The following is a 50,989-nucleotide window of genomic DNA, read 5'->3' as shown; positions in this document are numbered from 1 at the left end:
GATTGGGGTCTGCAACTCGACCCCATGAAGTCGGAGTCGCTAGTAATCGCAGATCAGCAACGCTGCGGTGAATACGTTCCCGGGCCTTGTACACACCGCCCGTCACGTCACGAAAGTCGGTAACACCCGAAGCCGGTGGCCCAACCCTTGGGAGGGAGCCGTCGAAGGTGGGACTGGCGATTGGGACGAAGTCGTAACAAGGTAGCCGTACCGGAAGGTGCGGCTGGATCACCTCCTTTCTAAGGAGCATCTGACACCGTCGTCAGACGGTGTGCAGAGCCCGTCACGAGCGAATGACTCGTGAGGGTTGCTCATGGGTGGAACATTGACCATTAGGCGCGCGGAGCTGCTCGCTCATCGTTAGTACGGCCATCGTGATGGCACGGAACTCGGGTGGGAGCAGGGCCGGCGCCGAGGCACACTGTTGGGTCCTGAGGGACCGGGCATATCGCCTGACCTCTCGGGACCGAGGCCCCGCTATCGGGGCCCGGTCGGGGCCTTCCCGCACCGAACCATCGCGCATGCGGTAGGCGGTGATCACGGGGAGGCTTTCCGCCCGTACCTTGAGAACTGCACAGTGGACGCGAGCATCTAATCTTTGTGGTCAAGTTACTAAGGGCACACGGTGGATGCCTTGGCACCAGGAGCCGATGAAGGACGTAGGAGGCTGCGAAAAGCCTCGGGGAGCTGCCAACCGAGCTGTGATCCGGGGATGTCCGAATGGGGAAACCCGGCTGGAGTCATGTCCAGTCACCCTCGCCTGAACACATAGGGCGAGCGGAGGGAACGTGGGGAAGTGAAACATCTCAGTACCCACAGGAAGAGAAAACAACAGTGATTCCGCGAGTAGTGGCGAGCGAAAGCGGAAGAGGCCAAACCATCATTGCGTGATAGCCGCCAGGCGTTGCAGTGGTGGGGTTGTGGGACCGTTCAGTCAGTGCTGGCGCGCTGGCAGGGAGTCAGAAACGAGCGTCGTAGTCGAAGGCCATGCGAAAGGGCCGGCACAGAAGGTAACACCCCTGTAGACGAAACGACGTTCACTCCCGAGCGTGTTCCCAAGTAGCACGGAGCCCGAGAAATTCCGTGTGAATCCGGCGGGACCACCCGCTAAGCCTAAATACTACCTGGTGACCGATAGCGGACAAGTACCGTGAGGGAAAGGTGAAAAGTACCCCGGGAGGGGAGTGAAATAGTACCTGAAACCGCGTGCCTACAAGCCGTAGGAGCCTAGGGGTCTTCGGACCTTGGTGACTGCGTGCCTTTTGAAGAATGAGCCTGCGAGTTAGCGGTGTGTGGCGAGGTTAACCCGTGTGGGGTAGCCGTAGCGAAAGCGAGTCCGAATAGGGCGATTGAGTCGCACGCTCTAGACCCGAAGCGGAGTGATCTACCCATGGCCAGGGTGAAGCGCGGGTAAGACCGCGTGGAGGCCCGAACCCACCGGCGTTGAAAAGCCGGGGGATGAGCTGTGGGTAGGGGTGAAAGGCCAATCAAACTCCGTGATAGCTGGTTCTCCCCGAAATGCATTTAGGTGCAGCGTCGCGTGTTTCTTACCGGAGGTAGAGCACTGGATGGCCTAGGGGGCCTACAAGCTTACTGAAGTCAGCCAAACTCCGAATGCCGGTAAGTGAGAGCGCGGCAGTGAGACTGCGGGGGATAAGCTCCGTAGTCGAGAGGGAAACAGCCCAGACCACCAACTAAGGCCCCTAAGCGTGTGCTAAGTGGGAAAGGATGTGGAGTCGCAGAGACAACCAGGAGGTTGGCTTAGAAGCAGCCACCCTTGAAAGAGTGCGTAATAGCTCACTGGTCAAGTGATTCCGCGCCGACAATGTAGCGGGGCTCAAGCACACCGCCGAAGTTGTGGCATTCACACTGATAACCAGGCCCTTGTGGTCCAGGTGTGTGGATGGGTAGGGGAGCGTCGTGTGGCGAGCGAAGCGGCGGGGTGACCCAGCCGTGGACGCCACACGAGTGAGAATGCAGGCATGAGTAGCGAATGACGGGTGAGAAACCCGTCCGCCGAATGACCAAGGGTTCCAGGGCCAGGCTAATCCGCCCTGGGTAAGTCGGGACCTAAGGCGAGGCCGACAGGCGTAGTCGATGGACAACGGGTTGATATTCCCGTACCGGCTGTATCGCGCCCATGCTGAACCCAGTGACGCTAAGCGCCCAAAGCGGAGCCGTCTTCGGATGGCGAAGTGGCGGCCGCGACCCAATCTGGTAGTAGGCAAGCGATGGGGTGACGCAGGAGGGCAGTCCAACCGCGGCGATGGTAGACCGCGGCCAAGGTTGTAGGGCGAGGTGTAGGCAAATCCGCACCTCATATGCCTGAGAACTGATGGGGAGCCGATTCAGGTGAAGTGGATGATCCCATGCTGCCAAGAAAAGCCTCTAGCGAGTGATACGGCCGCCCGTACCCCAAACCGACACAGGTGGTCAGGTAGAGAATACCAAGGCGATCGAGTGAACCGTGGTTAAGGAACTCGGCAAAATGCCCCCGTAACTTCGGGAGAAGGGGGGCCGCGGCTGGTGACGGGACTTGCTCCCGGAAGCTGGCTACGGCCGCAGAGACCAGGCTGAAGCGACTGTTTACTAAAAACACAGGTCCATGCAAAGTCGCAAGACGACGTATATGGACTGACGCCTGCCCGGTGCTGGAACGTTAAGGGGACGGGTCAGCGACTTCGGTCGCGAAGCTCAGAACTTAAGCGCCAGTAAACGGCGGTGGTAACTATAACCATCCTAAGGTAGCGAAATTCCTTGTCGGGTAAGTTCCGACCTGCACGAATGGCGTAACGACTTCAGCGCTGTCTCAACCACGGACTCGGCGAAATTGCACTACGAGTAAAGATGCTCGTTACGCGCGGCAGGACGGAAAGACCCCGGGACCTTCACTATAGCTTGGTATTGGTGGTTGGTTCGGCTTGTGTAGGATAGGTGGGAGACTGTGAAGCATGGACGCCAGTTCATGTGGAGTCGTCCTTGAAATACCACTCTGGTCGTACTGGCTGTCTAACCTCGGTCCGTGATCCGGATCAGGGACAGTGCCTGGTGGGTAGTTTAACTGGGGCGGTTGCCTCCTAAAGAGTAACGGAGGCGCTCAAAGGTTCCCTCAGCCTGGTTGGCAATCAGGTGTCGAGTGCAAGTGCACAAGGGAGCTTGACTGTGAGACCGACGGGTCGAGCAGGGACGAAAGTCGGAACTAGTGATCCGGCGCATGCAGGTGGAAGCGGCGTCGCTCAACGGATAAAAGGTACCCCGGGGATAACAGGCTGATCTTGCCCAAGAGTCCATATCGACGGCATGGTTTGGCACCTCGATGTCGGCTCGTCGCATCCTGGGGCTGGAGTAGGTCCCAAGGGTTGGGCTGTTCGCCCATTAAAGCGGTACGCGAGCTGGGTTTAGAACGTCGTGAGACAGTTCGGTCCCTATCCGCCGCGCGCGCAGGAGTCTTGAGGAGGGCTGTCCCTAGTACGAGAGGACCGGGACGGACGAACCTCTGGTGTGCCAGTTGTCCTGCCAAGGGCATGGCTGGTTGGCTACGTTCGGAAGGGATAACCGCTGAAAGCATCTAAGCGGGAAGCTCGCTCCAAGATGAGGACTCCCACAGGGTTAACCTGGTAAGGCCCCCAGCGAGAACACTGGGTTGATAGGCCGGAGGTGGAAGCGCGGTAACGCGTGGAGCTGACCGGTACTAATAGGCCGAGGACTTGCCCACAAACATTGCTTCGCGTCCACTGTGCGGTTCCCGAGATACGGTCGGGGACTGATATCTCCATAGAGTTTCGGCGGCCATAGCGAAGGGGAAACGCCCGGCTCCATTCCGAACCCGGAAGCTAAGCCCTTCAGCGCCGATGGTACTGCGCGGGAGACTGCGTGGGAGAGTAGGACGCCGCCGGACATACTTCGAGAAAAGCCACCCCCCAGGGGTGGCTTTTCTCGTGTCCGGCGCCGATGAGGTCGCAGTGATGCGGCCATCGCAGCAACGATGGCCTCGCAGTCATGATGCTGGGCGGCCCGTACGAAGCAGAGACTGGAGGACCGATGGCTCCCGAGGACGAGACCGGCCGGCGCACGGCGGGCCGGTCCGGGCGTGAGGGGGATGCCGGTCCGTCCGGCCGCTCGGGGGCTGGTGGCGGTCGCTCGGCACCGGGCGCTCAGTCCGGCCGCGGTCGGCAGCAGGGCGCCGGTGGCCGGAGTCAGGCGGGCGCCGGTCGAACGCAACGGGACAGTGGCCGCCGGCAGGACAGCAATGCTGGCGGTCCGCGAGGTCAGGCCAAGGACAACACGACGGGCTCACCTCGGCGCCGCGAGGCCGGCCGAGGCGACACCACCGACGGACGTGACCGCAGCGCTTCCGGCAGCACCAGAGGTGCCCGCGGCGGTGCCGGCGGAGGTAGCGGAGCCGCACCGCAGGGACGGCCGGCCGGAGCGTCGCGCTCTGGCGAATCCCGATTCGGCGCGGCGCGCCGCGGGAGTTCGCCGCAGCGGTCCGGCCCGAGTGCGGCGGCGAGCTCCGGCCCGAGGACGGGGGCGGCCGACTCGACAACACGAGGTTCGGCCAGCCCAGGTTCGCGCCCGGCCGGTTCGACCGGCCAGGGGTCGACCGGCCGGCGTGCGGCCCCCCGGGGTGCGGGCGCTCGGCGTTCGGACAACCCGCGGTCGGACACCCAGCGCTCGGGCGGTCAGCCTCGTCGTGGCACGTCTCGTACCGACCTGCCACGGGACGATCGGTCGCGTACCGACACCGGCCGTGCCGAACGGCCGCGCGGGGGTGCCAGCCGTCCTGAACGGCGTACCGACACCGGCCGTCCCGAACGGTCCCGTGCGGATGCCGGCCGTCCCGCTCGGTCTCGGAGCGACTCCTCGCGCCGCGACGCTGGCGGGGCCGATGCACGACGCGAGGCTGCCGGCGGGGGTGGTCGCGGTGCAGGCCGACCCGGCCGTGGTGACCGCCCGGCAGGCACCGGTGCCTCCGGCTCGCCGAAGGGCAATCGTTGGTCCAAGCCGGCTGGGAAGCCAGCTGGCTCGTCCCGGGAGAGCGATTCGACGCCAGCCGGTTCGTCCAGGGCCAGTTCCTCGACCGGCAACAGCGCAGCGCGGCCGCGCGCCGGCGCTGCGCGGGGTCGCGACGAGCAGACCCGCGGCGGCGCGGCCGGGTCGGGGCGCCCGGAGCGGGCACCGCTGCTGCCGCCGGGTGTGCAGCTACCCGATGACGTCACCGCCGCGGAGCTCGACAAGGACACCCGGGCTCATCTGCTGTCGCTGTCGCGGGACCGGGCCGAGCTGGTGGCCCGGCTGCTGGTCATGGCCGGTCGCTTGATCGACGAGGACCCGGAAGGCGCCTACCAGTACGCCGCCGCAGCGCAGCAACTGGCCGCGCGGATCGCCGTGGTACGCGAGGCCGCCGGGGTGACGGCGTACCGGGCCGGGCACTACGCGGAGGCGATCGCGGCACTGCGAGCGGCTCGGCGGATGTCCGGCTCGGATGACCTCATCGCGATCCTTGCCGACTGCGAGCGTGGTCTCGGCCGCCCGGAACGTGCTCTGGCGTTGATGGCGGATCCCGCGGTAGCACGACTGGACCGAGCCGGCCGGATCGAAACCCTCATCGTGGCTGCCGGTGCCCGGCGTGACCTCGGCCAGGACGACGCCGCGGTCCTGGCGCTGCAGGTACCGGAACTGCGCAGCAACGCCCGCGCCGGCTGGGTGGCCCGGCTGCGGTTCGCGTACGCCGACGCTCTGGCGGCGGTCGGCCGGCACGACGAGGCGCGGGTGTGGTTCGAACGAGCCGCCCAAGCTGACGTCGACGGCGAGACCGACGCGCAGGAGCGGCTGGACTTCTACGACGGCGTCGAGTTCTTCGAGGAGTGACCTTCCTCGACCGGTGACGTCGAGTTCTTCGAGGAGTGACCTTCCTCGACCGGTGACCGCTCCGGCCAGTGACCTCCTCCGGCGACGTCGCCAGTGAGCGGCCTTCGCCCGGCGACGTCACCGGTCAGCAACCTTTCTGGCAACGGTGCGGTTGGTGACGTCGCCGGGCGGGGGCACTGCGCCGGTGGCGGCGCGCCGGGGATGTCACGATGGCCCGGTGAGTAACAGCGCGCCACCGCCGGCGTCGGCCGGGGGGACGGGTGCGCCGGCAGGGTCGCCGTACGACTGGTACGTCCGCGGCGCCCGGCTGCTCGACGCCGGTCATGCGGCCGCGGCCGCCGAGCTGCTCGGCCGGCTCGTCGCCGCCGAGCCCACCGCCCGTTCGGCCCGAGAGACGCTGGCGCGCGCGCAGTTCGACGCCGGACGGTACGCCGAAGCTGCGGCGTCGTTCCGTGTCCTGGCCGAGGCGAGTCCCGACGACGACTACGCGCACTTCGGGCTGGGTCTCGCGCTGTGGCGGCTCGGCCGCTTCCGGCTCGCTCGCGAACACCTGGCGGCGGCCGCCGTGATGCGGCCGTCGTGGGACGCCGCGCAGCGGGCCCTACGCCAGGTCGATGCCACGCTGGCGGCCCGCGCGGAGGCGGGCCTGCCACCCGACGGTGCCGCCGCCGCGGAATCGCGGCTCGACGGGCGTACCGACGCTGACTCACCGGGCGGCGGCGCGGATGACTCGGCTCAGGCCAGGGACACCACGGAAGCCGACGGGGACAGCACGGGAGCCGAAGCGTGACGGTGCCGCCCACCGGTACCCCGCCGGCGACCCCCGCCCGAGCGGCCGACACTGCGCCGGCCGCGCTGACCGACACTGCGCCGGCCGCGCTGACCGACACTGCGTCGGCCGCGCTGACCGACACTGCGTCGGCCGACGGGTCTGTCGCCGCTGCGGGCCAGGGCGCGCCGCAGCCGTGGCTGCGTGGCTCGGCGCCGTTGACCGGCGTCCACGACGTGCTCCTGCTGGACCTCGACGGCGTGGTCTACGTCGGGCCCCATCCGGTCGCGCACGCGGCGGACCGGATCGCCGCGGCACGCCGCGGCGGTCTTCGGGTCGCCTTCGTGACCAACAACGCTTCGCGCGCCCCGGCCGACGTCGCCGCACAGTTGCGGGACCTCGGTGTCTCGGCGCAGGCCGCCGACGTGGTGACGTCGGCGCAAGCGGGCGCGGCCGTCGTCGCGGGGCTCGTAACGTCAGGCGGCGCCGTCCTCGTCGTCGGCGCCCCCGCGCTGCAGGATGCCGTGACCGACCGGGGACTCCGGCCGGTCGCCACCGCCGCGCACCGCCCGGCCGCGGTCATCCAAGGCTTCGGCCCGGACGTCGGCTGGCGGCTGCTCGCCGAGGGCGCGTACGCCCTCGCGGACCCCGGCGTGGTCTGGGTGGCGACCAACACCGACCTCACGATCCCGACGCCCGGCGGCATCGCGCCGGGCAACGGCAGCCTGGTCGCCGTGCTTGCGACGGTCACCGGCCGGACACCGGTCGTCGCCGGCAAGCCCGAGCCGGCCTTGCTGATCGAGGCAGTCAACCGGACTGCCGCCGCCCAGCCACTGGTCGTCGGCGACCGGCTCGACACCGACATCCTCGGCGCCGTCCGCGCCGGGTTGCCCTCGCTGCTCGTGCTCACCGGCGTCACGACGGTCCCCGCACTGTTGGCGGCCGGCCCGCAGCAGCGCCCGACGTACCTGGCCGCCGACCTCCGCGGCCTGGACGCAGCGCAGCCGGCTGCGACGGTGCTCACCGACGACCGGTCGGTCTGCGGTACGGCGAGCGCCGCCATGGCCGGCGACCGGGTCGAGGTGACCGTCGCCGACGGTGGCGGCGACGGCCTCGACGGCCTGCGGGCGGTCGCCGCATTGACCTGGGCCAGAACCGATCTCGGACTTCCGACGGACGTGACCGGCCTGAACGTCGCCGCGCTCGTGCCGCCGAACGAGTCGGGAACCGCCGCCGAGCGCTGACCTGCGAGCCGGGCCCGACAGCAGCTCGGCCCTACAGCAGTGCCGCGTCACACCTGTGCGTCGAGCCCGAAGTCGGTTGGGCCGCAGACAACCGCACCTGTCCCTCCAGCAACCCGGCCCTACAGCAGTGCGCGAAGCTTCAGCAGGTCACCCAGGCCGGCGTCGAGCCTGACCCGGCGCCGGGCCCACGCGTGGGCGAAGTCCAGTTCGCCGCGGGTCAGCGCCACCAGGTCGTCGCTGGTGGTGGTCAGTCTGATCTGGGCGCGGGGCCGGGGATCAGTGCCGACGTCGACCAACCGGCCGTTGTCGAACCGGCCGCTGATCGTGACGTCGAGATCGGTGAGGACGCAGCCCAGCGTCCGGTCCGGCAGGCCCCGCGTGGGGTTGTCGGGGTCGCCGAGCCGGGTAGCCAGCTCGCCGACAGCAGCGAGGCATTCGGCCAGACTCGCCACCTGGCCTCCTTCGCTGGCCTGCGTCGCCTTCACCGGTGCGCCGTCCGACGCAGCCGACATAGTGCCGCCGTACGACGCCGCCGACATGGTGCCGCCGTACGACGCCACCGACCGCGTGCCGCCGGGCACGGTACCGTGGCGGCACCTGCTGACAGGGGTGGTCGAAGTGCTCGACGTGTTGCGCGGCTATGCCCAGCTGGCGGCTGGCCTGGGGCAACTGGCAGCCGCCAAGGCCGCCGAAGCCGCTGCCGCGCTTCTGGTCCAGGGGGTCGAGCTCGGCGCTCGCGCCCCCGACGTCGTCAAGGAACAGTTGGCGGGACTGACCGGCGACTTGGTCGGTACCGGCCGCTCCGGCACCGAACTCATCACCGGCATCGTCCGGTCCGAGGTGGAGCGCACCGTCGGGCGGATGGGTTTCGTGCACGAGGAGGAGTTGGCCGCGCTGCGTCGGCATGTCGAGCGGCTGGAGGAGGAGATCCAGGCCACCACGGCCGCCGATACAGGGGTGGTACCGGGATCGGTGCCGGCCGACGACGAGCCGACCCCGGCCGCCGAGCCGGTCGCGCCGGAAGAGGCCGATGGCGGCGCTGAGCCGGATGCCGGTACCGAGCCCGACGCCGGTACGGAGCCCGACGCCGAGCCCGACGCCGGCACCGAGCCGGGCGATGTCGTCGCGGAGCCGGCGCCGTGAGCGAGCAAGCCGAGCTGCCGGTCTGGGAACCGACCGGCGATCCTCGGGTCGACGACGCGGTGGGTCTGCTGCAGGGACTGGCGAACCTTCCGGTCGCCGACCATGCCGACGTGCTCACCGACGTCCACCGCCGGCTGCGCGACGCGCTCGCCGAGTCCGGCGGCGCGGACTGACCCGGCGCCGGCTGGACGCCGAACTGGTCCGCCGATCACTCGCCCGCTCCCGGGAGCAGGCCCGTGAACTGATCGAGTCCGGATTGGTGCGAGTCGGGGGTACGCCGGCCACCAAGCCCGCCACCGTCGTCGACGCCGGGGCGGCGATCGTCGTCACAGTCGAACCGGCGGCAGCGTCGTACGTGTCGCGGGGCGCGCACAAGCTCGCCGGCGCCCTGGACGCGCTGGGTCCGGACGGTCCGGTGGTAGCCGGCCGGGACTGCCTGGACGCCGGTGCCTCGACCGGGGGTTTCACCGACGTGCTGCTGCGCCGGGGCGCGCGGTCGGTCGTCGCGGTCGACGTGGGCTACGGCCAGCTGGCGTGGAGCCTGCAGCGCGATCCGCGGGTCATCGTCGTGGACCGCACCAATGTGCGCGACCTGCGCCCGGAGCAGCTGCCGGTCGTCCCGCAGGTCGTCGTGGCCGACCTGTCGTTCATCTCGCTGCGGCTGGTGCTGCCGGCGCTGATCGCAGCGGCCGCCCCGCAGGCGGATCTGCTCGTCATGGTCAAACCGCAGTTCGAAGTCGGCCGAGAGCTGCTCGGCGCCGGCGGTGTGGTGCGCGACCGGGGTCTGCGGGTCGCCGCGGTCCGTAGGATCGCCGACGAGGCGTGGGCTCTCGGGCTCGGTACGGCGGCCACCACGGCCAGCCCGCTGCCCGGGCCCCGGGGCAACGTCGAATACTTCCTGTGGCTGCGGGCCGGCGCTCCGCCGCCGCGAGAGGCGGACATCGTGCGCGCCGTGGAGGAGGGTCCCGCGTGACGACCAGTTCCGAGGCGCCGGACGCGCCGGCGCCCGACCGGTCGGTGCTGCTGGTGCTGCACGGCGGCCGGCCGGAGGCGGTCACCCTGGCCCGCGAGGTGGTCGGCAAGCTCGCCGCCGCCGGCGTCGGCTGCCGGGTCCCGGCCGACGAGCGGGACCTGCTGGCCGGCGAGCCGGTCGTCGCGGTGGCGCCTGGACCCCGCGCGTCGCGAGGGTGTGAGCTCGTCGTGGTGCTGGGCGGCGACGGCACGATCCTGCGCGGCGCCGAGTACGCCCACGCGGACGGTACGCCGCTGCTGGCGATCAACCTCGGCCACGTCGGCTTCCTGGCCGAGGCCGAGCCCGACGACCTGGACGTGGTCGTGGCGGCGATCGCTGCGCGGCGATACGTCGTGGAGGAGCGCCTTGCACTCGACGTCGTCGCGATGGCCGGGGCCGACGAGTTGTGGCGGACCTGGGCGTTGAACGAGGCGAGCGTGGAGAAGGAGTCCCGCGAGCGCATGATCGAGGTCGTCGTCGGCGTGGACGGCCAGCCGCTGTCCCGGTGGGGCACCGACGGCGTGGTGTGCGCGACGCCCAGCGGGTCGACCGCGTACGCCTGGTCGGCGGGGGGCCCGGTGGTGTGGCCGGAACTCGATGCGCTGGTGGTGGTGCCCATCAGCGCACACGCGCTGTTCGCCCGGCCGCTGGTCGTGGCTGCCACGGCGGTGGTGGCGATCGAGGTGCTGCCGACCTTCGGTGGCGCCGTGGTCTGGTGCGACGGCCGGCGCTCCTTCGAGCTGCCCGAAGGCGCCCGCGTGGAGGTGCGCCGCCACCGGGACCCGGTGCGGTTCGCCCGGCTGCACCCGGTGAGTTTCACCGAGCGGCTCGTCGCGAAGTTCTCGTTGCCGGTGCAGGGTTGGCGGGGCGGCAGGACGTGATCGAGGAGCTCCGGATCCGCGGCCTCGGTGTCATCGAGGATGCCGTGGTCGAACCCGCTGCCGGGCTGACCGTGCTGTCCGGGGAGACCGGAGCCGGCAAGACGATGGTCGTCACGGCGTTGGCGCTGCTGCTGGGCGGCCGGGTCGACGGCGGCACGGTCCGGTCGGCCGGCGACGGCGAGCCGGCCAGGGCCGAGGTGGAGGGCCGGGTGCGAGCAGGGGGACTGCCTGCCGTGCTGGCCCGGGTCGAGGACGCCGGTGGACACGACGACGAGGGCTGCGTCCTGTTGGCGCGCACCGTGTCCAGTGAAGGTCGAAGCCGGGCGTTCCTCGGCGGCAGGTCGGTGCCGGCCACCGTGCTGGCCGAGGTCGCCGACGACCTGATCGCCATCCACGGCCAGGACGACCAGCGCCGGTTGCTGGCGCCCGCCCGGCAGCGGGCCGCCCTCGACCGGTACGCCGGCGACGCCGTCGGCACGCCGCTGGCGGCATACACGGTGGCGTACAGCCAGTTGCGTGAGGTCAGCGCCGAACTGGACCGGATCGTCACCGCCGCCCGGGAGCGGGTACGGGAGGCCGACCTGCTGCGGCACGGGCTCGCCGAGATCGACGCGGCCGCTCCGCTGCCGGCCGAGGACGCCGAACTGGCCGCCGAGGCGCGCCGCCTGTCGCAGGTGGAGTCGTTGCGGGAGAACGCCGTACGCGCCCACGACGCGCTGCGCAGCGACGGCACCGACCCCGCGGCGGACGCGGTGACGCTGCTGGTGCAGGCCGGCCGGTCGCTGGCGTCGGCCGGCAAGGACGATCCGGTGCTGACCGGGCTCGCCGACCGGTTGACCGGCGTCGCCGCCGAAGTCGACGACATCGCCGCCGACCTGGCCGGCTACCTCGCCGGACTGGAGGCCGACCCACTGCGGCTGGCCGCCGTCGAGGAACGACGGGCCGTCCTGGGGTCACTGCGGCGCCGGTACGGCGACACCGTCGACGACGTGATCGCTTGGGCCGCAGCCGGACGCAGCCGCCTGGCCGAACTCGACGGAGACGACGACCGGGTCCAGGAACTCACCGGGCGCCGCGACGACCTGCGGGCCGCGCTCGCCTGTCTGGCCGCGCAGCTGAGCGAGGCACGTCGCCGGGCTGCGGACCGGTTGGCCGACGCGGTGTCGGTGGAGTTGACGCAGCTGGCCATGCCGCACGCCCGGCTGCAGGTGTCGTTGACCCGCACACCCGATGAGCAGGGCCTCGCTGTGGCAGGTGAGGCGTCGCCGGTCGCCTTCGGGCCGACGGGCACCGACGAGGTGGCATTCCTGCTGGCGCCCCATCCGGGCGCGCCGCTGCGTCCCCTGGCCCGCGGCGCCTCCGGTGGTGAGCTGTCGCGGGTGATGCTCGCCGTCGAGGTCGTGTTCGCCGGCTCCGACCTGGTCCCGACGTACGTGTTCGACGAGGTCGACGCCGGCGTGGGCGGCGCCGCGGCGGTCGAGATCGGCCGGCGGCTTGCCCGGCTGGCCCGCGACGCGCAGGTCCTCGTCGTCACCCACCTGCCCCAGGTGGCGGCGTTCGCCGAGCGTCACCTGGCCGTTCGCAAGTCCGACGACGGCCGGGTCACCACGTCCAGCGTCGAGGTGTTGGACCAGCCGGGCCGGGTCCGGGAGCTCGCCCGGATGCTGGCCGGGCTCGAAGGCTCGGCGGCCGCGGCCAGCCATGCCACCGAACTGCTCGAGCTCGCGGCCGCCGAGCGCGTCGCGCAGCCCGGACCGCAGCCGAGCGACGGTGCGACCGCAGCACGCAGGTCGGCCGCTCGTGGTGGCGCGGCGAGAACCCCAGGAAGGCGGGCGCGATGACAGGTCCCGAAACGCCACAGGAGCAGCCGGAGCAGGCCGACCAGCCCGAGTACCGCGACCGGCCGGAGCAGCCCGACGCCGCAGGCCGCGCAGCGCAGCCCGGCCAGCTGAGTCCGGTGTTCGCCCTCGCCTCGTCCTACGTCGAGCGACTGGCGGCGATGGATCCGTGCGCCGCGACCGAGCTCGGCGTGGCCGGCTTCGACGACCGGCTCACCGACTTCTCCGCTGCCGCCCAGGACGATCGGGCGCTGCTGGCGCGCACCACGCTGACCGAGCTCGCCGGCCTGCCGGTCACCGGTGCCCACGACCGCGTCGCCGCCGCGGTGATGACCGAACGGCTCACCTCGCTGCTCGCCCTGCACGACGCCGGCGACGGGCTGCGGGACCTGAACGTCCTGGCTTCGCCGCTGCACAGCATCCGCATGGTCTTCGACCTGATGCCCGGTGCCGATGCCGCCGGCCGTGCGGACGTCCGGGCCCGCCTGCTGGCCGTACCGGAAGCGGTCGCCTCCTGGCAGTCCGCGCTGCTGGACGGGGTGGCAGCCGGTACGCCGGCGGCGCGGCGGCAGGCGCTGGCGGTGGCCGACCAGGCCGAAGCGTTCGCGGCCGGGTGGTTCACGTCGTACGTCCGCCGCCTGCCGGCCGCCGACAGCGACGAGCTCACGACGGCCGCGGCGGTGGCCGAGGAGGCGTTCGGCGGGGCAGCGACCTGGTTGCGCGAGCAGTACGCTCCGCGCGCCGATCCCGAGGATCCTGTTGGCGCGCAACGCTATGCACGTCAGGCGCGTGCGTGGAACGGTTGCGATGTCGACCTCGAGGCGACATACGCGTGGGGCTGGCAGGAGTTGGACCGCATCGCGGAACTGATGCGCGCGGCAGGCGCCAAGGTGTTGCCGACCGGCACGCTGCAGGATGTGAAGTCGTTGCTGGACAACGACTCACGGTTTCAGATCGCGGGTACCGAGGCACTCCTGGAGTTTCTGCGGGGGTTGACCGACGACGCGATCGGGGCCGTGGACGGCGCGGTCTTCGATATCGATCCCCGCATCCGGGAATGCCAGGTCCGGCTGGCAGCCGAGGGCAGCGCGGCGGCGCCGTACTACGTGCCGCCCAGCGAAGATCTGACCCGGCCCGGCTCGACCTGGTACCCCACGCGAGGCGCCGAGGTGTTCCCGCGATGGTGGCTGGTCAGCGTCTGGTACCACGAGAGCGTCCCCGGTCACCACCTGCAGGTCGGCACCGCCACCCTGGAACGGGACCGGCTCAGCCGCTTTCAGCGCACCTTCGGGTGGACCAGTGGGTACGGCGAGGGCTGGGCGCTGTACGCCGAGCGGCTGATGGACGAACTCGGGTTCTTCGCCGACCCCGCCGTCGAGCTGGGCTATCTGTCGGCGCAGGCGATGCGGGCGGCGCGGATCGTGCTGGACATCGGGATGCACCTGCGGCTGCCGGTGCCGGCGGGTCGCGGGGCGATGTCCGGCCGGACGGTGGACGCCGACTTCGGTGTGGCGCTGCTGCGCGAGGCCGCGTGGCTTGCCCCGGACTTCGCGGCCTCCGAGGTCGACCGCTACCTCGGCCTGCCCGGACAGGCCATCTCGTACAAGGTGGGCGAGCAGGTGTGGTTGCGCAGCAGGGCGGCCGCCCAGGCGCGGCTGGGGGAACGGTTCAGCCTGAAGGACTGGCACATGCACGCGCTACGGCTGGGCCCGATGGGACTGGACCCGTTCGAACGCGAGATGGCGAGCTATCCGCCCCAGTGGGAGTAGCCGTTGGCCAGCCAGATCCGGTAGGCGACCTTGTCCTGCTGCCCGCAGCTGGCCTTCTCCGGGTGCTTGGCGTACGCCAGGCCGCCGTAGGCGCGCCACAGCGAGTCGGTCATCTGCCAGCGGCCCCGCCACGGTCCGCGGCGGTTGACCACGGTGCAGCTGCCACCGGATTCGCGGGCCACGATCTTCCGGGCGTACGGCGAGGACCGCCAGACGCGGAACGGGATGGCCTTGCGGGCCGCGCGCGACGTCCGTGCGGCGACCGTGCGGGTCACGTCGGCAGTGGCTGCCCGCACCACGGTCGCCGCAGGCGCCATGGCGGCGTCGGCGGCGGGCAGTGGGACGGCGAGACCGACGGCGACTGTGCCGAATGCCATGGCAGGGGCGGCGGACCGTGCGAGCCGACGAGAAATCTGCACGGGCGGGGACGCTAGCAGCCGAGGTAGGGCATCGGGAGACGTTGCTGTGACCGCATTGTGACGTGGATCATCTCATTGGTCCCAATAGCAACATCGGTACCAGTGATCACGAGGGACGCGACCGATCGGGCCGTTTCCGCCGGAAATCTGGCGGCGGTCACGTACGGAAAACGGGCAAGCTGCCCGGAGGTCGAACCGGTGTCGTGCCGTCCCGGGCCGCCTGCCGCTGATAGCCTGGCAGCCCGTGAGCCCCTCCGTGCCCAAGCACTTGTTCGTCACCGGCGGCGTCGCCTCGTCCCTCGGCAAAGGCCTCACCGCCTCAAGCCTGGGGAACCTGCTGAAGGCCCGCGGGTTGCGGGTCACCATGCAGAAGCTCGATCCGTATCTCAACGTGGATCCGGGCACCATGAACCCGTTCCAGCACGGCGAGGTGTTCGTCACCGACGACGGGGCGGAGACCGACCTGGATGTCGGCCACTACGAACGCTTCCTGGACACCGACTTGCACGGTTCGGCGAACGTCACGACCGGCCAGGTCTATTCGACGGTGATCGCGAAGGAACGTCGTGGCGAGTATCTGGGCGACACCGTCCAGGTGATTCCGCACATCACCAACGAGATCAAGTCCCGCATCCGTCGCATGGCCACACCCGAGGTCGACGTGGTCATCACCGAGGTCGGCGGGACGGTCGGTGACATCGAGTCGCTGCCCTTCCTCGAGGCGGTTCGGCAGGTCCGCCACGAGGTCGGGCGCGACAACGTCTTCTTCCTGCACGTGTCGTTGCTGCCGTATATCGGGCCGTCCGGAGAACTGAAGACCAAGCCCACCCAGCACAGCGTCGCGGCGCTGCGCAACATCGGTATCCAGCCCGATGCCATCGTGTTGCGCGCGGATCGCCCTGTGCCGCAAAGCATCAAGCGCAAGATCTCGCTCATGTGCGACGTCGACACCGAGGCGGTGGTGGCGGCAGTCGACGCACCGAGCATTTACGACATCCCGAAGGTCCTGCACTCCGAGGGCCTGGACGCCTACGTCGTACGACGGCTCGGTCTGCCGTTCCGCGACGTGGACTGGACGGACTGGTCGCGGCTGCTGCGGCGGGTTCACCAGCCTGCCCACGAGGTCACCATCGGGCTGGTCGGCAAGTACGTCGACCTGCCCGACGCCTACCTGAGTGTGACCGAGGCGCTGCGCGCCGGGGGTTTCCACCACGACTGCCGAGTCGTGCTGCGCTGGGTGACCAGCGATGACTGCATCACTGCCGACGGCGCTGCCCGCGAACTGGGCGATCTCGACGGTATCTGTGTCCCAGGCGGTTTCGGGGTCCGCGGGATCGAAGGCAAACTCGCCGCCCTGAAGTATGCGCGGGAGAACGAGATCCCGGTGCTCGGGCTGTGCCTGGGATTGCAGTGCATGGTCATCGAGTTCGCCCGTCACCGGGCCGGGCTGGACCAGGCGAACTCGGCGGAGTTCGACGAGACGACGCCTCACCCGGTCGTGGCGACGATGGCGGACCAGCGCGACGTGGTGGCCGGCGAGCGGGACATGGGCGGCACGATGCGGTTGGGCCTGTATCCGGCGAAGTTGTTGGACGGCAGCATCGTGCGGGCGTCCTACGGCCAGCCGTACGTCGACGAGCGGCACCGCCATCGATACGAGGTCAACAACGCGTATCGCGGCCGGCTCGAAGAGGCAGGTCTGGTCTTCTCCGGGACGTCGCCGGACGGCCGGTTGGTGGAGTACGTCGAGTTGCCGCGCGACGTCCACCCGTTCTACGTCGGGACCCAGGCGCATCCGGAGTTCCGCTCGCGGCCGACCCGCGCCCACCCGCTGTTCGCCGGAGTGGTCGGGGCGGCGCTGGCACGCCGCCAGGCCCGGACCGTCATCACGCTGGACGCGTGAACGAGCGCACCGTCGCGGCCCTCGACGAGGACTGGTCGGCGTCGGTCGCCGACGAGGTGGCTCCCTGGCCGGTCCGGTCGTCGATCGAGCAGTACCGCGGCGCGAAATGGGCGGTCACGACCGACACCATCGACCTCGCCGGCCACGTCGTCGTGCGCGACGTCGTCCGCCACCCGGGCGCGGTCGGCATCGTGGCGCTGGACGACGACGATCGGGTGCTGCTGATCCGGCAGTACCGGCACCCGGTGGGCGGATATCTGTTCGAGCCGCCCGCCGGCCTGCTCGACGTCGACGGCGAGCCGCCGCTGACCACGGCCAAACGCGAGCTGCTCGAAGAGGCCGGTTACCAGGCCGAGACCTGGCACGTGCTGGTCGACCAGTTCACGACGCCGGGCGGGAGCGACGAGGCGATCCGGATCTACCTGGCACGCGACCTCGTCGCCGCGGTGGATGGCCGGCCGCGCACCGGTGAAGCCGAGGAGGAGCACCTGCCGCGCGCCTGGGTCCCGCTCGATGACGCCGTACGCCTGGTGCTGCAGGGCCAACTGCACAATCCGACGGCGGTCGCCGGGATCCTCGCCGCCGCCGCTGCTCGACACGCGGGCTGGGCAGGGCTCCGCCCGGCGGACGCCGAGTGGCTGCGCGCCGTCGCCCGGCCGCCTCGGTAGCAGGAGCCCACGGCCGCCGCTGCCGGCAGGCCGGTGCCGGGCACCGGCGGGCAGCGCGGGCCGATGCCAGGCGGACCCAGCGGATCGGGCAGCGAAGTCCCGCCAGCGCCGGCGACCGGCGGATCGGGCAGCGAGGTCCCGCTAGTGCCGGCGACCGGCGGAGGCCTGGCCCGGGGAGTCGGCCGAGGTGCCGGCCGGATGCCGCCGGTGCCGCAGCGCTCGGACGAGGACCAGGCTGCCCAGCGAAGCGATGCTGACGATCGACACCGTCGTGGCCAGCCAGGCCGGCGCGCCCAGCAGCGCGATGGCGGACGATCCGACGATCGCCAGCAGCAGCCACCGCAGCTCCTGCCCGTCGTACCGGCTGGAGATCCGCGCCCCCAGCCACACCCCGGGAATCTGGCCGAGCAGCAGCGAGATCACGATGCCGAGGTCCACGCCGCCGATGCCGGCGTGCGCGATCGCCCCGGCCGCGAGCATCGGCACGGCCTGGACCAGGTCCGTGCCGACCAGCCGCGACGCGCGCATCATCGGGTAGATCAGCAGCAGGCTGGCCGCGATCAGGGTGCCGGATCCGACCGAGGTGACTCCCACGATGAGGCCGACGACCAGACCGATCAGCCCGGTCAGCAGGTTCCGGCCGGCACTGGCCGGCAGCGTGTCGGTCGCCTCGACCGCGGCCGCGCGCCGGCCGATCGCCCCGCGCGACAGCGACACCACCACCGCGACGACCAGGGTGATGCCGACCAGGCGACGCAGCGTGTCATTGCCGTGGCTGTCGCCGGCGATCCGGGCGAAGAACCAGGTGCCGACGAGGACCCCGGGTACCGAGCCGAGGGTCAGCCAGCCCACGACGGGCAGGTACGGCGTACGCCGCCGCAGGTGCACGATCGAGCCGACCGGCTTGGTAATGGCGGCGGTCACCACGTCGGTGGACACCGCGGTGGCCGACGGCACACCGAAGACCAGCATGAGCATCGGCGTCACGATGGCCGCCCCGCCCAGGCCCGTCAGGCCGACGACGACACCGGCGATCAGCCCGCCCAGTGTCATCACCAGGTTCACGTCGGGCACGGCGGGCGAGTATGCATGACCTGCCGAGACAGTGTCGAGGACGGCGGTGGTCGAGGCGGCGGTGGTCGAGGACGGCGGGACTCGACATGGCCGTCGGCACGAGGCGGTCTGCAGCGGGCGGGTGCCGGCTCGTGGCGGCGAGGTCGGAAGTGAGGGTGGCAGCGTGAGGGTCGGGATTCCCCGTGAGGTGAAGAACAACGAGTACCGGGTCGCCGTGACACCGGCGGGCGTGCTCGAGTTGCACCGGCATGGCCATCAGGTGGTCGTCGAACGCGGGGCCGGCGTCGGGTCGGCGATCACCGACGACGAGTACGCGGCTGCCGGCGCGGTGTTGGCCGACGGGCCGGACGAGGTCTGGGCACAGGCGGAACTGATCCTCAAGGTCAAGGAGCCGGTCGCGGCCGAGTATCCGCGTATCCGGGCCGGCCAGATCCTGTTCGCCTACCTCCATCTGGCCGCCTCGCGCGAGTGCGCGGACGCTCTGGTGGCTGCCCGGGCGACCGCCATCGCCTACGAGACGGTGGTGCTGCCGGACCGCTCGCTGCCGCTGCTCGCGCCGATGTCGGAGGTGGCCGGCCGGCTGGCCCCGCAGGTCGGTGCTCACGCCCTGATGCGGGCGTACGGCGGCCGCGGGACGTTGCTCGGTGGTGTGTCGGGGGTGTACGCGGCCAAGGTGGTGGTGCTGGGCGCCGGGGTGGCCGGCATGAACGCGGCGGCGATCGCCTTGGGCATGCAGGCCGAGGTGTTGTTGCTGGACATCGACGTTGCGCGGTTGCGGCAGGCGGACGCGATCTACCAGGGCCACCTGCAGACGGTGGTGTCGAACACCTACGAGATCCAGCGGGCGATCGCCGATGCCGATCTGGTCATCGGTGCGGTCCTCGTACCGGGCGCGAAGGCGCCGCGTCTGGTCACGCACGAGATGGTGCGCGCGATGAAGCCCGGCTCGGTCCTGGTCGACATCTCGGTGGACCAGGGCGGCTGCTTCGAGGACACCCGCCCCACGACCCACGACGATCCCACCTACCGGGTCGCGGACTCGGTGTTCTACTGCGTCACCAACATGCCCGGTGCGGTTCCGCATACCTCGACCTATGCGCTGACCAACGTGACGTTGCCGTACGCGATCGCGTTGGCGGACAACGGCTGGGCGCAGGCCTGCCGCGACAACCCGGCACTGGCTGCGGGACTGAACGTCCACGACGGGCAGGTCGTCCATCCCGCGGTGGCCGCCGCACTCGGCGTCCCGCAACTGAGTCCCGCCGCCGCCCTGGCCTGACCCGCCGCAGCGGCAGCGGACGCCGTGGTGTCAGGTAATGTCGCGTCGGTGGGCGAGGCGTCCGATCCCGACGCGTCGCCGCGACGCGGCCCAGCAGACTCCGGTGTGGCGCTGGACGCCGCGCTGGCGACGTACCTCGACCATCTCACCGTCGAACGTGGCCTTGCCGCGAACTCCGTGGCGTCCTACCGGCGAGATCTGCGGCGCTACCGGGAGTTCTGCCACTCACTGCAGCGGACGACGCTCGATGCGTTGGACGACAACCACATCGCCGGGTTCGTCGCCGCCCTGCACGCCGGCGACGCCGACCACCCCCCGTTGGCCGTCCCGTCGGCCACCCGCGCTCTGGTCGCGGTCCGCGGCTTCCACCGTTTCGCCGCTCGCGAGGGCCTCACCCGAGCCGACCCGAGCCGCACCGTTCGTCCACCGAACCCGACCCGGCGCCTCCCCAAGGCCATCTCGGTGGACGAGGTGGAACGGCTCATCGCCGCCGCCGGACCGGCAGACAGCCCGGTTCGTCTGCGGGACATGGCTTTGCTCGAGGTGCTCTACGGCACCGGAGCGAGGATCAGCGAGGCGGTGGGTCTGGACGTCGACGACATCGACGTCGAGGGGCGCAGTGTGTTGTTGGAGGGCAAGGGCGGCAAACAGCGGCGGGTCCCGCTCGGCCGCGCTGCCCTGAGCGCGCTGGACGCCTGGTACGTGCGCGGCCGTCCGGTCCTGGCGGCCGCCGGCCGTGGCACCCCGGCGGTCTTCCTCAACGCCCGCGGTGGGCGGTTGTCGCGGCAGAGCGCATGGAGCGTGCTGCAGCAGATCGCGACACGGGCGAAGGTGACCGCCGTGGTCTCGCCGCACACGCTGCGGCACTCGTTCGCGACCCACCTGCTCGACGGCGGCGCGGACGTCCGAGTCGTCCAGGAGTTGCTCGGGCACGCGTCGGTGACGACCACGCAGATCTACACGCTGGTCACCGTGGAACGGCTACGCGAGGTGTACGCCGCTGCCCATCCGCGGGCCCGCCACTGACCCCGCCTGCACCGGCGAGTCGCCGTCGCGTGTCGGCGGCGTCTGGCCGCCGGGTCCGCGACCGTGCCGTACGGTTCCGGTGCGGTGACGCAGCAGCGGCGAGGTGACGAGGTGATCATGACCGACAGCCAGGAGCGGGCCACCGGACCCACCGGCCGGCCGGTCCCCGACATCCCGATGCCCGCCGCGCTGACCAGCCACGGTCCGGCCCGTGTCGTGTCGATGTGCAACCAGAAGGGCGGCGTCGGCAAGACGACCTCGACGATCAACCTGGGCGCGGCGCTGGGTGAACTGGGACGCCGGGTCCTGCTGGTCGATTTCGACCCGCAGGGCGCCCTGTCGGTCGGGCTCGGCGTCAACCCGCTTGAACTCGACACGACGGTCTACGACCTGGTCATGGGCCGCGGGGTCAAGATCGGCGACGTGCTGCTGGATACCGGCTCTGCCGGGGTGGACCTGCTGCCGGCCAACATCGACCTGTCGGCCGCCGAGATCCAGCTGGTCAACGAGGTCGGCCGGGAGAACGCGCTGTCGCGGGCCATCGGGCCGGTACTGGCCGACTACGACGTGGTGCTGATCGACTGCCAGCCGTCGTTGGGGCTGCTGACGGTCAACGCCCTGGCGGCCTCTGACGCCGTGATCATTCCGTTGGAATGCGAGTACTTCGCGCTGCGCGGCGTCGCGTTGCTCATGGAGACGATCGAGAAGGTCCGGGAGCGCATCAATCCGCGGCTGCAGGTCGAGGGTCTGCTCGCGACGATGTACGACGCCCGTACCGTGCACGGTCGTGAGGTCTTGGCCCGCCTGGTCGACGCCTTCGGGGACAAGGTGTTTCACACGGTGATCAACCGTACGGTGAAGTTTCCGGAGACCAGTGTCATCGGCGAGTCGATCCTCAGCTACGCCAGCACCTCGCGCGCGGCGGATTCCTACCGGCGGTTGGCCCGCGAGGTGCTCGCCCGGCAGGCCGACCTGGCCTGATCGGCCCGCGCCGTCGCCTCCGCGCGACCGGCTACGGTCTGTGGCGTGCCTCCCGTCACCGTCGTCGACCCGGCCGCTGGGCCGGATACCGGTGGCAGCAGCCTGCCGGAGGCATTCTCGGTGCGGCTCGCGGAGTTCGAGGGCCCGTTCGACCTGCTGCTGTCGCTGATCGCCAAGCACCGGCTCGAGGTGACCGAACTCGCCCTGCACCAGGTCACCGACGATTTCGTCGCCTACCTGCGAGCGCAGGGCCCGGACTGGGACCTCGACGAGACCACCTCGTTCCTGGTGATCGCCGCGACCCTGCTGGACCTGAAGGCGGCTCGGCTGCTGCCGTCGGGGGAGGTCGAGGACCCCGAGGATCTCGCGGTGCTGGAGGCGCGCGACCTGCTGTTCGCGCGGTTGCTGCAGTACCGCGCCTTCAAGCAGATGGCCGTGGTCTTCGGGGACCGGTTGGCGGCTGCGGCGCGAAGCGTGCCGCGGTCGGTCGGGCTGGAGCCGGCCCAGGCGGCGCTGCTTCCCGAGGTGCTGCTGGGCCTCGGGCCCGGGGAGCTCGCGGCGATGGCGGCGCGGGCGCTGGCGCCCAAGCCGGCACCGGAGACGGTGGGCGTCGACCACGTGCACGCGCCGCGCGTCAGCGTGCGCGAACAGGCGGCTGTGATCTCCGACCGGTTGCGGCGCAATGGATCGGCGACCTTCCGGGCCCTGGTCGCCGACTGCGCCACGACGCTGCTGGTGGTGGGGCGGTTCCTGGCCCTGCTGGAGTTGTACCGGGACGGTGTGGTCCTGTTCGATCAGCTCTCACCGCTGGGCGAACTGAACGTCAGGTGGGCCGGCGACCGCGCCGGGCCGAGCGCCGGGCCGTCCGACGAGTACGGCGACGAGCCGGACGACCCCGGTGCTGAGGAGGACGGATGACCGAGCCCGGTGCTCCCGCGGCCGAGGGCCCTGACGTGCCCGGTGACGACCTGCCCGCCGCTGACGTGCCGGGCGACGACGCGCCTGCCACCGACCTGCCGGGCGACGACGCGCCCGCCGTCGACGTGCCCGGTGCCGATGTGCCCGGTGCCGACGCGCCTGTCGCTGACATGCCCGGTGACGATGCGCCCGGCGACGACCTCGGCGCGCCGACGCTGGCCGCGGCACTCGAGGCGTTGCTGCTGGTCGCCGACGAGCCCATGCCGCTGCTCACGCTGGCGCAGGTCACGCGCCGACCGGTGCCGGACGTCGAGGCCGTGGTGAGAGACCTGGCCCGCCAGTACGACGAGGCCGGGCGTGGCTTCCGGTTGCGGGAGGTGGCCGGCGGCTGGCGGTACTACACCAGCGAGCAGTGTGCCGCCGTCATCGAGCGGTTCGTCGTGGACGGCCAGCAGGCCCGGTTGACGCAGGCGGCGCTGGAGACCCTGGCGGTCATCGCCTACCGGCAGCCGGTCAGCCGGTCGCGGGTTAGCGCGATCCGCGGGGTCAACGTCGACGGTGTGGTCCGCACCCTGGTCAGCCGCGGCCTGGTCGCCGAAGCCGGCACCGAGCCGGATTCCGCGGCGTTGCTGTACCGGACCACGCCGTACTTCCTGGAACGGATGGGACTGGCCACGTTGGACGAGCTCCCGCCGATCGCGGACCTGCTGCCGGACCTGGACACCATGGACGACCTGACCGACCTCACCGCATGAGTGCCGACGAGCTGGCCGGTGTCCGGCTGCAGAAGGTCCTGGCCCAGGCGGGGGTGGGCAGCCGCCGGGCGTGCGAACAGCTCATCGACGCCGGTCGGGTCGAGGTCGACGGATCGGTGGTGCGGGTCCAGGGCATGCGGGTGGATCCGCGGACGGCTGTGGTCCGGGTCGACGGCGTACGCGTGCCGACCGCGCCCGACGTCGTCGTGCTGGCCTTGAACAAGCCGAAGGGCATGTTGTCGACGATGGAGGACGACCGCGGCCGGCCCTGCGTCGGCGACCTGGTGGCCGACCGGGCGACCCGGCTGTTCCACGTCGGCCGGCTCGATCAGGACACCGAGGGGCTGCTGCTGCTGACCAACGACGGCGAGCTGGCCCACCGGCTGCAGCACCCGTCGCACGGGGTCCAGAAGACCTACCTCGCCACCGTGCCGGGGCCGCTGCCCCGCGACGTCGGGCCGAGGCTGCGGGCCGGGGTCGACCTGGACGACGGCCCGGCGACCGTGGACCGGTTCTCGGTGATCCAGCGGCAGGGCTCGCAGGTCCTGGTGGAGGTCGTGCTGCACGAGGGCCGCAAGCACGTCGTACGCCGGCTGCTCGACGCCGTCGGCCATCCGGTGTCGTCACTGGTGCGCACCAAGGTCGGTCCGGTGTCGCTGGGGCAACAGCGGCCAGGGACGCTGCGCACGCTGGGTCGCGACGAGCTCGGCGCGCTCTACACCGCTGCCGGGCTCTGACCGTCGCTAGGGTGTGCCCGGGCAGCGGGCGGACGAGGCTGGAGGACAGGATGGCGGTGCGGGCGATCCGCGGCGCGACCTGCCTGCAGGCCGACGACCCCGACGAGATGACCGACGCCGTGGTCGAGTTGCTGCGCGCCATGCTCTCCCGCAACGGGATCGACCAGGACGACCTGGTGAGCATCCTGTTCACGGCGACGCCGGATCTGCGGTGCATATTTCCGGCCGCCGCGGCCCGCTCCGTGGGCCTCGCCGACGTCCCGTTGATGTGCGCCCAGGAGATCGACGTGGCGGGCGCTCTGCCGCGAGTCGTGCGGGTCATGGCGCACGCGGACCTGGCCGTGCCGCGCTCGGCGGTCGCCCACGTCTACCTGCGCGGCGCCGAGGCGCTCCGGCAGGACATCGCGCAGTGAGCGGGGCGTCACACCGCCCAGCGAGTGTGGCGGCGACGCCGCAGCGGGTGCTGGTCGTCGGCACCGGACTGATCGGGACGTCGGTTGCCCTTGCGCTGCAACGGGTCGGTACGGACGTGTCGTTGCAGGACACCCAGGTCGACGCGCTCGCCGGCGCGCAACGGCGCACCCGGGCGCCCGCGGGGTGGCCCGCGCAGCAGCCGGACGTCGTCGTGGTCGCGGTGCCGCCGGCGGCGTCGGCCGGCGTGGTGGCCGACGTACTCGGGCGCTACCCAGGGGCCACGGTGACCGATGTGACGTCGGTGAAGGCCGGCCCGCTACGTCGGCTGGCCGAGCTGGACGCCGATCTGAGCCGCGTGGTCGGGGGCCATCCGCTGGCAGGTCGCGAGGTGTCGGGCCCCGCTGCGGCCCGTGACGACCTGTTCGCCGACCGGCCGTGGGTGCTGACGCCGACGCCGGCCACCGACCCCCACCGGCTGGCCGCGGTGGTCGCCCTGGTGACGGCCTGCCGCGCGGTGCCGGTCACGATGAGCGCCGCCGATCACGACCGTGCGGTCGCGCTCACTTCCCATGTGCCGCAGCTGCTCGCGTCCGTGCTGGCCGGACGTCTCACCGCTGCGGCCGACGACCAGGTCGCCGTGTCCGGGCAGGGTTTGCGGGACGCCACGAGGGTGGCTGCGTCCGACCCCGCGCTGTGGTCGGAGATCCTCAGCGCGAACGCCGCGCCGGTAGCCGAGGTGCTCGATGCCGTCGTCGCCGACCTCGACGCGGTCGCCGCGGCATTGCGGGTGCTGGCCAGTACCGACGCGTCGCCGGCAGCCGCCACGGCCGCGGCCGACGCCGTACAGGCCGTGCTGCGCCGGGGGAACGACGGCCACGCGAAGGTGCCGGGCAAGCACGGCGACGCCGCGGTCCCGCTCGCGGCGATCCCCGTCGTCGTCGCTGACAGCCCTGGCGAGCTCGGCCGGCTGTTCGCGGTCGTCGGCGAAGCGGGCGTGAACCTGGAGGACGTCCGGATCGAGCATGCGCTCGGCAGGGCGACCGGTGTCGTCGAGCTCAGCGTGCGGGCCGATGCCGCGGCGGCGCTGGCCGCAGTGCTGGTGGCCCGCGGCTGGTCAGTACGCGGCTGAACCCGCGCCGCGTCGGCTGCCGAGGTCGCCGTACGCCGGGCCGGTCAGTCGGCTGATCACGACGGCCCGCCACTGTGCCGGTCCGTGGGCCGGTCCGTGGGCCGGTCACTGCGCCGGGCGGACGCCGCGCGGCGCTACGCTGCGGGTCACCCCAGCCGAACCGCCCGCGTGCGGACAGGAGCCGTGCCGTGCCGACACCCGACGATTCGTGCGGTCACGCGGTGGTGGCGGTGGACGGCCCGTCGGGGGCAGGGAAGTCCAGTGTGTCCCGTGGGGTCGCCACGGCGCTCGGCCTCCGGTACCTCGACACCGGGTCGACGTACCGGGCGCTGACGTGGTGGCTGCTGGCCCGTGGTGTCGACGTGCAGGACGCCGCTCGGGTAGCCGAGCACGCGGCGATCCCTGCCATCGTGGCCGGTACCGACCCTGCCCATCCGACGATCACCGTGGACGGCGTGGACGTTGCCGGTCCGATCCGGTCGGCCGAGGTGACGGCCGCGGTGAGTGCGGTCAGTGCCGTTCCGGCGGTACGGCGACGACTGGTCGGGTTGCAGCAGGCGGTGGTCGCGGCCGCGCGAGCCGGCGGGTCGGGGATCGTCGTCGAGGGTCGTGATATCGGCACAGTGGTTCTGCCGCAAGCGGATCTGAAGGTCTACCTGGTCGCGGACGCCGCGGTACGGGCCCGCCGCCGCGCTGCGCAGGAGGGACGGGCCGCTGACGCGGCTTCGGCTGACACGCTCGACGCGCTGGCCCGCCGTGACGCGCTGGACAGCCGCCGGGCGACCTCGCCGCTGCGGGCGGCCGACGACGCCGTGGTGGTCGACGCCTCGGCGGCGACCCTCGAGCAGGTCATCGGGACGGTCGTCAGCCTGGTCCGGGCCGCGGTCCAGCCGACGCCTGCCGAGGTGAGCTGACGTGGCGTCGGTCACCGTGCGCGCCGCCGACCAGGGACCGTTGGCGACGCCTCCGGCGTACGACGTCGTCCTGCCGTCGGCCGTCGTCGCGGCCAACGTGCGCAACCTGCTGCGCAGCGCGCTGGGCCTGGCGTACCGGATCGAGACGTCGGGGGAGTCCCTGGTGCCCCGGCGAGGGCCGGTCATCCTGGTCTGCCAGCACGTGGCCGTGCTGGACGGCGCGGTGCTGCTGGCGGCCAGTCCGCGGCCGGTGCACCTCATGGCCGGGCAGCTGTCCGCGGGCGGTGCCGGCGATCGCATCCTGCGCGCGCTGGGCCAACTGCCGTTCGATCAGGACCATCCCGATCGCGAGTCGCTGCACCAGGCCGCGGCGCTGCTGGTCGCTGGACGTGCGGTGGCGATGTTCCCCGAAGGCCGTTGTGGCACAGGAGAAGTCACCCATCTGCGGCATCCGGTGGCCTATCTCGTCGCCGCCACGGGAGCCCCGATCGTCCCGGTCGCGGTCCAGGGGACGCGAGGCCCCGGCGGCGCGGCTGATCGAGCTCCGCGGCGGCGCTCGACGGTCGGATTGTCGTTCGGGGCGCCGCGGACCGTGCCGGTCGAGGGCCATCCGGCCCGGCGTGCCGTGCTCGCCCGGGTCGGGGAGCGGGTCCGCCAGGTGCTGGCCGACCATGTCGCCGCAGTGACCGGACCGGCTGGACGCGCTGCCTGGTCGGCGGAGGCGGATACGCGATGAGCATCGACGACGACGAGCCGGCGGCCACGTGGGTCGAGCAGCCGTGGGAAATCGACGAGGACGCCGACGACGACGCCGCGCTGGCAGCGGCGCGGGCGGCGGTCCGCGCCGAGTTCGGCGACGTCGACCTCGGCGAGGTGGCCGAGCCGGCCGAACCGCTTCCGGTGGTCGCGGTGGTCGGGCGCCCCAACGTGGGCAAGTCGACCCTGGTCAACCGGATCATCGGGCGGCGTGAGGCGGTCGTCGAGGACGTCCCCGGGGTCACCCGGGACCGCGTCACGTACGAGACCGAGTGGACCGGAAGGCGTTTTCTGCTGCTGGATACCGGCGGCTGGATGCGGGAGGCGCGCGGTATGTCCGCCCAGGTGGCCGCCCAGGCCGAGCGCGCGATCGCCGAGGCCGACGTCGTGCTGTTCGTGGTGGACGCCCGGGTGGGCGCGACCGACGCCGACGACGCCGTGGTGTCGATGCTGCGCCGGTCCGGTACGCCGGTGCTGCTGGTCGCGAACAAGGTCGACGACGCGCGCACCGAGGCGGACGCGGCGCAGCTGTGGTCGCTCGGGCTCGGCCAGCCGTGGCCGGTGTCGGCGCTGCACGGCCGGGGCAGCGGCGACCTGCTCGACGCCGTCGTCGCGGCGATGCCGGAGGTGGGATCGGGTACGGCGTCGGCGCGCGGCCCCCGCCGGGTCGCCCTGCTGGGCCGGCCCAACGTCGGGAAGTCCAGCCTGCTCAACCGGCTCGCCGGCCAGCAACGCGTCGTCGTGGACGCCGTCGCCGGGACGACGGTCGATCCGGTGGACGAGCTGGTCGAGCTGGGCGGGCGGGTATGGCGCTTCGTCGACACCGCGGGGATCCGGCGCCGCGTTCGTGAGGCCAGCGGGCACGAGTACTACGCGAGCCTGCGGACCCAGGCCGCCGTCGAGAAGGCCGAGGTCGCCGTCGTCCTCATCGACGGCAGCGAACCGCTGTCCGAGCAGGACATCCGGATCCTGTCGATGGCGGTCGAGGCCGGTCGCGCCGTCGTCGTCGCCTACAACAAGTGGGACCTGGTCGACGAGGAGCGGCAGCGGTACCTCGGTCGCGAGATCGAGCGTGACCTCGTCCAGGTGCAGTGGGCGCCGCGGGTCAACGTGTCGGCGCGGACCGGCTGGCACACCGACCGGCTGGTACCTGCCCTCGACGCCGCGCTCGCCGGCTGGGAGACCCGGGTGTCGACCGGACCGCTCAACGCGTTCCTGGGGGAGCTGGTCGCCGCGCATCCGCATCCGCTGCGCGGCGGCAAGCAGCCGCGGATCCTCTTCGGGACGCAGGCCGGCGTCCGGCCACCGGTGTTCGTCCTGTTCACCACGGGCTTCCTCGAAGCGGGCTACCGGCGCTTCATCGAGCGCCGGCTGCGGGAGGAGTTCGGCTTCGTCGGCTCGCCGATCCGGGTCAACCTGCGAGTCCGCGAGAAGCGCCGGCGCTGACCGGCGGAGTCGAGGCGCCGTAGCGACGTGGGGTAGTGTTCCGCCGCCCTCTGCTGCACGCGGCGGGCGGCGGGCTGTAGCGCAGCTTGGTAGCGCACTTGACTGGGGGTCAAGGGGTCGCAGGTTCAAATCCTGTCAGCCCGACCAGGTTCTCCGTAGGTCAGCGACACGGAGACCCCTCACGGCACGAGGTCGAGGACGATCCCCACCGCGGGAGATCGGTCCGACGGGTCCGTTGACCCTCACAGTGACCCTCACCGCGATGGATTCCGCTGCCCATCAAGCAAGTCACGATCCATATCTGTGCGTATCGAATGCGTACCGCCCTTTCACAAATGTGGAAGGGCGGCCCCGCCGGGTGCTTGAACACCGCGACGGGGCCTGATCCCATCCCTGCAACGACCAGGAGACGAGACCATGAGCAAGGTAGCGACCGGCACACCTCAGCCCGGAAGCGTTCATCCCGCCGGGCCAGCAAGATCACGGACGGTCAGTCGCCGACGACGCCGGAGGGCGCCGGCATTACCAACATCCTCGGCGAGGCCAGCCTGGTCGATAGGCCGTTCTGGCAGACCGAGCCGTGCCGTCGTGGTGCACGTGGATGGACCTCCACCACTTGACGCACTTCGTGGGCGATCGGACTCACTTCGGAGACCGGGTCACGATGCCTATTGCCTTGGAGGACTACGTCGAGCACGACGCCGATGAGTGGCAGCCGGACGTGGCCGCGGTGTAGCTGCAGCAGCGCTGGCGGGAGACCGAGGCACAGATCCACGTCGGCAAGGGCGACCGCATAGGCATGTACCTCACCTTGGATGAGGCCGGTCGACTCGCGGAGCACCTGCTCGACCTCGTGGCCGCCGGCCGCGAGCACTACCGCCGGGCGGCGGCGTCTGGCCGGATCACGGTGTCGGCTGGCGACGAGCTGGACGCCACCCACTAGCGCTCAACGGCGCCCCCTGGACGTGGCCTCCCGGCGCGACCAGGGGCACTCTATGTCGGCGTGGATTCGACCCGCGGGGTCACGGCAAGGCGAGAGCCGAACGGCGCACCCGATGACGATCGGATCGCACCCGGCTTTCGTGTAGGACGCCGACTGGTGGGCACCCATCAATCCCGGGGCTACGCCTCCTCGACCGGGACGTCCAGGCCCGTGTTCCTGTCCTGGCGTCAGTCCATCATTCCGACCCGCCGCTTCGACGGAGCTGAGCTCGTGCACCTCTCGTTATGGGGTCGTCTAGGGTGTCGTTAGACGGAGCCGATTCTGCCGCGCATGGACAGGGGACCAGCATGCCACTGAGGCAATTCTTGTACTGCAACGATTTCCTCGTCGACGACTTCCTCGCCCAGTTGGAGGGAGGTCAGTTCGATGAGATTCGACGACGCGAACAAACGGAGCGGGAGGGCAAGGGAGATCTCAGCGTTGGCCTAGGTTCAATGCTCCGCGCCGGCGGTGGTGTGAGTCGAACATCGACCGAGGAAGCCGAGGCGGTAGTTCGGCAGGTCCGTGCTTCGAAGTTTGAGCGGCTCTATCGCCTTCTGCTGGACAGCAACGATCTGGTGGAGGTGGACGAGACACTTGACGAGGAGCGGTGGTCGGACTTCCAGCGGGGATCGATTGTGTCGATCGACTCAAAGGTTGTGGTGCCCCAGATGGCACGTATATTCGGCGATCCATCGGGTCTCATCGCGTTCCTGTCGCTCATTAAGCAGATGGACCCCAGTGCGATAACCGAAGAGGCAGAAGCGGCATTCTCGGCTATCACCGCCCTATCCCAGGGCGGCGTCCTGGGATCGAGCTTGACCGCAGTTGCGAACCCACCCGGGTCGCCGTACCGACTTGTAATGCGGCTAGACCGTCGATTCATACTTGACGACGCCGCCCTAGATGGTGAAGCCACAGTCGTCGGCAAGGTAGCTCGGCGCCTAAGGGAGACCGACCGAGAGTTGACGCTGGACATTCCAGGGCTCTCGCTGATGGACGTCGAGGACAGGCGCAAGATGTTCGAGGGAGCCGACTCGGAGCCATTCTCGATCCAGGGACCCGGCGCTGTTCTCGTTCCCGTAGCCGTGTTCAGATAGGCGCGTCGTGGTCGCCGCCTCGGGCTGTCCGTGAGGACGATCCAAGACCACTGCGCCCGCGTCGAACAGCCCGGCTTGTCACTCGCCTCCGAGTCGGAGGGCCGGGCAGGCACGAACATCGCCGCGGAGTGTCGCGACCACCTGCTGCTTCTCCGTGGACGGTCAGAACCGCCATCCCCGCTCACGCACATAGTCGAAAAACTTCACCGTCTCGACACCGTGTTCCTCGGCGACGTTGGGGATCTTCAGGTTCTTGTCCAAGCTGCCGGGACCCTTGCGGCTTTCCTCGGTCACAATGATTGACTTCTCGGCCTTCGCGTGGGCGATTACGAACGGGTCGGCCTCGTTTAGCTGACCCTGCACCCAGTCCGGGTGGGCGACGCCAATCTCCGCGACAGACAGTAGCTCTTCATCGGTCGCCGGACATACGAACCCCGGTAGGTCCTTGGCCCATTTGTGCAGGTCGTCCCCGCCCCGGTGAACCTCGCGGAGGATTGCCTCGCAGATGCAGCTGTCGCCCTGTTGCACCGACGATTCAATGTTCGACCACATGGCCGGGAAGATGTCGCGCGGATAAAGCCGCACCAAACCGATGAGGATGTTCGTGTCGAGGGTGTAAGTCACTCAGCGCCGCCCGTCCGGTAGTACTCGTCGAGCAACTGTTCGACCATCGGCAGGCGTGCATTCAGCAGGTAGGTAGCGTCGACCATGTCGACACGGCGATCCTCTAGAGCTTGCGCTACAGCTCCAATGTAAGTCGGTCCGAGGTCGCGATACCGCAGCCGCCAAGGCGGCACGAAGCCATCCTTCTGCTTCTGCGCCTCGCGGGCCTGCTCCCAGTTCTCATCACTGGCGGAGCGGATCGCTTGGAGGTCATTCTCACTAATGATCTTTAGTCGGCGAAGCCGGACACCTGCGGCCAGGACGCTGACCTTGAAGTGGCGGGCGAGATGCTCCGCTGCGGCTGCGGGCTCAACTCGATCGCTAAGCCGTGCCTGGACGGCGGACTCCGGCATAAGGAAGTTCGCCGCGAAGCTGTTGGCGATCGCCTCCTCGTCCACGGACTCGCGCAGCGCACACAGGCCGCTTGTTCGGGTAATCAGGTGAGCGACCTCGTGGAACAGCGTGAAGGTGCGACCCATAGCACTGTCAGCACCGTTGACGAGGATCAGCGGAAGATCTTTGTGGTGCAACGAAAGCCCGCGGAACGCCTTCAGGGAGATTCTCGTAGCCTGGAAGACCAAAATGCCGTTCACCTCCAGCAGGCCTCGCCAGAAGTTGAACACCTGGTTGTTTTGGGACTCCGGCGGTATGAACGCGTCGGTGAGGCCGAAGGTTGTGCGCAGATCGGCGGCGCGTGCCGCCACGGTCTGCCATGTGATCGCGCTTTCCGGGACCTGACGCATAGGGACTTCAGCCAGATCCAGCATCACGTCTCGGTGCTGGACGGCCCGTCGCATTTCCTTGGCCAAGTCCGCAGGCAGCTTCCCGGCGCCGCGGCCACGGAAGTCAGCCGTCTCGGGAATGTCTGGAGCAGTTGGTGCCGGTGCGAAGAAGAAGCCCAGCGGCCGATCGAGCTTTGTCGCGATGAGGGCAAGCTGACGAAAAGTCGGAAGGGCGCCACCGCCCTCGAACTCGGCAACCCTACCGGGCTTAACGTTGAGTGCCTTCGCCAACTCTTCCGGCGTGACGCTGCTGACCTCACGTGCCCAAGTGAGAGCAGCCGGGTTGATCGGCGCGCGAGCCACGATCGACCTCCGATCTTCCCAGCGAACACATTGTTCTGAGCAGCCTACGGGCGCCATCTGTCGGGATGCCGAGCTTGTGGCTGCCGCCGGCTGAACGTCCCGGCTACTCCGATGTCGGCGATCGCCGATGTGACCCCCCTGGGCCCCCAGTGGACGACCCCCTGCCGCCCGATTCGCGGACGTTAGCGGATGAAGCGGCCGCACGTCACTAGCGGACGTTCAGGCGGTCGACGCCACCGGGATGCGGTCGACGTAGCCACGGAGCATCTCGGTGTCCTTCGGATCGAGGTGACCGTCGCGCCAGATCCGCTGGACGTCGGCAAGCAAATCGGCCGGCCGCTGGTAGGAGGCCTCCGTCGCGGCGTACAGCGTCACCTCGGCTGCGGTCAGGGGCCCTCCGCCCCAGCAGGCCGCGTCAACGAACCCAGCTACTCGCGCGTCGAAGCAAGGCGGGGCCGCTTCGGCAAGGTCCTCCATCAACTGCATCGCGTCCCGCACGGTCACAGGCTAGCCGTGGACGCCCGCGCCGCGGGTGTGGCCGAGCAGCCGGGTAGGTGGGAGCAGGCCGGCCGAACGGCCAAGACGAGACATGGCGAGAGCAGGAGGGAACGAATGAGCGAGTGATGATCGCTCGGGGCGTTCTCGACGGCCTCGGTGGCTTCGTCGGTGGTCGCGTCGTTGCCGGGTCGCTCTGGGTACTCCAGTTCGTTGCGCCTTCGGCGCAGCGCACTGAACTGTCGAAACCCCGCTCCGAACTGCGTCCGAGCTGCCTAGTCGACCGCGTGGTGGCCGCCCTTCGTCGTAGGACGCAAGCCCTGCTGAGCCAGCAGAGCTGTCAGCGCTCACTGGAGTCCGACACCACCGTGTAGGGCGACGCCTTGATCTGCGCGATCAAGGCGTCGGCGGCGTCCTGCCACTGCGCGGCGGAGCGAATCACGGGGTTCACCTCCAAGCCGAGGCGGGCCTGGGCCCGGTCGGCGGCGTCGTAGAGCTGAGCACGGTCGATCTTGCCGACCACCAGCACGTCGACGTCGTGCGGCGGAGGTCCCACTTGGCCCTCGTATCGGGCCGCCCACGATCCGAAAATCAGCACCTGCTTCGCCCCAGGGATCGCAAACTCCTCCGCGATCACGGCTCGGGGACCGAAGGTGATTTGCAGCAGTTGAGTGAGCGCTCCGGCGGCCGGATGCTCGGTGTTGGCCCGGATGAGCCTGTTGCGGCCCAAGGCTCGACTGGTGACGAGGCCGGCGGCGTCCAGGCGGACCACCTCACGGTGCAGCGTGGACAGCGGCACGTCGAGCCGCTCCGCCAGGTCGCTGACGCCATATTCCTGATCGGGGTGGAGCAAGAGCCACATCAGTAGTTCCGCCTGATGCTGCGACCGGAACACCGGGAGCAGCGCTGGTCCGTCACTACGCATAACCGGAATATGTCTCCCACTTATGGGGATGGTCAATCACGGAGACGAGGATCGGCGTCGCCGTCAAACTCCGGACCGACGAACGACAGACGCCGGTACCGTCACGGGCGGCAGGTGGACGCGTGATGGGAGACGGCGATGCGCGACGGCAGCAAGCAGTACGTGATCGAGCCCGGTCCTGACATCGACCTTGATGCCGATCCGCAGTACGACGTCGCGGGCACCCTGATCGACGACGCCTACATCGTGGCCGCCCTGGCGGAGGCGCGGGCGAGTGCTGGCAGGCCTGCACCGCCGAGCCCCGTGGACGCCGCCACCGAGCCCGATGTCGACGTGGACACTAGGGGATCCTCGACGCCCCGCGGTCGACCGTAGCCATGCGAGCTAGCCAGATGAGCGAGGGCAGGATGAGCGCGTGACAAGCGCGGCCGGGCGGCGCCAGATCGTCGTCATTCGCCGGGTGCGCGACCGCATCGACAGGGAGTTCGCGCAGCCGCTGAACGTCGAGGACCTCGCTCGTGGCGCGCATCTGTCCGCCGGTTATCTCAGTCGCGAGTTCCGTCGTGTCTACGGCGAATCGCCGTACTCGTACCTGATGACCAGGCGGATCGAGCGCGCGATGACGTTGCTGCGGCGGGGTGATCAGACGGTCACCGAGATCTGCTTCGCGGTCGGTTTCTCGTCGCTCGGTACGTTCAGCACACGCTTCTGTGAACTCGTCGGCGTCTCGCCCAGCGCCTACCGTCAGGACCCGTCCCGTTCGGTCGAGGGCATCCCGCCGTGCCTGGCCCGCCAGGTCACCAGACCGGTCAGGAATCGAGAAGCACCGGCGGAGGTCGCGGCCCTAGCGTGACCGGCATGACTCTCACCATTCACTACGCGTTCCTGCCGCACACCGACGCCGAAGCAGCGCTCGGCTTCTATCGCGATCTGCTCGGCTTCGACGTTCGCCAGGACGTGGGCTACCAGGACATGCGCTGGATCACCGTCGGGCCGCCCGGGCAGCCGACGTCGATCGTGCTGCACCCGCCGGCGGTCGACCCGGGCATCAGCGATGAGGAGCGCGAGACGGTCCTGACCCTCATCGCCAAGGGCGTCTACACCACCGTGACTCTCGCGACCGACGACCTCGACGGGCTGTTCGAACGGTTGCAAGCCGGTGGTGTCGACGTCGTCCAGGAGCCGACCGACCAGGACTACGGGGTCCGCGATTGCGCGTTCCGTGACCCGGCGGGCAACCTGATCCGCGTCAATCAGCTCTGACCGCGTTTCCTTGCCGCTCAGGCGGCGAGGAAACCGTCGATCTGGTTGATCGCTGTGGTGGCGCCTTCCTCCATACCCATGTCGAGCACCTGCTGCAATGCTTCGGCCGTCTCGTACCGACTGGTGTAGACCGCTCGAGTTCCGTTGGCGGTGCTGGTGAATCGGTACTCGTTGGTCGAGACCGGCATCGAGTCCAGCGGCTTGAGGTCGGCGTCGGCGAATCCGTCGCGGAAGGCGAAACCGTGGGGTTCGTCGACCGAGGTGACGTCCCACCAGCCGCCGAACCGCTCGCCGTCCGGGCCGGTCATGTAGTAGGTCACGTGGCTACCAGGGACGAGCGCATGCTCGACGAACGTCGCCGGGTGGGTCGGCGGGCCCCAGACGCGTTCGAGTTGGCGGGGATCGGCGTAGATCTGCCACACCCGCTCGATCGGCGCAGCGAAGTCGGCGGTGATGGTCAGCGTCAGGTTCGTGTGGTCCTTCTGGACGTCGACGACAGGCATTGCCGGTTCTCCTTCAGTAGGTCAGGTCTGGTCGGCCGCGAGGAACTCGTCGATCCGGGCGATGCGGCCACGCCACACCTGCTCGATCTCCAGCAGCATCGAGGCGACGGCACGCACCGCTTCGATGTCGCCGGACGCCAGCGCTTCACGCCCGACACGTCGTTTCACGATCAGGCCGGCCCGTTCCAGGACGGCGACGTGTTTCTGTACTGCGGCGAAACTCATGTCGTAGTTCGCCGCGATCGCGGAGACCGAACGTTCACCGGCGAGCACGCGGCGCATGATGTCGCGCCGGGTGCGGTCGGCGAGGGCGTGGAACAGGGCGTCGGCCCGGTCCTCGTCCCGCTCGGTCACCCCGTCAACGTACAACCATACGGTTGTACGTGTCAACGGGCGTCGCGGTCCGCGGCACTACGGCGATCACGTCACTGCAGCAGAGCGGCGATCGCCTCGTCGTCGTCCAGTTCCACCCGCCGGTGCCGATCCCACACTGCCGCTGCGGCGAGGTCGAGAGCGAGCGCCGAGGTCACCGTGGGCGTCCACCAGCCGACCAGCCGGACGAACGTCGCGGTGGGGCGATGGTGGGCCACGAGCACCCCGACCGCGTCCGGCTCGTCGTTGGGCCACGTCCACTCGGGGCGGTGCCGCGCAACCAGCCGCCGGTGCGCGATCTCGATCCGATCGACCCCCACGACCTGCTCGCCCACGATCGCTCGCAGGCCACTGCTGTTGTCCCGCAGTACACCGCGGCCGACCTCGATGAGCCGATCGCGGACCCGGTGGTCGGTGGCCTGCTCGATTCCTGCTGGCGGGGTCATCCCGGCTCCTCTGTCGGCCTCAGTTCAGGTCAGCATAGGTTAGGCTACCCTGATCTAGTCTCAGGAGGAGTCGTGCGGCACAAGCCGGTCGGGAAGCTCAGTCGGGCGTTGGGCATCGCGGTGTCGCCCAAGGCGCAGAAGGTGCTCGACGAGCGCCCCTACCGTCCAGGCGTCCACGGCAAGAACGGTCAGAACGTCACCGAGTACGGGCGGCACCTGCGAGAGAAGCAGCGGCTACGCGCGCAGTACTACATCTCCGAGAGCCAGCTGCGGCGTGCCTTCCAGGACGCGGCTCGCCGACCGGGACGAACCGGCGACAACCTGGTGATCGACCTGGAGCGACGCCTGGACGCCGTCGTCCTGCGCTCGGGATTCGCTCGGTCGATCTACCAGGCCCGCCAGCTGGTGTCCCACGGCCACATCCTGGTGAACGGCAGCCGGGTGGACCGGCCGGCGTTCCGGCTGCAGGACGGCGACCACGTCGGCGTGCGTGCCGCCAGTCAGCAGCTGCCGGTGTTCGTGGCGGCGCGGGAAGGGCGCCACGTCGATACGGTGGCCGGCCATCTGCTCGTCGACCGGGACGGGCTGACCGCCCAGGTCCTCCGAGATGCGCGCCGCGACGAAGTGCCCATCATCTGTGACTTGCAGCTGGTCGTCGAGTACTACGCGCGATGACGCCGCGGCCGTCACCCCTTGACGTACGACGCCTTCTGCCAGACCAGATCGTCCCGGACACGAAACACGTCGACCCCCCGCACGTGCCCGGGATCGGCGCCGCCCCAGTCGTAGCGCCACAACACGACGACCCGGTCCTGGCTGCCGAACCGGTCTTCGGTGTGGAACTGCGCGCCGGCGGTCTGCTGGAAGAACTCGCTTAGCGCCGCCCGTACGGCGCGCTGACCGACGTGCCGCTGCCCGTCGGGTGGGGCGGTGCTCTCGAAGACGCAGTCGGGCGTCATCGTCGCCATGATCCGGTCGACGTCCTGCGTATCGAAGGCCGCACTGAACCGATCGACCACGGCGAGCAGACTGTCCGGGCTCATCGCGCGTAGTCGCTGGCGCCGAACCAGTCCACCACGACGACCGCCTCATCGCCGACCACCCAGGCGTCGTGACCGGACGGCAGTGACGTGACGTCGCCGGGGCCCGCGTCGAACTCGGTCCCGTCGGCCATGCGGATCCGCAGTGTCCCCTGCACGTGGTACTGGAAGTGCGGCGCTTCGCACAGCGGCGTGCCGGCGATCGGCCGGACGTGGTCCGACCAGCGCCATCCCGGCTGCAGCACCAGGCGCCCGATGTCACGCCCGCCGACCTGCAGCAGCTCAAGCCGCCCGTGATCGAAGGTCCGGGTCTCGTCCGGTGCCGCGAAATGCCGGTGTTCGGTGACCTGTTCGCGCGCGTGGCCGGTGGCGGTCATGGCTTACCTCCTGGAGATCTGGGCTGGACACAACGCGCCAGACGCTAGGAAGCGGGGCTAGCGGATACCTAGCGGCGCCAGGATGGAGCCCGTGTCCGGTCCCGCCGCAGTCGAGCTGCGCCTGCTGGGACGCTTCGTCGTCTCGGTCGCCGGCACGGAACTGCCGTCAGCGAGTTTCGGCGGACGCAAGGTTCGGACCCTGCTGCGGATCCTGGCGACGCGGCAGGGTCACTTCGTCACCCACGACGAGCTGGCCGAGGCCTTGTGGGAGTCGCGGCCTCCCGTCGATCCGGTGGCGAACCTGCAGGTCCTGGTCAACCGTGCGCGCCGGGCGGTCGATCGTGCCGCCCTGGTCCTCACCGGTCCTGGTGGATACGCGCTGGCCGACGCCGCCACCTGCCGAGTGGACACCGAGGAGTTCCTGGCTGCGGTGACGACGGCGGAGGCTCGGCAAGGCCGGGCCGCCCTGCGCGCTTACCAGGCGGCGTTGGCCGCCTCCGGTGGGGAGCCGTTGGCCGAGGACCGGTACGCCGAATGGTCTCAGCCGTACCGGATCCGGTTCTTGCGGCAGCGACAGACGGCGCTGGAGCAGGCGGCCGGGCTGGCCTTGCAGTGTGGCGAGCACCCGCTCGCGGTGGAGTACGCCAGCGCGGCGGTGGCGGCTGATCCGTTGCGAGAGAACGCCACTGTGCTGCTGGTACGAGCGTTGGCCGCCGTCGGTGATCCGGCCGGTGCGTTGGCGCAGTACGACGTCTTCCGGCGGCTGCTCGCCGACGAACTGGGGTTGGACCCGTCGCCGGCTGCAGCTGCAGTACAGGCGGATCTGTTGCGGCATGGGGACAGCACGGCCCGCACGACTCGGCTGGCGCAGCGACCGCCGGAGTTCGCCGGGTTACCGTTCGTCGGTCGTACGGACGACCACGCCGCGCTGGCCGCAGCGCTGCACCGAGGCGGCCTGATCAGCCTGACCGGGCAATCCGGCGTCGGGAAGTCGCGGTTGGTCGCCGAGATCGTCACCGGCGGTTCCGGTCTGTCGATGCCCGGCCCGACGCTGTCGATGCGAGCGTCCTGGTCGCAACGAACCCAGCCCTTCGGCGTCGCCCGCCAGCTGTTCGACGAGATCCTGGCGGCCGACGTCTTCGCCTTGGGTGGGCTGCCCGATCGACTGCGGGCCGCCTTGACCGACGTCGTACCGGACCTGTCGATCGAGACCGGCGGCGGTATCGACCTCGAGTCGCGCCGGGCGCTGTTGATCGAAGCTGCGGTGCGAGTGGTCGCCGTCCGGGCCCCGTTGGTGCTCGTCGTCGACGACGCACACTGGGTCGACGCGAGCAGCGTGCAGCTGCTGGGCACCCTGGCCGACCGGGTCGACGGCATCGCCGTCCTGCTCGTGCTGCGCCCGGACGAGATCCCGCCCGGCGGCGAACTGCCGGCGCTGCTGTCGCGACTCGAGGTGGACCGCAGGATCGTGCTGACGGGTCTGTCACGCGGTGCGGTGGCCGAGCTGATCGCCGGCGCCGATCCCGCCGGCGGCGGTGTTGCTGATGCCGATCCTGCCGGCGGCGGTCTTGCTGACGCTGCCTCTGCTGGCTTCGACCATCTCGCCGACGGTCTCGTCAATGCCTTGTGGGACAGCACTGATCGAACACCGTTCGCCATCGGCGAAGTCCTCCGGGAACTGGCAGCCGAAGGCCTGATCACGCCCACCACCGCGGGTCGGTGGACGGTTGCCGCCCCGGAGACGGTGACCCGGGCGAATGCCTTGGGCCTGGCCGGCCAACGCCGGGCGATCGCGACACGGGTGAGTCGGATCGACGATGCCACCGCCACGATTCTCGCGCTGTTGGCGCTGCGGGGCGGCGAGTGCACCGTCGGGCTGCTGGCCGCTGCCGTGTCGACGGCCGAGCCGGCGGTCGTGGACTCGCTCGGCCGGCTCGCCCGGCAGGGCCTGGCGCGGGCGACCGAGTCGGGTTGGGTCGTGGCCCACGACCTCATCGGCGAGGTCGTCGTCGCCGGGCTGGGACCGGACACCCGGGTGCGCTGCCACGGCCTCCTGGCCGCGGCCCTGGCGCGCGGCTCGGATGCGCCGGCGGAACTGGCCGAGCATTGGCTCGGTGCCGGCGATTCGGCCCGTGCGGCCGAGGCGTACGCGGCCGCTGCGCAGCAGGCGCTGCAGACCTTCGCCGATCGTGAGGCGGCGGCGTTGGCGGACTCCGGATTGGCGATCCGATCCGATCCGGTGGCCCAGGCGTCGTTGTGGCAGACCCGCGCCGAGGCGCGGCGCCGGTTGGGCGACATGGCCGGAGCCCGCGACGATCTACGGGAGGCTCTCGCCGTCCTGCCGTCGGGACCGCCACGCGCGGTGGCCCTGGCCCGGCTGGCACTGCTGGCCTCCGGCTCCGACGACCTGGTGCGGGCATCGGCGCTCGCCGAGCTGGCGCTGATCGAGGCGGGGGAGTCCGCCGCTGGCCGGGCGTGGTCCCTGGAGGTTGCGTCGGTGATCGACATGAACCTGGGTCGGCCGCAACGAGCACGGACAAGGGCGGACGAAGCATTCGACATCTATCAACACGAGCATGACTCCGGCGGTGCGGCACGGGTTCTGGACGCTCGAGCGATGGCGACGTTCCTGGCCGGAGAGGTCACCACCGGAACCCGCCTGCTCCGGCAGGCCGCCGACCTGTTCGAGGATTCAGGCGACCTGGCCCGGCTCGTCACGCCGAGATCTACCTGTGGCCACGGACTGGTGTTCGGTGGCCGGGCCGACGCCGGGCTGGGGCAGGTCGACCTGGCATGGGACACCGCTCGGGCGCTGGGCCATCCGGAGGCACAGGCCTACGTGTTGTGGCATCGATCGGAGGCTCTGTCCTCGCTCGGCAGGGCGGCGGAGGCCATGGCCGACGCCCGCGAGGCGCTTGCGCTCTCGACGCGAATCGGACACCGCGGATGGACGGCAACCGCTTGGCGCGCAGTCGGTATCGCCGAGCAGGCGGCCGGCGACCTCGACGCGGCCCTGGCCAGCTTCGAGTTCTCGTTGCAGCGGTGCGAGAACCTCGAACTGTTCGGCAGCTGGGCGGCGGCCCGGTGCGCGATGGTTCTCACGGCAATGGGACGTACCGGGCGCGCTGCGGACTTCGTCGAACGTGCGCTTGCCACCGGTCCGCCGTTGGGTCACTACGAGGCCCGCCTCGCCGCCGTCGAACTGGCTGCTGCGCTCGGGGACGGTGGCGCCGGCTCGTTGGCCGTCGACGCGTTGCGTCGGGCCGAGGCCGGCGGTGTCGCCCAGCACACCGACAGATTGCGCCGGGTTGCGGCTGCGGCCGGCGTGACCTGTTAGGGGGAGCGGTACTGCAGCGACGCTGCACCCCGACCGCGTGGCAGGCCGATGCTGGCCGCGCCGGGGTCAATGATCTAGGCACGGTTTCCACCTCGGCGACCCGCCGCCGGCTGGCCGAGTGGTCGCGGTCAGTCGGGATCCGGTCGGTCGAGCTCGCCCTGTTCGTTGACCGAGGACTTGGCCGCGCTCACCGGCTGGTCGGCCCCCAGGCCGCTGCCCGCCGACCCGCCGGCGGGCGGGCTCGCGTCATCCGACCCGGGATCCTCAGCAGCCGCCCGTCCGCCGGTGCTGTCGTTGTCGGCCCTGTCGTCGTCGGCCCCGGCCCTGTCGTCGGCACTGTCCCCAGCGGCGAGACCGTGAGCGGCTGCCCTGTCGTCGTCGGCCCTGTGCCCGGCGGCGAGACCGTCAGAGACCGGCGTGTCGTCGTCAGCTCGCCCCGCCGTGCTGTCGCCGGTCATGTCCGACGCTCCGAGGGCTGCTCGCCGTACACCAGCCCGACGCAGACCTCGCAGGAGGTGGCGTCGGCGTACTGCGCGAACTCGGCGTAGCCGCCACCCGCGGCCTCCTTGCGGAGGTTGGGCACGTAGGCCTGGCACTGCGCGAGGTACGGCGGCCCGCTGGCGTCGGTCGCCACCGCGTGCACCACCGCGGGTATGTCGTGCTTGCTCAGGTGGACACCTTCGTAGCCCTGCCAGAACTTCGTCATCGCTCGCACGCTCCCAGTCATTGGCGCCAGTCGCCGGAGGTCATTCCCCTGGGGGCCATTCGTCATGCACGCCGATTGCCCTGACTGCCCGGCCGTCCCGTCGCGCGCACGCGATTGCCCTGGTTGCCCGGGCCGTCCCGTCGCGCCCACCGTGCCCTGGGCTGGCCGGCCGTCATGCCCGCCCCGAGTTATGGCTCGGCACCGCCGGTCTGTCCGGACTCCGGCGTCGCCAAACAGAGCCGGCATTAGGCCAGCCTAACAACGAGATTCGTCCGCCATAATCCTTGCGGGAGAGTCGATTTCATCGCCGGAGGTGTGCCACCATGTCCGGCGAAGGGGAGTAGCTCCCGGGCTTTGCGTCCAGCAATCGCCCGCGGTGCGTCGACATGCTGGCGGCTCGTGCCGCCCGGCGCACCGGCTCTGCACAGGGTGAGCGAGACCTTCGGCCGCGACCGCGGCCGAGGTCATCGCCGATGCCCTCGCTGCGGCGGACTCGAGGACGCGATGACCGCCCACCTGGTGCACCGAATCATGTTGGCCGGCGGCCTCGCCGTGCCCGCGCTCGTGCTGCGCAGCAGCGGCGTGAACCCCGGTGGCGTCATCGACCTCGTCGCGTTCGGTGCGGCGATCGTCGGGGCGGCGTTCATCTTGGCGTGGGCGGCCGATGCTGCCCGCACCGACATCTCTGGCCCGCTGGCCGTGGCGGTGCTCGCCCTGGTCGCGGTGCTGCCGGAGTACGCCGTCGACCTGTACTACGCCTACCGCTCCGGGTCGGACCCGTCCTACGAGCAGTACGCCGCAGCCAACATGACCGGCTCCAACCGGCTGTTGCTGGGCGTCGGGTGGCCGCTGGTCGTCCTGCTGGCCCTCGCCGCCTACCGCTGGCGCCGCTCGTCCGGCGGGACGCGCAGCCGTTCGGCGCTGCTGCTGCCGGCGAGCAGTCGCGTCGACATCGGCGTGCTCGGACTCGTCGGCCTCGCCGCGTTCGTGATCCCGTTCGCCGGCGAGATCTCGTTGCTGTTCGGTCTGGTGCTCATCGCGGTATTCCTGGCCTATCTGTGGCGACTCGGTCACGTTCGCGACGACAGCGCCCACCCGGTGGTCGGGACCGCTGCGGCCGTGGCGGCACTGCCGACGGCGGCGCGCCGAGGCGTGATCGTCGCGATGTTCGCCGTCTCAGCGGTCGTGATCCTGCTGTGCGCCCAGCCTTTCGCCGATGCCCTGGTCACGTCCGGTGCAGCGCTGGGCGTCGACAGTTTCGTTCTGGTGCAGTGGCTTGCGCCGCTGGCGTCGGAGGCGCCGGAATTCATCGTGGCGATCATGTTCGCGGTACGCGGGATGGGCGCCGCTGCCATCGCCACCCTGATCGCCGCGAAGGTGAACCAGTGGACGCTGCTGGTCGGCTCGCTGCCGGTCGCGCATGCGGCCGGCGGTGGCGGGACGGCGCTGGGGTTGGACCCCAGACAGGTGGAGGAGTTCGCGCTGACGGCGACCCAGACGATGCTGGGAGTGGCGATCATCGTGTCGTTGCGGCTGCACCGCCGTACGGCGATCGTCCTGCTCGGCACTTTCGCGCTGCAGTTCGTCGTCACCGGGACCACGGGCCGCCTGGTCCTCGCGGCAGCCCAATTGCTCGCTGCCGCAGTCGTCTTCTGGGTCTGCCGGGCTCACCTGGTGGCTGCCGTCACCGCCCCGTTCCGGCGGCCGGTCGAGGTGTCCCGGACCGAGTTGGTCAGGACGGGGTGACCTGGATCGCCGCGGCCACCGACGCGGCCAGTTCCACGGTGCCGGCGTGGCCGTCTGCGCCCTGGACGCCGACGGCGTACGTGTCGGCGAACGGCCGCCGCGCGAGCATCGTCACTGCCGCGCCGACGCCGATGCCCAGTGTGCCGAGGTAGCGCAGCAGCTCCGGCGAGTGATCCGAGACCCGATCGACCTGGGCGGCGGCCCCGACCGGCAGGTCGTTGAGCCGGGTGGTGCTGCTGCGGTGCACCGTGCCGTCCGCGCCCGGGATGGGATCGCCGTGCGGGTCGCGGGTCGGATGCCCCAACTCCTGGTCCATGCGATCGACCAGCCGATCGGAGACCGCGTGCTCGAGGACCTCGGCTTCCGCGTCGACCTCGTCCCAGCCGTAGCCGAAGCGTTCGACGAGGTAGGTCTCGATAATGCGGTGCCGGCGCACCAGCGCGACGGCCCGCTGCCGTCCCGACTCGCTCAACGAGATACGCCCGTACGGCTCGTGCTCGATCAGCCCGGCACGGGCGAGCCGGGCGAGGTTCCCGGACACCGACGACGGAGCCACGGCGAGGATCGTCGCGATCTGGTTCGTCGTGATCGCCGCGTCGGCGCGTTCCTCGGCCTTCCAGATCAGCCGCAGGTAGTCCTCGGCGACCGGGCTCAGGCCGTCCTTGGTCACGCCGAGAGATTAGCCGACCTCGGACGACCGGCCGTGCCGTCGGACGGTCCCGGCGCCGGAGCCGGCGGCGCCGTCCTCGCCGCGTCGGTCCGCGCGCCGTCCCGTCCCACCGGGGCAGGCCCGATGCGGGGGTCAGATCGCTGGGACTACATCAGTTCGCCGGTGGGCCGCACCGCCACGGTATTGATCTCGACACCGGGCGGCTGCTGCAGCGCCCACGCGATCGTGTCCGCCAGCACGTCGGGGCTCAGCGACAGTTCCGGTACGCCGTTCGGGTACTCGTCGAAGAATCCGGTCCTGGTGACCCCGGGCGACACCAGGGTGACGGCGACCCCGAGGGTCGTGAGCGTCTGGCGCAGGTTCTCCGCCAAGGCCGTGACCGCCCACTTCGTCGCGCTGTACACGCTGCCGGCGGAGTGCCGCAGGCCGCCGACGCTGCCGACCAGCACGGCGCGGCCTGACGTCGCCTGCAGTTCGGACAGCGCCGCGCGAACCAGGTACGCCGGTCCCACGACATTGGTCAGCACCATGTCCGGCCACTGCCGCGGATCCGCCGTACGGATGTCGCCCTGGACGATGTAGCCGGCGTTGGCCACGACCGCGTCGACCCGTCCGTACGCCTTCACCGCGTCGGCCACCAGGGCCTGCGTGCCGTCCCAGTCCGTCACGTCACACGCGACCGGCAGGACCCGCTCGCCGTGCGCCTTTGCCAAGTCGGCCAGGCGGTCCACGCTCCGCGACGTCGCGACCACCGACCAGCCGTCGCGGACCAGGCGGTTCGTCGTGCTCGCACCGATCCCGGAACTGGCGCCGGTGACGATCGCGACCTTGGCCTGCTCTGTCATCGTGACCTCATTCGTCGAGTTCTGCGCTGTCGTCGGGTCGGTACCGCTGTCGAGTCGATACCGCTGTCGTTGGCTGTATCCCGTCCGGGCCGACCGCGGCTAGCCGACGGCGTCGAACAAGGGGGCGTAGCTGTCCAGTCGCGGCAGCACGACGTCGGCGGTACCGACCGGCACGCGCAGCAGCACGCGGTCCACGCCGGCAGCGGCCAGTTCGCTGAGCACCTCGACCTCCCGAGGTGCCCAGTAGACGGTGACCGAGGGGGCCGGGCGACCGCGTTCGGCCGCACCCTCCCGCAGCGTGGTGATCATCTCCGGCAGTCGGTCACGGACCTCGCCGTAGATCGGCAGCCAGCCGTCGCCGTACTCCAGGACGCGATCGAGGGCGCCACGGCCACCACCGGACACCAGGACCGGCGCCCACGGCGTTTGCGCCGGCTTCGGCCAGGACCAGATCCGATCGAAGTCGACGTACTCGCCGTGGTAGGTCGCTTCCTCCTGCGACCAGATGGCCTGCATTGCCTTGATCCGTTCTCCGGTCACTGTCCAGCGGCGCGCGGGGTCGACGCCGTGATTGCGCATCTCTTCCTTGTTCCAGCCGGCGCCCACTCCGAACAGCACGCGCCCGCCGGACAGCTGGTCGAGACTGGCGACCTCCTTGGCCAGCACGATCGGGTCGCGTTCGGAGACCAGGCAGATTCCCGTGCCGAGCTTGATCCGGTCGGTGACCGCCGCAGCTGCGGCCAGCGACACGAACGGATCGAAGGTGTGCGAGTACTCCGTGGGCAGTTCCCGGCCGTCGGCGTACGGCGTCTCCCGCGCAGCGGGGATGTGGGTGTGCTCGGTGAGGAACAGCGACTCGAAGCCGCGACTCTCCGCCGCCTGAGCCAGCTCGGTGGACGAGATCCCGTAGTCGGTGATGAAAGCGACGAGGCCGATATCCATGGGCGGAACCTACCGAGCCCTTCGTGGTGGTCCTGCAGGGGTCAGTCGATCGGCGACGCCGACCGACCGCGTGGTGTCGGTCAGCCAGCGTCCTCAGGCAGGACCGGGCCCGGCACGGGGTAGATGTAGTGCGCGAGTTCTTCCACGATGCAGCCGGGAATCTCCGGATCGAACCAGCGTTCGACCCCGGTCCAGTGGTACGAGTGCGCCATATAGGGCCGGAACTGGCCCTCCTCGGCGAACTCCTGCTCCCAGCAGTGCGTGAAGCCGCCGGCGACCGCCGGGTCGGTACGCGACAAGGCCCATCCCCGGATCGCCGGGATCCGCGGCGGCATGCCGCACAGCGAGCCCTCGAACGTCGCGAGCTCGGCGGCGCCGACGCCCTTGCGGACGCGGATCTGCAGCGCACGCTTGATCCGCGGGCCGCTGAAGGGATCGGGTCGCGAGGCGACGACCTGCAGCGGCACGACGTCCAACTCGGCGCGTACCGGCGCCTGCTGCAGCAGCTCGCTCACCGCGGGGATGTCGTGCGGCGCGGCACCGTCGGGCAGGGTCAGGTCCCAGACGAGGTCAGCCGGCCCGCGGCTGTCCGGCAGCGGGCGCGCGGCCACACTGCGCACACCGTCAGCGCTGGTCGGCAGCGCGGTGACCGCACCGAGCCAGCTGTCGATCCTGGCGTCCTCGACGTCGGCCGACCTGCCGACGATCAGCCAGCGGCTCACGCGGGCAGCTCGCGGGCAGCGAACACCTGGCGGGCGCGGCGCAGCACCGTGGCGTCCGTCCACTGCCAGAAGGCAGTGACGGCAGGGTCGTCGGTGGCCAGCCACCGAGCCGCCCAATAGCGGCCGACCCGGTCGACGGACCACTGCACCACGACAACCTCCACGTCGGCGTCCTCGGTCGAAGCCGTCCAGAGTCCCCGCAGCCGCAGGCCTCGGCCGCGTGCTGCGGGCAGATAGTCGGTCCGCCAGCGGTCGATCCAGGCGTCAGCGGTACCAGCGCGTACCCGGACCTCGTCGAGGATGACGATGCGGTCGGTCTGCGAACTGGCCGCGCTCTCGCCGGCCGGCACCGACGTCGCGGTGTCGGCCGGCGTCACCGCGGTCAGTTGATCGCCTCACGGATGTAGGCGTCCACCGAGGCCGCGCAGGTGAGCTTGTCGTCGCCGGCGGCCGAGCCCGCGCCGTACCGGGTCACGTTGTCCTCAACGGTCGGACCGGGGCGCCCGCAGGCACACCTGCCGAAATCGACGTTGGCGAGGTCGCCGGTGGCCAATGCGCCCCAGTGACCCTCGTACACCGGGTCGAACAGCGCCACCCGGCCGGTGACCTTGCCTTCGTTGGGAAGCAGCTTCTCGCCGCTCTCGTCGACCATGAGCAGTTCGATCCACGCCGGCCAGTGGTAGAAACCCGCCTCGCACATGAGCGCGAAGCCCGACATCTCCGACATGCCGTACTGGTCGCACTGCCGAGCCGGCGCGAACCACTTCATGACCTGCTCGCGGTAGTCGGGCGGCAGCGCGACTCCCTTGGTCCCGCCTCCCAGGCCCAGAACGGTGTCCGGATGCGCGTTGGCGCTCTCCCAGCCGCGCTTCCGGGCGACTTCCACCATCTGGTAGGCGTAGGGCCACAGGCCCATGATCAGCATGGGCTCGTCGTGCCGCTCCACGATGATCTCGGCAAGCCGGCCGAGCGAGGCGAACAGCCGCTCGTCGGCACCGCGGCTGAGGCCCTCGTACTCCTGGACGTCGCTCGGGGTGGCCGTCCCCGCCCCGATCGCGGCGCGGAGCGCGGCGAGCCGGCTCAGTTCAGCCAGGGGCGCGGCCTCGTCGATCGAGTAGCTCGCGTCCGGCTTGGCCAGGTACTTCGTGCGGCCGATGTGGTTGTAGTAGCCCCGGAACCGGCCCTTGACGGTGCGGCCCATGCTGACCAGCATCCGGCTGTTGTCGTGGGGGATCTGGCGCGGCCAGGCGAAGGTCTTCTGCGGGATGTACTGGATGCGCTCGATGTCCTTGGCGCTGTTGTCCAGGAACGAGCTCTTCCCGGTCGTCCCGCTCGACGCCACGATGAAGTGGCCGGCGTCGGCGAGCCGGTCGAGCCAGTCGTCGACGTCCTTCACGCCCTCGACGTTCACCTCGTCGCCGTCGACGGCCGACAAGGTCTTCAGCCAGGTCGTCATCCGGTCCCAGCGGCCCTGTCGGACGAAGGTCTCCGGGTAGCTCTTGTACGTCGTGTGGGAGAACAGCAGCGGGACGACGTCGGCGCGGCTGCGGATGGCGTCGACACCGCCGTCGGCCGCGCGACGGGCCAGCACCGGGATCTTCTCCCGGTGCTCCTCGAACCGGTCGGAAATCGCCTGCAGCCGCAGTTGCGCGATCTCCTCGCCGTTCTCGGCGAACGGATCGTCGCGGTCGACCAGCTCGAGAAGCGAGTCCAGAGCAGAAATCTTGATCAACTCCCTACCGGTGGAATGGCGTGTGCGGGCGGCAAACCGGGCCGACGGCCCCGTGCGGTCGGCTAGCCGTTCTCGTCTTCGTCGGCCACCCACTTGACGAAGCGCTGCAGCGGGTTGAAGCCGTCGTGGGGACCGCCAGGGATCATCCCGGCCGTGGTGCCGAGCGGGTTGGTCCGCTGCACCCCGGCCGACGCGAGGATGTTGCGCAGCCCTTCCTTGCGCTCGATCGGGTAGATGCCCACCGTCTGGGTGGCGACACCGACGTACTTCACCGCGTCCTCGAGCTTCGGCACCATCACGACGTTGACGGTCTTGTTCGAGGGGAAGAACTCGACCGGCTCGTCGGACCGCACGACCAGGCCGCGACCGTTGCCCGAGCCGAAGACCCGGTACAGCGGTTCGAGGGACCGCAGTGCCTCGACCTCTTCGTTGACGTTGGACGGCAGCGGAGGTACGACGGCCGAGGTGTACCGGCGGTCCTTGCCGAGCGCCACCTGCAGCAACTCGCAGAACCGGTCGACATCCTCGACGTCGCCTTCGATGAACTGGTAGCGGCTGGAGGCGCACGCCTCCTGGTTCCACGGCGTCGCGGCGATGGCGGCGCGTTCGGCGGCGTCGGCCATCGTCTCCGGCGACTCGAGCGCTTCGCGACCGATCAGCGAGATCGAGTTCTTCGGGTCGAAGGAGATCAGTTCCAGACCTGGGCCGAGGAACTTCGCGGCGTTGCGGATCGCCGAGTCGCCGCCCCAGGCGACGAGCTTGTCGAAGAACTGCGGCCGGAACAGCACGCTTTCGACGCTGGTGTCGCCACCACGCCAGTACACCGCCGAGAACGACTGCACGATCGGGTGATCCGGCGCGACCTCGCCCATCGCCCGCAGGATCGCGGTCGCGGTCAGCAGGTCGTTGGACGGCATCTTCAGCAGGTGCACGCCCTTGACCAGGGCGCCGCGGATCACCGTCATGGCCGCCACCGGCGGCGCGTTGCCCGCCAGCACGTGGACGATCCGCGTCGGGTATGCCCGGATCGCACCGGAGAGCCCGGCGCCTTCCAGTCGGCGCCAGCCGTCGACGATGTCCGCGCCGCCGAGCTCTCCGTTGAGTTGCGCCCAGAGGCGGTCACCGGTCATCAGCAGGTGCAGGTCCTCGTAGGCGTTCTCGAGGATCCGACGCTCGTACGGGCTGGTCCGGACCAGGTTCTCCAGCGCCTCGGCCACGTGGCCGTTGGGGTCCTTCTGCAGCTGCTCGCCGGTGGCCACCAGCAGGTCGATGATCTCGGCGACCGGTACCTCGGACAGCGGCAGCGGCTCGGTCCGCGACCAGACCAGGCTGTCCAGGTCGATGGCCGGCGTCGCGAAACGCTCGCCATCGGCGGCGCCGTACTCGACTGTCGCGTCGAGCTGGACTTGGCCCTTGACCACGTGGGGGATAGCGACGACCTGCGATGTGACCGAACCAGACATGTGAACCCCTCGGGGACGGAGCCGGCTGAGGAAAGTCGAGTGGTGGACCCTGATATCGAATGTGTGATCCGAGCACGGAACGGATCGGCGAAGAGGCGCGGCGAGCCGGGACGCGCATGGCTCGTGGAGCGGATCCTACGTGGCTTCGGCAGCAAAGTCTACAGCTGAGGACTTTGAACTTTCGAAGCCTTCCCAGGCCACCGACGGTGCCCTATGTTGACGCTCTCCGACCGGTTTCCGGCGGTATGGCCGGCACACCGGCCGGCCGGCCGCGGGTCACCACGACGCCGCACGATCGACCTGGTTGATCGCCCGGGATCGCCACGGCGACAGGTGGATTTCGACCGAGCGAGCGGACCGCGCGGTCCGCTCGCTGCCGGAAGCAGCCGAGGCTGCCGGACGCTGAAAGGGGAGTCATGCCGGGGCCGCTGGAAGGTCTGCGCATCGTGGAGTTCCGGGGACTGGGCCCCGTGCCCTTCGCGGGGATGCTGCTGAGTGACATGGGTGCCGAGGTGATCCGGATCGACCGGGCCGAGGCGGTGGGCCCGGGGCAGCCCGACGTCCTCGGCCGCAACCGACGGTCAATCGCCCTTGACTTGAAGAAACCGGAGGCCACGGAGGTCGCGCTG

At 70.3% G+C, this 50,989-nt stretch carries 49 protein-coding genes, 1 tRNA gene and 3 rRNA genes (1 of these 53 running past the window's edge); 33 read left to right on the top strand and 20 right to left on the bottom strand.

Annotation, left to right across the window (positions count from 1 at the left end; all coding sequences use genetic code 11):
- From EPO13_07775 to EPO13_07750, 6 genes are all read left to right on the top strand, one after another.
- A 16S ribosomal RNA gene (locus EPO13_07775) occupies nt 1-247 on the top strand; the annotation flags it as partial.
- A gap of 327 nt (nt 248-574) precedes the next feature.
- Nucleotides 575-3,717: ribosomal RNA gene (locus EPO13_07770) — 23S ribosomal RNA — on the top strand.
- Nucleotides 3,718-3,781: 64 nt separating this feature from the next.
- Nucleotides 3,782-3,898: ribosomal RNA gene (gene rrf, locus EPO13_07765) — 5S ribosomal RNA — on the top strand.
- Nucleotides 3,899-5,196: 1,298 nt separating this feature from the next.
- Nucleotides 5,197-5,871 carry a hypothetical protein gene (locus EPO13_07760; GenBank protein TAK69733.1) on the top strand — a complete coding sequence of 225 codons (675 nt, stop codon included), beginning with the start codon at nt 5,197-5,199 and terminating at the stop codon, nt 5,869-5,871.
- A 217-nt stretch (nt 5,872-6,088) separates the two neighbouring features.
- Nucleotides 6,089-6,661: a tetratricopeptide repeat protein gene (locus EPO13_07755; GenBank protein TAK69732.1), complete on the top strand. Its 573-nt coding sequence runs from the start codon at nt 6,089-6,091 to the stop codon at nt 6,659-6,661.
- 197 nt (nt 6,662-6,858) lie between these two features.
- Nucleotides 6,859-7,884: an HAD-IIA family hydrolase gene (locus EPO13_07750; protein TAK69786.1), complete on the top strand. Its 1,026-nt coding sequence runs from the start codon at nt 6,859-6,861 to the stop codon at nt 7,882-7,884.
- Nucleotides 7,885-8,003: 119 nt separating this feature from the next.
- Here EPO13_07750 and EPO13_07745 read toward each other — a convergent pair whose 3' ends face one another.
- Nucleotides 8,004-8,336 carry a sterol-binding protein gene (locus tag EPO13_07745; GenBank protein ID TAK69785.1) on the bottom strand — a complete coding sequence of 111 codons (333 nt, stop codon included), beginning with the start codon at nt 8,334-8,336 and terminating at the stop codon, nt 8,004-8,006.
- 61 nt (nt 8,337-8,397) lie between these two features.
- Between EPO13_07745 and EPO13_07740 the strand changes: the two genes are divergently transcribed.
- From EPO13_07740 to EPO13_07720, 5 genes are all read left to right on the top strand, one after another.
- Entirely contained in the window at nt 8,398-9,027 is a 630-nt protein-coding gene (locus EPO13_07740) for a hypothetical protein (GenBank protein ID TAK69731.1), read from the top strand.
- Between the two features lie 169 nt (nt 9,028-9,196).
- Nucleotides 9,197-10,000 carry a TlyA family RNA methyltransferase gene (locus tag EPO13_07735; protein TAK69784.1) on the top strand — a complete coding sequence of 268 codons (804 nt, stop codon included), beginning with the start codon at nt 9,197-9,199 and terminating at the stop codon, nt 9,998-10,000.
- On the top strand, nt 9,997-10,920 hold the full coding sequence (locus EPO13_07730) for an NAD kinase (GenBank protein TAK69730.1): 924 nt from the start codon (nt 9,997-9,999) through the stop codon (nt 10,918-10,920). The genes EPO13_07735 and EPO13_07730 overlap by 4 nt, the downstream gene beginning before the upstream one ends.
- Nucleotides 10,917-12,761 (top strand): DNA repair protein RecN, encoded by a 1,845-nt coding sequence (recN, locus tag EPO13_07725; protein TAK69729.1) that lies wholly within the window; start codon nt 10,917-10,919, stop codon nt 12,759-12,761. Before EPO13_07730 ends, recN begins: the two co-directional genes overlap by 4 nt.
- Nucleotides 12,758-14,527 carry a DUF885 domain-containing protein gene (locus EPO13_07720; GenBank protein ID TAK69728.1) on the top strand — a complete coding sequence of 590 codons (1,770 nt, stop codon included), beginning with the start codon at nt 12,758-12,760 and terminating at the stop codon, nt 14,525-14,527. The genes recN and EPO13_07720 overlap by 4 nt, the downstream gene beginning before the upstream one ends.
- Here EPO13_07720 and EPO13_07715 read toward each other — a convergent pair.
- Nucleotides 14,506-14,904: a hypothetical protein gene (locus EPO13_07715; protein TAK69727.1), complete on the bottom strand. Its 399-nt coding sequence runs from the start codon at nt 14,902-14,904 to the stop codon at nt 14,506-14,508. The genes EPO13_07720 and EPO13_07715 overlap by 22 nt on opposite strands.
- 298 nt (nt 14,905-15,202) lie before the next feature.
- On the opposite strand from EPO13_07715, the gene EPO13_07710 reads away from it, so the two are divergent.
- Nucleotides 15,203-16,849 (top strand): CTP synthase, encoded by a 1,647-nt coding sequence (locus EPO13_07710; protein TAK69783.1) that lies wholly within the window; start codon nt 15,203-15,205, stop codon nt 16,847-16,849.
- A gap of 56 nt (nt 16,850-16,905) precedes the next feature.
- Nucleotides 16,906-17,517, top strand: a complete 612-nt coding sequence (locus EPO13_07705; protein TAK69782.1) for an NUDIX hydrolase — start codon at nt 16,906-16,908, stop codon at nt 17,515-17,517.
- A 141-nt stretch (nt 17,518-17,658) separates the two neighbouring features.
- On the opposite strand, the gene EPO13_07700 is transcribed toward EPO13_07705, so the two are convergent.
- Nucleotides 17,659-18,591, bottom strand: coding sequence for a sulfite exporter TauE/SafE family protein (locus EPO13_07700; GenBank protein TAK69726.1), 933 nt, complete (start codon nt 18,589-18,591; stop codon nt 17,659-17,661).
- Between the two features lie 163 nt (nt 18,592-18,754).
- Between EPO13_07700 and ald the strand changes: the two genes are divergently transcribed.
- The 13 genes from ald to EPO13_07635 all read left to right on the top strand — a co-directional run bounded on the left by ald (nt 18,755) and on the right by EPO13_07635 (nt 31,028).
- A complete protein-coding gene (ald, locus tag EPO13_07695) occupies nt 18,755-19,870 on the top strand; it encodes an alanine dehydrogenase (protein TAK69725.1) in 1,116 nt (371 codons plus the stop codon).
- Between the two features lie 27 nt (nt 19,871-19,897).
- Nucleotides 19,898-20,896, top strand: coding sequence for a site-specific tyrosine recombinase XerD (xerD, locus tag EPO13_07690; GenBank protein ID TAK69781.1), 999 nt, complete (start codon nt 19,898-19,900; stop codon nt 20,894-20,896).
- A 117-nt stretch (nt 20,897-21,013) separates the two neighbouring features.
- The gene (locus EPO13_07685) at nt 21,014-21,877 is read left to right on the top strand and encodes a ParA family protein (GenBank protein ID TAK69780.1); all 864 of its coding nucleotides are present in this window, start codon (nt 21,014-21,016) and stop codon (nt 21,875-21,877) included.
- 45 nt (nt 21,878-21,922) lie between these two features.
- The gene (locus EPO13_07680; GenBank protein ID TAK69724.1) at nt 21,923-22,795 is read left to right on the top strand and encodes a segregation/condensation protein A; all 873 of its coding nucleotides are present in this window, start codon (nt 21,923-21,925) and stop codon (nt 22,793-22,795) included.
- Nucleotides 22,792-23,550 carry an SMC-Scp complex subunit ScpB gene (scpB, locus tag EPO13_07675; GenBank protein TAK69723.1) on the top strand — a complete coding sequence of 253 codons (759 nt, stop codon included), beginning with the start codon at nt 22,792-22,794 and terminating at the stop codon, nt 23,548-23,550. The genes EPO13_07680 and scpB overlap by 4 nt, the downstream gene beginning before the upstream one ends.
- On the top strand, nt 23,547-24,287 hold the full coding sequence (locus EPO13_07670) for an rRNA pseudouridine synthase (GenBank protein ID TAK69722.1): 741 nt from the start codon (nt 23,547-23,549) through the stop codon (nt 24,285-24,287). Before scpB ends, EPO13_07670 begins: the two co-directional genes overlap by 4 nt.
- A 50-nt stretch (nt 24,288-24,337) precedes the next feature.
- On the top strand, nt 24,338-24,700 hold the full coding sequence (aroH, locus tag EPO13_07665; GenBank protein ID TAK69721.1) for a chorismate mutase: 363 nt from the start codon (nt 24,338-24,340) through the stop codon (nt 24,698-24,700).
- 26 nt (nt 24,701-24,726) lie between these two features.
- Nucleotides 24,727-25,830, top strand: a complete 1,104-nt coding sequence (locus tag EPO13_07660; GenBank protein ID TAK69779.1) for a prephenate dehydrogenase — start codon at nt 24,727-24,729, stop codon at nt 25,828-25,830.
- A 74-nt stretch (nt 25,831-25,904) separates the two neighbouring features.
- Nucleotides 25,905-26,744, top strand: coding sequence for a (d)CMP kinase (locus EPO13_07655; GenBank protein TAK69720.1), 840 nt, complete (start codon nt 25,905-25,907; stop codon nt 26,742-26,744).
- Between the two features lies 1 nt (nt 26,745).
- Nucleotides 26,746-27,480, top strand: a complete 735-nt coding sequence (locus EPO13_07650) for a 1-acyl-sn-glycerol-3-phosphate acyltransferase (GenBank protein ID TAK69719.1) — start codon at nt 26,746-26,748, stop codon at nt 27,478-27,480.
- The gene (locus tag EPO13_07645; protein TAK69718.1) at nt 27,477-28,946 is read left to right on the top strand and encodes a ribosome biogenesis GTPase Der; all 1,470 of its coding nucleotides are present in this window, start codon (nt 27,477-27,479) and stop codon (nt 28,944-28,946) included. Before EPO13_07650 ends, EPO13_07645 begins: the two co-directional genes overlap by 4 nt.
- Before the next feature lie 70 nt (nt 28,947-29,016).
- Nucleotides 29,017-29,093: transfer RNA gene (locus EPO13_07640), tRNA-Pro, on the top strand.
- A gap of 1,161 nt (nt 29,094-30,254) precedes the next feature.
- Nucleotides 30,255-31,028: a hypothetical protein gene (locus EPO13_07635; protein TAK69717.1), complete on the top strand. Its 774-nt coding sequence runs from the start codon at nt 30,255-30,257 to the stop codon at nt 31,026-31,028.
- Between the two features lie 162 nt (nt 31,029-31,190).
- On the opposite strand, the gene EPO13_07630 is transcribed toward EPO13_07635, so the two are convergent.
- The 4 genes from EPO13_07630 to EPO13_07615 form a co-directional block, all read right to left on the bottom strand.
- Nucleotides 31,191-31,652 carry a DUF4411 family protein gene (locus tag EPO13_07630; protein ID TAK69716.1) on the bottom strand — a complete coding sequence of 154 codons (462 nt, stop codon included), beginning with the start codon at nt 31,650-31,652 and terminating at the stop codon, nt 31,191-31,193.
- On the bottom strand, nt 31,649-32,776 hold the full coding sequence (locus EPO13_07625) for an ImmA/IrrE family metallo-endopeptidase (GenBank protein TAK69715.1): 1,128 nt from the start codon (nt 32,774-32,776) through the stop codon (nt 31,649-31,651). The genes EPO13_07630 and EPO13_07625 overlap by 4 nt, the downstream gene beginning before the upstream one ends.
- Nucleotides 32,777-32,995: 219 nt before the next feature.
- Nucleotides 32,996-33,274: a hypothetical protein gene (locus tag EPO13_07620; GenBank protein TAK69714.1), complete on the bottom strand. Its 279-nt coding sequence runs from the start codon at nt 33,272-33,274 to the stop codon at nt 32,996-32,998.
- 337 nt (nt 33,275-33,611) lie between these two features.
- Entirely contained in the window at nt 33,612-34,196 is a 585-nt protein-coding gene (locus EPO13_07615; GenBank protein TAK69713.1) for an ArsR family transcriptional regulator, read from the bottom strand.
- 138 nt (nt 34,197-34,334) lie between these two features.
- Here EPO13_07615 and EPO13_07610 point away from each other — a divergent pair, with 138 nt between their 5' ends.
- From EPO13_07610 to EPO13_07600, 3 genes are read left to right on the top strand one after another with little or no spacing between them, the layout of a single operon-like run.
- Nucleotides 34,335-34,571, top strand: coding sequence for a hypothetical protein (locus EPO13_07610; GenBank protein ID TAK69712.1), 237 nt, complete (start codon nt 34,335-34,337; stop codon nt 34,569-34,571).
- Nucleotides 34,572-34,611: 40 nt separating this feature from the next.
- Nucleotides 34,612-35,049 (top strand): AraC family transcriptional regulator, encoded by a 438-nt coding sequence (locus EPO13_07605; protein ID TAK69711.1) that lies wholly within the window; start codon nt 34,612-34,614, stop codon nt 35,047-35,049.
- 5 nt (nt 35,050-35,054) lie between these two features.
- Nucleotides 35,055-35,459 (top strand): VOC family protein, encoded by a 405-nt coding sequence (locus EPO13_07600; GenBank protein TAK69710.1) that lies wholly within the window; start codon nt 35,055-35,057, stop codon nt 35,457-35,459.
- A gap of 17 nt (nt 35,460-35,476) precedes the next feature.
- Here EPO13_07600 and EPO13_07595 read toward each other — a convergent pair whose 3' ends face one another.
- The 3 genes from EPO13_07595 to EPO13_07585 all read right to left on the bottom strand — a co-directional run bounded on the left by EPO13_07595 (nt 35,477) and on the right by EPO13_07585 (nt 36,780).
- Nucleotides 35,477-35,962: an SRPBCC domain-containing protein gene (locus tag EPO13_07595; protein ID TAK69709.1), complete on the bottom strand. Its 486-nt coding sequence runs from the start codon at nt 35,960-35,962 to the stop codon at nt 35,477-35,479.
- A 21-nt stretch (nt 35,963-35,983) separates the two neighbouring features.
- Complete coding sequence (locus EPO13_07590; protein ID TAK69708.1) at nt 35,984-36,316, bottom strand: ArsR family transcriptional regulator; 333 nt, start codon at nt 36,314-36,316, stop codon at nt 35,984-35,986.
- 71 nt (nt 36,317-36,387) lie between these two features.
- Nucleotides 36,388-36,780, bottom strand: coding sequence for a hypothetical protein (locus EPO13_07585; GenBank protein TAK69707.1), 393 nt, complete (start codon nt 36,778-36,780; stop codon nt 36,388-36,390).
- Between the two features lie 72 nt (nt 36,781-36,852).
- Here EPO13_07585 and EPO13_07580 point away from each other — a divergent pair, with 72 nt between their 5' ends.
- Complete coding sequence (locus tag EPO13_07580; protein ID TAK69706.1) at nt 36,853-37,455, top strand: 30S ribosomal protein S4; 603 nt, start codon at nt 36,853-36,855, stop codon at nt 37,453-37,455.
- 11 nt (nt 37,456-37,466) lie between these two features.
- Here EPO13_07580 and EPO13_07575 read toward each other — a convergent pair whose 3' ends face one another.
- Together EPO13_07575 and EPO13_07570 are read right to left on the bottom strand one after the other, a co-directional pair.
- Nucleotides 37,467-37,823, bottom strand: coding sequence for a nuclear transport factor 2 family protein (locus EPO13_07575; protein TAK69705.1), 357 nt, complete (start codon nt 37,821-37,823; stop codon nt 37,467-37,469).
- A complete protein-coding gene (locus EPO13_07570) occupies nt 37,820-38,197 on the bottom strand; it encodes a cupin (GenBank protein ID TAK69704.1) in 378 nt (125 codons plus the stop codon). Before EPO13_07570 ends, EPO13_07575 begins: the two co-directional genes overlap by 4 nt.
- An 82-nt stretch (nt 38,198-38,279) precedes the next feature.
- Between EPO13_07570 and EPO13_07565 the strand changes: the two genes are divergently transcribed.
- Nucleotides 38,280-41,534, top strand: a complete 3,255-nt coding sequence (locus EPO13_07565) for a hypothetical protein (protein ID TAK69703.1) — start codon at nt 38,280-38,282, stop codon at nt 41,532-41,534.
- Between the two features lie 128 nt (nt 41,535-41,662).
- On the opposite strand, the gene EPO13_07560 is transcribed toward EPO13_07565, so the two are convergent.
- Both EPO13_07560 and EPO13_07555 read right to left on the bottom strand, forming a co-directional pair.
- Nucleotides 41,663-41,992, bottom strand: coding sequence for a hypothetical protein (locus EPO13_07560; protein ID TAK69702.1), 330 nt, complete (start codon nt 41,990-41,992; stop codon nt 41,663-41,665).
- Entirely contained in the window at nt 41,989-42,240 is a 252-nt protein-coding gene (locus tag EPO13_07555) for a hypothetical protein (protein TAK69701.1), read from the bottom strand. Before EPO13_07555 ends, EPO13_07560 begins: the two co-directional genes overlap by 4 nt.
- A gap of 504 nt (nt 42,241-42,744) precedes the next feature.
- Here EPO13_07555 and EPO13_07550 point away from each other — a divergent pair.
- Complete coding sequence (locus EPO13_07550) at nt 42,745-43,986, top strand: sodium:proton exchanger (protein TAK69700.1); 1,242 nt, start codon at nt 42,745-42,747, stop codon at nt 43,984-43,986.
- On the opposite strand, the gene EPO13_07545 is transcribed toward EPO13_07550, so the two are convergent.
- The 6 genes from EPO13_07545 to EPO13_07520 all read right to left on the bottom strand — a co-directional run bounded on the left by EPO13_07545 (nt 43,973) and on the right by EPO13_07520 (nt 50,360).
- Nucleotides 43,973-44,656, bottom strand: coding sequence for a metal-dependent transcriptional regulator (locus EPO13_07545; protein ID TAK69699.1), 684 nt, complete (start codon nt 44,654-44,656; stop codon nt 43,973-43,975). The genes EPO13_07550 and EPO13_07545 overlap by 14 nt on opposite strands.
- 146 nt (nt 44,657-44,802) lie before the next feature.
- Nucleotides 44,803-45,501 carry an SDR family oxidoreductase gene (locus EPO13_07540; protein TAK69698.1) on the bottom strand — a complete coding sequence of 233 codons (699 nt, stop codon included), beginning with the start codon at nt 45,499-45,501 and terminating at the stop codon, nt 44,803-44,805.
- Nucleotides 45,502-45,600: 99 nt separating this feature from the next.
- Nucleotides 45,601-46,443 (bottom strand): LLM class F420-dependent oxidoreductase, encoded by an 843-nt coding sequence (locus EPO13_07535; GenBank protein TAK69697.1) that lies wholly within the window; start codon nt 46,441-46,443, stop codon nt 45,601-45,603.
- Nucleotides 46,444-46,523: 80 nt separating this feature from the next.
- Nucleotides 46,524-47,426: a Dabb family protein gene (locus tag EPO13_07530; GenBank protein ID TAK69696.1), complete on the bottom strand. Its 903-nt coding sequence runs from the start codon at nt 47,424-47,426 to the stop codon at nt 46,524-46,526.
- A 121-nt stretch (nt 47,427-47,547) separates the two neighbouring features.
- Nucleotides 47,548-48,897, bottom strand: a complete 1,350-nt coding sequence (locus EPO13_07525) for a hypothetical protein (protein TAK69695.1) — start codon at nt 48,895-48,897, stop codon at nt 47,548-47,550.
- Nucleotides 48,898-48,959: 62 nt separating this feature from the next.
- Nucleotides 48,960-50,360 (bottom strand): long-chain-fatty-acyl-CoA reductase, encoded by a 1,401-nt coding sequence (locus EPO13_07520; protein TAK69694.1) that lies wholly within the window; start codon nt 50,358-50,360, stop codon nt 48,960-48,962.
- Nucleotides 50,361-50,776: 416 nt separating this feature from the next.
- Here EPO13_07520 and EPO13_07515 point away from each other — a divergent pair, with 416 nt between their 5' ends.
- On the top strand, nt 50,777-50,989 hold the 5' portion of the coding sequence (locus EPO13_07515; GenBank protein TAK69693.1) for a CoA transferase. The gene runs 918 nt beyond the window's last position; 213 of the gene's 1,131 nt are visible here — the first part of the coding sequence; its start codon is at nt 50,777-50,779; the stop codon falls past the right edge of the window.

Source organism: Actinomycetota bacterium, assembly GCA_004297305.1.
GTDB lineage: Bacteria > Actinomycetota > Actinomycetes > S36-B12 > FW305-bin1 > FW305-bin1.
The sequence above is the reverse complement of the archived record's forward strand: the minus strand, read 5'-3'. Positions and strand labels throughout refer to the sequence as shown.

What these genes read in the sequence shown, in the direction of transcription:
- EPO13_07720 (TAK69728.1), top strand. Translation starts at nt 12,758, where the DNA reads ATGACAGGTCCCGAAACGCCACAGGAGCAGCCGGAGCAGGCCGACCAG.
- EPO13_07715 (TAK69727.1), bottom strand. Translation starts at nt 14,904, where the DNA reads ATGGCATTCGGCACAGTCGCCGTCGGTCTCGCCGTCCCACTGCCCGCC.
- EPO13_07685 (TAK69780.1), top strand. Translation starts at nt 21,014, where the DNA reads ATGACCGACAGCCAGGAGCGGGCCACCGGACCCACCGGCCGGCCGGTC.
- scpB (TAK69723.1), top strand. Translation starts at nt 22,792, where the DNA reads ATGACCGAGCCCGGTGCTCCCGCGGCCGAGGGCCCTGACGTGCCCGGT.
- EPO13_07670 (TAK69722.1), top strand. Translation starts at nt 23,547, where the DNA reads ATGAGTGCCGACGAGCTGGCCGGTGTCCGGCTGCAGAAGGTCCTGGCC.
- aroH (TAK69721.1), top strand. Translation starts at nt 24,338, where the DNA reads ATGGCGGTGCGGGCGATCCGCGGCGCGACCTGCCTGCAGGCCGACGAC.
- EPO13_07645 (TAK69718.1), top strand. Translation starts at nt 27,477, where the DNA reads ATGAGCATCGACGACGACGAGCCGGCGGCCACGTGGGTCGAGCAGCCG.
- EPO13_07615 (TAK69713.1), bottom strand. Translation starts at nt 34,196, where the DNA reads ATGCGTAGTGACGGACCAGCGCTGCTCCCGGTGTTCCGGTCGCAGCAT.
- EPO13_07610 (TAK69712.1), top strand. Translation starts at nt 34,335, where the DNA reads ATGCGCGACGGCAGCAAGCAGTACGTGATCGAGCCCGGTCCTGACATC.
- EPO13_07600 (TAK69710.1), top strand. Translation starts at nt 35,055, where the DNA reads ATGACTCTCACCATTCACTACGCGTTCCTGCCGCACACCGACGCCGAA.
- EPO13_07595 (TAK69709.1), bottom strand. Translation starts at nt 35,962, where the DNA reads ATGCCTGTCGTCGACGTCCAGAAGGACCACACGAACCTGACGCTGACC.
- EPO13_07585 (TAK69707.1), bottom strand. Translation starts at nt 36,780, where the DNA reads ATGACCCCGCCAGCAGGAATCGAGCAGGCCACCGACCACCGGGTCCGC.
- EPO13_07575 (TAK69705.1), bottom strand. Translation starts at nt 37,823, where the DNA reads ATGAGCCCGGACAGTCTGCTCGCCGTGGTCGATCGGTTCAGTGCGGCC.
- EPO13_07570 (TAK69704.1), bottom strand. Translation starts at nt 38,197, where the DNA reads ATGACCGCCACCGGCCACGCGCGCGAACAGGTCACCGAACACCGGCAT.
- EPO13_07565 (TAK69703.1), top strand. Translation starts at nt 38,280, where the DNA reads ATGGAGCCCGTGTCCGGTCCCGCCGCAGTCGAGCTGCGCCTGCTGGGA.
- EPO13_07560 (TAK69702.1), bottom strand. Translation starts at nt 41,992, where the DNA reads ATGACCGGCGACAGCACGGCGGGGCGAGCTGACGACGACACGCCGGTC.
- EPO13_07555 (TAK69701.1), bottom strand. Translation starts at nt 42,240, where the DNA reads ATGACGAAGTTCTGGCAGGGCTACGAAGGTGTCCACCTGAGCAAGCAC.
- EPO13_07550 (TAK69700.1), top strand. Translation starts at nt 42,745, where the DNA reads ATGACCGCCCACCTGGTGCACCGAATCATGTTGGCCGGCGGCCTCGCC.
- EPO13_07540 (TAK69698.1), bottom strand. Translation starts at nt 45,501, where the DNA reads ATGACAGAGCAGGCCAAGGTCGCGATCGTCACCGGCGCCAGTTCCGGG.
- EPO13_07535 (TAK69697.1), bottom strand. Translation starts at nt 46,443, where the DNA reads ATGGATATCGGCCTCGTCGCTTTCATCACCGACTACGGGATCTCGTCC.
- EPO13_07520 (TAK69694.1), bottom strand. Translation starts at nt 50,360, where the DNA reads ATGTCTGGTTCGGTCACATCGCAGGTCGTCGCTATCCCCCACGTGGTC.